The organism is Streptomyces sp. NPDC051018 (genome assembly GCF_044456085.1).
Lineage (GTDB): Bacteria > Actinomycetota > Actinomycetes > Streptomycetales > Streptomycetaceae > Streptomyces.
This window is the reverse complement of record NZ_JBITFN010000004.1, coordinates 57,175-114,845: the sequence shown is the minus strand read 5'-3', so window position 1 is coordinate 114,845 and position 57,671 is coordinate 57,175. Positions and strand designations below refer to the sequence as shown.

Annotated in this window: 44 protein-coding genes (2 of these 44 only partly in view); 15 read left to right on the top strand and 29 right to left on the bottom strand. The window is 70.2% G+C overall.

Annotation, left to right across the window (positions count from 1 at the left end):
• Both ACIBCM_RS09345 and ACIBCM_RS09340 read left to right on the top strand, forming a co-directional pair.
• Nucleotides 1-876 carry the 3' end of a 3-hydroxyacyl-CoA dehydrogenase NAD-binding domain-containing protein gene (locus ACIBCM_RS09345; protein ID WP_399241381.1) on the top strand. It extends 1,251 nt beyond the left edge of the window, so only the last 876 of its 2,127 coding nucleotides appear in the window; the start codon falls outside the window, past its left edge; it ends in the stop codon at nucleotides 874-876.
• Nucleotides 877-1,030: 154 nt separating this feature from the next.
• Nucleotides 1,031-1,438 carry an NTP pyrophosphohydrolase gene (locus ACIBCM_RS09340; protein WP_399241380.1) on the top strand — a complete coding sequence of 136 codons (408 nt, stop codon included), beginning with the start codon at nucleotides 1,031-1,033 and terminating at the stop codon, nucleotides 1,436-1,438.
• Between the two features lie 410 nt (nucleotides 1,439-1,848).
• Here the strand turns inward: ACIBCM_RS09340 and ACIBCM_RS09335 are convergent, their stop codons facing one another.
• From ACIBCM_RS09335 to ACIBCM_RS09320, 4 genes are read right to left on the bottom strand one after another with little or no spacing between them, the layout of a single operon-like run.
• Nucleotides 1,849-3,747 (bottom strand): dipeptide ABC transporter ATP-binding protein, encoded by a 1,899-nt coding sequence (locus ACIBCM_RS09335; protein WP_399241379.1) that lies wholly within the window; start codon nucleotides 3,745-3,747, stop codon nucleotides 1,849-1,851.
• The gene (locus ACIBCM_RS09330; RefSeq protein ID WP_399241378.1) at nucleotides 3,744-4,661 is read right to left on the bottom strand and encodes an ABC transporter permease; all 918 of its coding nucleotides are present in this window, start codon (nucleotides 4,659-4,661) and stop codon (nucleotides 3,744-3,746) included. Before ACIBCM_RS09330 ends, ACIBCM_RS09335 begins: the two co-directional genes overlap by 4 nt.
• Nucleotides 4,658-5,608: an ABC transporter permease gene (locus ACIBCM_RS09325; protein WP_399241377.1), complete on the bottom strand. Its 951-nt coding sequence runs from the start codon at nucleotides 5,606-5,608 to the stop codon at nucleotides 4,658-4,660. The genes ACIBCM_RS09330 and ACIBCM_RS09325 overlap by 4 nt, the downstream gene beginning before the upstream one ends.
• Complete coding sequence (locus ACIBCM_RS09320) at nucleotides 5,605-6,081, bottom strand: MaoC family dehydratase (RefSeq protein ID WP_399241376.1); 477 nt, start codon at nucleotides 6,079-6,081, stop codon at nucleotides 5,605-5,607. The genes ACIBCM_RS09325 and ACIBCM_RS09320 overlap by 4 nt, the downstream gene beginning before the upstream one ends.
• A 1,018-nt stretch (nucleotides 6,082-7,099) precedes the next feature.
• Between ACIBCM_RS09320 and ACIBCM_RS09315 the strand changes: the two genes are divergently transcribed.
• The 5 genes from ACIBCM_RS09315 (at nucleotide 7,100) to ACIBCM_RS09295 (ending at nucleotide 12,811) form a co-directional block, all read left to right on the top strand.
• A complete protein-coding gene (locus tag ACIBCM_RS09315) occupies nucleotides 7,100-8,653 on the top strand; it encodes an ABC transporter substrate-binding protein (RefSeq protein WP_399241375.1) in 1,554 nt (517 codons plus the stop codon).
• 109 nt (nucleotides 8,654-8,762) lie between these two features.
• Nucleotides 8,763-9,266, top strand: coding sequence for a MaoC family dehydratase (locus tag ACIBCM_RS09310; protein ID WP_399241374.1), 504 nt, complete (start codon nucleotides 8,763-8,765; stop codon nucleotides 9,264-9,266).
• Complete coding sequence (locus ACIBCM_RS09305) at nucleotides 9,263-10,201, top strand: HpcH/HpaI aldolase/citrate lyase family protein (protein ID WP_399241373.1); 939 nt, start codon at nucleotides 9,263-9,265, stop codon at nucleotides 10,199-10,201. Before ACIBCM_RS09310 ends, ACIBCM_RS09305 begins: the two co-directional genes overlap by 4 nt.
• Nucleotides 10,198-11,592 (top strand): MmgE/PrpD family protein, encoded by a 1,395-nt coding sequence (locus ACIBCM_RS09300; protein ID WP_399241372.1) that lies wholly within the window; start codon nucleotides 10,198-10,200, stop codon nucleotides 11,590-11,592. The genes ACIBCM_RS09305 and ACIBCM_RS09300 overlap by 4 nt, the downstream gene beginning before the upstream one ends.
• Nucleotides 11,593-11,641: 49 nt before the next feature.
• Nucleotides 11,642-12,811 (top strand): acyl-CoA dehydrogenase family protein, encoded by a 1,170-nt coding sequence (locus ACIBCM_RS09295; RefSeq protein WP_399241371.1) that lies wholly within the window; start codon nucleotides 11,642-11,644, stop codon nucleotides 12,809-12,811.
• A 214-nt stretch (nucleotides 12,812-13,025) separates the two neighbouring features.
• Here the strand turns inward: ACIBCM_RS09295 and ACIBCM_RS09290 are convergent, their stop codons facing one another.
• Complete coding sequence (locus ACIBCM_RS09290; protein WP_399241370.1) at nucleotides 13,026-13,211, bottom strand: hypothetical protein; 186 nt, start codon at nucleotides 13,209-13,211, stop codon at nucleotides 13,026-13,028.
• Nucleotides 13,212-13,331: 120 nt separating this feature from the next.
• Between ACIBCM_RS09290 and ACIBCM_RS09285 the strand changes: the two genes are divergently transcribed.
• Together ACIBCM_RS09285 and ACIBCM_RS09280 are read left to right on the top strand one after the other, a co-directional pair.
• Nucleotides 13,332-14,525: an NAD(P)/FAD-dependent oxidoreductase gene (locus ACIBCM_RS09285; protein ID WP_399241369.1), complete on the top strand. Its 1,194-nt coding sequence runs from the start codon at nucleotides 13,332-13,334 to the stop codon at nucleotides 14,523-14,525.
• Nucleotides 14,522-15,439 (top strand): RNA polymerase sigma-70 factor, encoded by a 918-nt coding sequence (locus ACIBCM_RS09280; protein WP_399241368.1) that lies wholly within the window; start codon nucleotides 14,522-14,524, stop codon nucleotides 15,437-15,439. Before ACIBCM_RS09285 ends, ACIBCM_RS09280 begins: the two co-directional genes overlap by 4 nt.
• Before the next feature lie 754 nt (nucleotides 15,440-16,193).
• Here the strand turns inward: ACIBCM_RS09280 and ACIBCM_RS09275 are convergent.
• The 3 genes from ACIBCM_RS09275 to ACIBCM_RS09265 form a co-directional block, all read right to left on the bottom strand.
• Nucleotides 16,194-17,429 (bottom strand): amidohydrolase family protein, encoded by a 1,236-nt coding sequence (locus ACIBCM_RS09275; RefSeq protein WP_399241367.1) that lies wholly within the window; start codon nucleotides 17,427-17,429, stop codon nucleotides 16,194-16,196.
• On the bottom strand, nucleotides 17,426-18,655 hold the full coding sequence (locus ACIBCM_RS09270; RefSeq protein ID WP_399241366.1) for a CaiB/BaiF CoA transferase family protein: 1,230 nt from the start codon (nucleotides 18,653-18,655) through the stop codon (nucleotides 17,426-17,428). The genes ACIBCM_RS09275 and ACIBCM_RS09270 overlap by 4 nt, the downstream gene beginning before the upstream one ends.
• 143 nt (nucleotides 18,656-18,798) lie before the next feature.
• The gene (locus ACIBCM_RS09265) at nucleotides 18,799-19,227 is read right to left on the bottom strand and encodes a DUF3870 domain-containing protein (RefSeq protein WP_399241365.1); all 429 of its coding nucleotides are present in this window, start codon (nucleotides 19,225-19,227) and stop codon (nucleotides 18,799-18,801) included.
• 214 nt (nucleotides 19,228-19,441) lie between these two features.
• Between ACIBCM_RS09265 and ACIBCM_RS09260 the strand changes: the two genes are divergently transcribed.
• From ACIBCM_RS09260 to ACIBCM_RS09250, 3 genes are all read left to right on the top strand, one after another.
• Nucleotides 19,442-21,712 (top strand): DPP IV N-terminal domain-containing protein, encoded by a 2,271-nt coding sequence (locus ACIBCM_RS09260; RefSeq protein ID WP_399241639.1) that lies wholly within the window; start codon nucleotides 19,442-19,444, stop codon nucleotides 21,710-21,712.
• A gap of 232 nt (nucleotides 21,713-21,944) precedes the next feature.
• On the top strand, nucleotides 21,945-23,345 hold the full coding sequence (locus tag ACIBCM_RS09255) for an amidase (protein WP_399241364.1): 1,401 nt from the start codon (nucleotides 21,945-21,947) through the stop codon (nucleotides 23,343-23,345).
• Nucleotides 23,342-24,034 (top strand): pyridoxamine 5'-phosphate oxidase family protein, encoded by a 693-nt coding sequence (locus ACIBCM_RS09250; protein WP_399241363.1) that lies wholly within the window; start codon nucleotides 23,342-23,344, stop codon nucleotides 24,032-24,034. The genes ACIBCM_RS09255 and ACIBCM_RS09250 overlap by 4 nt, the downstream gene beginning before the upstream one ends.
• A 392-nt stretch (nucleotides 24,035-24,426) precedes the next feature.
• Here ACIBCM_RS09250 and ACIBCM_RS09245 read toward each other — a convergent pair whose 3' ends face one another.
• The 9 genes from ACIBCM_RS09245 to ngcE all read right to left on the bottom strand — a co-directional run bounded on the left by ACIBCM_RS09245 (nucleotide 24,427) and on the right by ngcE (nucleotide 37,400).
• Nucleotides 24,427-25,953 carry an amino acid permease gene (locus ACIBCM_RS09245; protein WP_399241362.1) on the bottom strand — a complete coding sequence of 509 codons (1,527 nt, stop codon included), beginning with the start codon at nucleotides 25,951-25,953 and terminating at the stop codon, nucleotides 24,427-24,429.
• A 337-nt stretch (nucleotides 25,954-26,290) separates the two neighbouring features.
• The gene (gene dxs, locus ACIBCM_RS09240) at nucleotides 26,291-28,213 is read right to left on the bottom strand and encodes a 1-deoxy-D-xylulose-5-phosphate synthase (RefSeq protein ID WP_399241361.1); all 1,923 of its coding nucleotides are present in this window, start codon (nucleotides 28,211-28,213) and stop codon (nucleotides 26,291-26,293) included.
• Between the two features lie 483 nt (nucleotides 28,214-28,696).
• Entirely contained in the window at nucleotides 28,697-29,998 is a 1,302-nt protein-coding gene (locus ACIBCM_RS09235) for a sugar ABC transporter permease (protein ID WP_399241360.1), read from the bottom strand.
• Nucleotides 29,999-30,784: an ATP-binding cassette domain-containing protein gene (locus ACIBCM_RS09230; protein WP_399241359.1), complete on the bottom strand. Its 786-nt coding sequence runs from the start codon at nucleotides 30,782-30,784 to the stop codon at nucleotides 29,999-30,001.
• A 502-nt stretch (nucleotides 30,785-31,286) separates the two neighbouring features.
• The gene (locus tag ACIBCM_RS09225) at nucleotides 31,287-32,399 is read right to left on the bottom strand and encodes a substrate-binding domain-containing protein (protein ID WP_399241358.1); all 1,113 of its coding nucleotides are present in this window, start codon (nucleotides 32,397-32,399) and stop codon (nucleotides 31,287-31,289) included.
• A gap of 123 nt (nucleotides 32,400-32,522) precedes the next feature.
• On the bottom strand, nucleotides 32,523-33,722 hold the full coding sequence (locus ACIBCM_RS09220) for an ROK family protein (protein ID WP_399241357.1): 1,200 nt from the start codon (nucleotides 33,720-33,722) through the stop codon (nucleotides 32,523-32,525).
• A gap of 279 nt (nucleotides 33,723-34,001) precedes the next feature.
• Nucleotides 34,002-34,928 (bottom strand): carbohydrate ABC transporter permease, encoded by a 927-nt coding sequence (locus ACIBCM_RS09215; protein ID WP_399241356.1) that lies wholly within the window; start codon nucleotides 34,926-34,928, stop codon nucleotides 34,002-34,004.
• On the bottom strand, nucleotides 34,928-35,857 hold the full coding sequence (locus tag ACIBCM_RS09210; RefSeq protein WP_399241355.1) for a carbohydrate ABC transporter permease: 930 nt from the start codon (nucleotides 35,855-35,857) through the stop codon (nucleotides 34,928-34,930). Before ACIBCM_RS09210 ends, ACIBCM_RS09215 begins: the two co-directional genes overlap by 1 nt.
• Before the next feature lie 97 nt (nucleotides 35,858-35,954).
• The gene (ngcE, locus tag ACIBCM_RS09205) at nucleotides 35,955-37,400 is read right to left on the bottom strand and encodes an N-acetylglucosamine/diacetylchitobiose ABC transporter substrate-binding protein (protein WP_399241354.1); all 1,446 of its coding nucleotides are present in this window, start codon (nucleotides 37,398-37,400) and stop codon (nucleotides 35,955-35,957) included.
• A gap of 726 nt (nucleotides 37,401-38,126) precedes the next feature.
• Between ngcE and ACIBCM_RS09200 the strand changes: the two genes are divergently transcribed.
• The gene (locus ACIBCM_RS09200; protein WP_399241353.1) at nucleotides 38,127-38,288 is read left to right on the top strand and encodes a hypothetical protein; all 162 of its coding nucleotides are present in this window, start codon (nucleotides 38,127-38,129) and stop codon (nucleotides 38,286-38,288) included.
• 154 nt (nucleotides 38,289-38,442) lie between these two features.
• Here the strand turns inward: ACIBCM_RS09200 and acnA are convergent, their stop codons facing one another.
• Nucleotides 38,443-41,169 carry an aconitate hydratase AcnA gene (gene acnA, locus ACIBCM_RS09195; protein WP_399241352.1) on the bottom strand — a complete coding sequence of 909 codons (2,727 nt, stop codon included), beginning with the start codon at nucleotides 41,167-41,169 and terminating at the stop codon, nucleotides 38,443-38,445.
• 689 nt (nucleotides 41,170-41,858) lie between these two features.
• Entirely contained in the window at nucleotides 41,859-42,347 is a 489-nt protein-coding gene (locus tag ACIBCM_RS09190) for a pyridoxamine 5'-phosphate oxidase family protein (RefSeq protein WP_399241351.1), read from the bottom strand.
• Nucleotides 42,348-42,507: 160 nt separating this feature from the next.
• Here ACIBCM_RS09190 and ACIBCM_RS09185 point away from each other — a divergent pair, with 160 nt between their 5' ends.
• The gene (locus ACIBCM_RS09185) at nucleotides 42,508-43,497 is read left to right on the top strand and encodes a LysR family transcriptional regulator (protein WP_399241350.1); all 990 of its coding nucleotides are present in this window, start codon (nucleotides 42,508-42,510) and stop codon (nucleotides 43,495-43,497) included.
• Here the strand turns inward: ACIBCM_RS09185 and ACIBCM_RS09180 are convergent.
• A complete protein-coding gene (locus ACIBCM_RS09180) occupies nucleotides 43,489-44,775 on the bottom strand; it encodes an MFS transporter (RefSeq protein WP_399241349.1) in 1,287 nt (428 codons plus the stop codon). The two genes, ACIBCM_RS09185 and ACIBCM_RS09180, sit on opposite strands and share 9 nt — an antisense overlap.
• A gap of 44 nt (nucleotides 44,776-44,819) precedes the next feature.
• On the bottom strand, nucleotides 44,820-45,302 hold the full coding sequence (locus ACIBCM_RS09175; RefSeq protein WP_399241348.1) for an RrF2 family transcriptional regulator: 483 nt from the start codon (nucleotides 45,300-45,302) through the stop codon (nucleotides 44,820-44,822).
• A gap of 315 nt (nucleotides 45,303-45,617) precedes the next feature.
• Here ACIBCM_RS09175 and ACIBCM_RS09170 point away from each other — a divergent pair, with 315 nt between their 5' ends.
• Nucleotides 45,618-47,147: a helix-turn-helix domain-containing protein gene (locus tag ACIBCM_RS09170; RefSeq protein WP_399241347.1), complete on the top strand. Its 1,530-nt coding sequence runs from the start codon at nucleotides 45,618-45,620 to the stop codon at nucleotides 47,145-47,147.
• Between the two features lie 151 nt (nucleotides 47,148-47,298).
• Here ACIBCM_RS09170 and ACIBCM_RS09165 read toward each other — a convergent pair whose 3' ends face one another.
• The 8 genes from ACIBCM_RS09165 to ACIBCM_RS09130 all read right to left on the bottom strand — a co-directional run.
• Entirely contained in the window at nucleotides 47,299-49,383 is a 2,085-nt protein-coding gene (locus ACIBCM_RS09165; protein WP_399241346.1) for a dipeptide ABC transporter ATP-binding protein, read from the bottom strand.
• Nucleotides 49,376-50,416, bottom strand: a complete 1,041-nt coding sequence (locus tag ACIBCM_RS09160) for an ABC transporter permease (protein ID WP_399241345.1) — start codon at nucleotides 50,414-50,416, stop codon at nucleotides 49,376-49,378. Before ACIBCM_RS09160 ends, ACIBCM_RS09165 begins: the two co-directional genes overlap by 8 nt.
• Nucleotides 50,358-51,254, bottom strand: a complete 897-nt coding sequence (locus ACIBCM_RS09155; RefSeq protein WP_399241344.1) for an ABC transporter permease — start codon at nucleotides 51,252-51,254, stop codon at nucleotides 50,358-50,360. Before ACIBCM_RS09155 ends, ACIBCM_RS09160 begins: the two co-directional genes overlap by 59 nt.
• A gap of 100 nt (nucleotides 51,255-51,354) precedes the next feature.
• Nucleotides 51,355-52,995, bottom strand: coding sequence for an ABC transporter family substrate-binding protein (locus ACIBCM_RS09150; RefSeq protein WP_399241343.1), 1,641 nt, complete (start codon nucleotides 52,993-52,995; stop codon nucleotides 51,355-51,357).
• Nucleotides 52,996-53,089: 94 nt separating this feature from the next.
• Nucleotides 53,090-54,313 carry an amidohydrolase family protein gene (locus ACIBCM_RS09145; RefSeq protein WP_399241342.1) on the bottom strand — a complete coding sequence of 408 codons (1,224 nt, stop codon included), beginning with the start codon at nucleotides 54,311-54,313 and terminating at the stop codon, nucleotides 53,090-53,092.
• A gap of 2 nt (nucleotides 54,314-54,315) precedes the next feature.
• Nucleotides 54,316-55,548, bottom strand: coding sequence for an amidohydrolase family protein (locus ACIBCM_RS09140; RefSeq protein WP_399241341.1), 1,233 nt, complete (start codon nucleotides 55,546-55,548; stop codon nucleotides 54,316-54,318).
• A 332-nt stretch (nucleotides 55,549-55,880) separates the two neighbouring features.
• Nucleotides 55,881-56,558, bottom strand: a complete 678-nt coding sequence (locus ACIBCM_RS09135) for a hemerythrin domain-containing protein (protein WP_399241340.1) — start codon at nucleotides 56,556-56,558, stop codon at nucleotides 55,881-55,883.
• 134 nt (nucleotides 56,559-56,692) lie between these two features.
• A protein-coding gene (locus ACIBCM_RS09130; protein ID WP_399241339.1) for a LacI family DNA-binding transcriptional regulator crosses the window boundary here: on the bottom strand, nucleotides 56,693-57,671 show its 3' portion. It continues 53 nt past the right edge of the window; only the last 979 of its 1,032 coding nucleotides appear in the window; its start codon lies beyond the right edge, outside the window; it ends in the stop codon at nucleotides 56,693-56,695.

Genomic DNA, 57,671 nt, shown 5'->3' with positions numbered 1-57,671 from the left:
GACGCCGACTTCGTCATCGAAGCGGTCTTCGAGGAGATCGGCGTCAAGCAACAGGTGTTCGCCGAGGTGGAGGCCGTCGCCCCGGCGCACGCGATCCTCGCCACCAACACCTCCTCGCTGTCGGTGACCGAGATGGCGTCGAAGCTGAAGCACCCCGAGCGGGTGGTCGGCTTCCACTTCTTCAATCCGGTCGCGGTGCTGCCGCTGCTGGAGATCGTCCGCGGCGAGCGGACGGACGACGCCTCGCTCGCGACGGCGTTCGCGGTGGCGAAGCAGCTGAAGAAGACGGCCGTCCTGGTCAAGGACGCCCCGGCGTTCGTGGTCAACCGCATCCTGACGCGCTTCATGGGCGAGATCCAGAACGTCATCGACGAGGGCACACCCGTCGCCGTGGCCGAGCGGGCCGTCGAACCGCTGGGCCTGCCGATGTCCCCGCTGGTCCTGCTGGAGCTGGTGGGTCCGGCGATCGGGCTGCATGTGTCCGAGACCCTCAACCGGGCGTTCCCGGACCGCTTCACGGTCTCGGAGAACCTGGCGGCGGTCGTCGAGGCGGGCAAGCGCGGCTTCTATGTGTACGACTCGGGGAAGCCGGAGCTGGACCCGGAGGTCGCCGCGCTGCTGAGGCAGGGCGACACCGTCCTGACCGAGGACGGGGTGCGCGCCCGGGTCCTGGACGCGGTGGCGCAGGAGATCGGTCTGATGCTCCAGGAGGGTGTCGTGGCCGAGGCGCAGGATGTCGACCTGTGTCTGATCACGGGTGCGGGCTGGCCGTTCCATCTGGGCGGCATCACACCGTATCTGGACCGTGAGGGCGTCTCGGAGCGGGTGAACGGGAAGCCGTTCCTGGCGCCGGGTGTGGCGAGCGTACCCGCGTAACCGCCGCCTCCCGGGCCGTGGGTCAGCCTGGCCGTGGTGTAGGAAGGGGTCGTACGGAATACTCCGTGCGGCCCCTTCCGCCTGTGCCCGAGGCCCTGGCCACAACCCTCGTCCCGTACGCCCGCGGGTACGGGCTCCTCGTCCGTGGAGTGCCATGAGTCAGACGCCGACGCTGCTGATCGTCGACGGCGCGAATGTCGTCGGTTCCGTGCCCTGGGGGTACGGCCGTGGGGGATGGTGGCGCGACCGGCGGGGCGCCGCCGAACGGCTGCGGGACCGGCTGGCGGTCCACGCCCGGGAGGGTGTGCCGGGCGTTCCGGGGCCGCTGAAGATCGTGCTGGTGGTGGAGGGGGCCGCGCGCGGTGTGGAGTCCGTGCCCGGGGTGCGGGTGGCCGAGGCCCGGGGCAGCGGGGACGATCTGATCGCCGAGCTGGCGGCCGGCGGCGGTGACCGGCCCACGGTGGTGATCACCGCCGACCGCGGACTGCGCGAGCGGGTCACCGCGGTGGGCGCGCGGACGGCCGGTCCCCGGACGGTGTACGGGCCCGCCGACCGGGGGTAACGGAGGGAGAGCCGCTTGCCCGGTTGACCGACGGCACGCACCCTCCCGCGCGGACGCTCGGCCCGTGGTTGTGCGAGGGCGCGCCGCACCGGGTGTCGCGGTGCTCGGGGCGGTTCTGCACGATGTCCGTGAACGGACTGCCGGACGGCTTCGTTTCCCGCGTTCCCGGCCCCATCCGCGTCTTCCTCGCCACCGGCGGCGGACTCGGGCCCGGCACGTCCCCGGGCGTCCTGACAAGACCGGAGGCGGAGGCGGGATCGGTCGGCCACGAGATGACGGCCCTGATCCGCGGGCTGGGCGAGTCACCTGGTCACGGGGGCGCGCAGCATCGCGGCCACCCCGTTTCGGCAAGGGCCCTGACGTGGCGTCGCACAGCGGGGCCCGGCCCGGTCAAGCCCCGCGCCGAACGCTCACTCGTCCCCCGCCGCTTCCTCCCTTGACGCGTCCGGGGCCGAGCCGACGAGGCGGCGGGTGTACCAGTGCTGCGGGTCGTCCAGGACGGCGGCCGTCTCGCCGCTCTCGACGATCCGGCCGCGCCGCAGGACGATGACGCGTTCCGTCATCTGCCGGGCCACGGCGAGGTCGTGGGTGATGAACAGCATGGCGATCTTCCGCTTCCTCCGCAGGTCGCGGAACAGCTCCAGCACCTGGGCCTGCACCGAGACGTCGAGGGCCGCCACCGGCTCGTCACAGACCAGAAGTTCGGGGGCGGTGGCGATGGCACGGGCGATGGCGACACGCTGGCGCTGGCCTCCCGAGAGGGCCGACGGGCGGCGGGACGCGTAGGCGACGGGCAGGCCCACCATGGCGAGCAGTTCGGCCTCGGTGGGGGCGGGCTCCCCCGCCGACGGGCCGGACGGGCGGTATCCGGCCGCTTCGCGCAGGGTCGAGCCGATGGTCAGGGAGGGGTTGAGGGAGGCGTACGGGTCCTGGAAGACGATCTGGATTCCGGGAGCGCGGCCCCAGGCTCCTCCGGGCCGCGGCCCGGGCCTGCGCCAACGTCTTCCGTGCGCAGCCCGGTCCGCCGGGTCCCGGTGCCCGCGGTACCGGATCTCGCCGGTGTCCGCGGTCTCCAGGCCGAGCAGGATCCGGGCGATGGTCGACTTCCCGGAGCCCGATTCCCCGAGCAGCCCCACTGACTCGCCCTCGCCGATGTGGAAGGACACATCGTCCAGCGCCACGGTGGACCGGGGCGCGCCGGTCAGCGGCCTGCTGCGGAACGTCCGGCCCAGTCCGCGCACCACCACGAGGTCGTCCGGGCGCCCGCCGGCGGCGGGCCGGGCGGCGTCCCCGGGGCCGCGGTCGGCGAGGGCGGCGTCCATCTCCTCGCGGATTCCGGTGATCCGCACACACGCGGACCGGTGGTCGCCGCCCACCAGGGCCAGTTCCGGCCGCCCGGCGCCGCAGTCGTCCGTGCTCCAGGAGCAGCGGGCGGCGAACGCGCAGCTGTCGGTCACCGTCTCCGCCGAGGGCACACCGCCGGGGATGGAGGTCAGTTCCTCCCGGTAGTGGTCGCGCGGGATCCGGGAGGTGAGCAGGCCCAGGGTGTACGGGTGCTGCGGGCGGGCCGCGACCGCGTCGACCGGTCCGGATTCGAGCACGTTTCCCGCGTACATCACCTGGACGGTGTCGCAGGTGCTGAAGGCCACGTCGAGGTCGTGGGTGACCAGGATCAGTGCCATGCCCCGGCTGCGCCGCAGTTCGCCGAGCAGGGTCAGCACCTCGGCCTGCGAGGACATGTCGAGTGCGGTGGTCGGCTCGTCGGCCAGCAGCAGTTCGGGGTCGCGGGCCAGCGCGGCGGCCATCGCGACCCGCTGGCGCATTCCGCCGGACAGCTGGAACGGGTACTTGCCCGCAACATCGGCGTCGAGCCCCACCTCCGCCAGTCGGCGTGTCACTTCCCGTGCGCTCGCGCCCCGGTCGGCGCGCAGCGGGGGTGCCAGCGACTCCCGGAGTGTCACACCGACCCGCTGGAGCGGGTTGAGCATCGTGAACGGGTCCTGGAGGAGCAGGCTGATCCGTTCCCCGCGCAGCGCGCGGAACGCCTTCTCCGGCCTGCCGATGAGCGGCAGGCCGTCGAAGGTGATCTCGCCCTCCGCGTGAACCCGATGAGGGAGGAGTCCGACGAGTGATCTGACGGTCATCGACTTGCCGCAGCCCGATTCCCCGACGATGCCCATGGCCTCGCCGCGTGCCAGCGAGAAGCCGACCCCGCTGACGAGGGGGCGCCGTACATGGCCGGTGGAGGTGACGACGGTGAGCCCGGTCGCCTTCAGCAGGGGGGACGGATCCGCCACAGAGTTCGTCATCGTGCCTCCGCTTTGAGGGCTGTCCTGTCGTACAGCCAGTCGCCGGCGATGGTGGCGCTGGTGGCCGTGGCGACGATCAGCAGCGCCGGCGCCAGCGACATCATCGGGTTGTCGAAGATCAGTTCCTGCCCCTCGGCGAGCATCGTGCCCCAGTTGGCGCTGCCCGGAGCGACCCCCAGACCGAGGAACGACAGTGCCGAGAACGACACCAGCGCGGTCACGAACTCCAGCAGGAACGTCGCGACGACGGTGGGCATCACATTGGGCAGGATGTGGCGGGTGACGATCACCAGGGGCCGGACCCCCAGGGCCCGGGCGGCGTCCACGTACGACAGCCGGGCCTGCGCGATGGCCGCGCTTCTGACCAGGCGGACCGTGCCGGGGACGTTCAGTACGACGATGACGCCGATCGTCAGGACATAGCTTCCGCTGACGATGCCGACCACCACGATGGCCACCAGGAGCGCGGGCATCGAGTACAGCATGTCCGCGCCCCGCGAGATCACGGCGTCGACCCGTCCTCCGTGATACCCGGCCAGGAGCCCGAGAAGTGTGCCGATCAGCAGGATGCCGATGGCGGCGATCAGAGGTCCCGCGACGGCGGAGAGGGTGCCCACGATCACCCGGGAGAACACGTCCCGGCCCAGGACGTCGGTTCCGAGGAGATGACCGCCGCCGGGTGAGGTGACGCTGAGGGAGGGATCCTGCTCGGAGGGGTCCTGGGGCGCCAGCCAGGTCCCGAGAACCGCGCAGACGGCCACCCCGGCGAGGAACAGCAGAGAAAGGGACACGAGGAGGGGCGGCCGGCCACGCCGGCGCCCGGCGGATTCGGACGGCGCTCCGCCCGCGGACCGCTCGCGGGCAGTGTCCCGGGCGGGCGGACGGTCGAGTTTCGGGGTCTGCTGCTCGGTCATGCCGTTCCCCCCGCTCCCGTACGGATCCGCGGATCGACCAGGGTCGACAGCAGATCCACCAGCAGATTGGTCAGCACGACGACCACGGCGATCAGCAGACAGAGCGCCTGGATGACGGGCATGTCCTTGGCCTCCACCGACTCGACCATGAGGGTGCCGATGCCCGGCAGCGAGAACACGCTCTCCACCAGCACCGTCCCCGCCGTGAGCTGGATGATCAGGATGCCCACGGTGGTCACCACCGGCAGTGCGCTGTTGCGCAGCACATAGTGGACCAGCACCCGCGATCCGCCGAGTCCGCGCGCCCGGACGAAGGTCAGATAGTCCTGCCGGGTCACGTCCAGCACGGCCGCCCTCGTCTGCCGGACCACCAGAGCGATCAGGACCACCGACAGCGTCACCGCGGGCAGCACGAGGTGCCGCAGCCGGTCGATGCCCCCGTCTCCCGCGCCGAAGACCGGCATACCGAGCCCCACGCCGAAGACGTAGATCAGCAGAACTCCGGTCGCGAACGGCGGTGAACTCATTCCGATCACCGTCAGGAACGAGGTCGCCCGGTCGAACGCCTTGCCGCGGCGCAGACCCGCGGCCATCCCGAGGGGGATCCCGATCAGTACGACGATCACCAGGGTGAGTGCCGTGAGCTGCGCGGAGACCGGCGCGAACTCGGCGATCCGGCTCATCGCCGGGGTGTGCGACACGGTGGAGCGGCCGAAGTCGAACTGGACCACGCCCGCGAGCCACCGCCAGTACTGAGCGAGGAAGGGATCGTCGAGGTGGTGCTCGCGGACGACCGCGGCGATCTGCTCCTCGCTCGCGTCCTGTCCGCCCAGCAGGGTGGTCAGCGGTGAGCCCGGGGAGAGGTGCAGCAGAGCGAAGACGAGAAAGCTCACCACGGCCACCAGTCCGACCGAGGCGACGAGCCGTCTCGCGATGAACCTCATCATGCGCGCACCAGATTCGTGCGCCGCAGACGGACCACTTCGGCACCCGACTGGTTCGAGCACGTGGTCCGCCAGGTGATGATCCCGTTGCCGGGCCGGCTCGCGGAGTGCCGGACCGCGGTCACGACGGATTTCGCGGCGAGGGTGTCCCCGTGATAGACGGGGCTGCCGAATTCCACCTGGTCCACACCGAGAAACGGGCCGCCCGCTTCGCTCAGGTCCTCGACCGACAGTCCCACGACGATGCAGAGCACCAGCATCGGATTGACGACAACCGACGGGTGGCCGTGTGCTCGCGCAAACTCGGCGTTGACGTACAGCGGATTCCAGTTGCAAGTCGAGGTGGAGAACAGAATGCTCTCCGCTTCGGTGACGGTTCGCCCCCAGTGATGTTCGAATTCTTGACGGGGCGCAAAATCACCGAAGGTGCGCCCCTTGGTCTGATGCTCGAACTGCTCGAAGTCGGGGTCCTTCATTCGATGCCTTCCCGGGACGGCACAGCGCGGCGCCTCCAGCTGCGTAGGCGCGCCGGATCGCGGGAATTGCGGTGGGATCCGGTGGGGTCCATGAGCAGGGCACCGGGGCCACCGAATCGTCACGGCTCGCGGCGCGGCCTCGATTTGGTCAGCGAATGCAGTGCACCGGGGACTCACTCACGCGGTGACTTTCCCGGCTGCGCGCTGGGGCGAGCGGGGAATGGGGAACGACATGGGAGGACGCCCCGGAGTGTCGGGTTCGGCGCCGCTGTGTGGCATGTCGGTTGCCGCATACTGACACCCGCCCGTACGGCTGTCAACGGTTCTGCCGGTCACCGGGTGGCCGGCGTGGTGAGGCCGGAGCGGAAGGGGTCGTGGGGAATTCCGGGCAGCCGGAAATGACCCGGCCGGGCTCAGCGTCCGGGCCGTGACCAGCCGTGCGGCCGGTCGTGCCCGCGGCCCGGCCGGGATGTCCGCGGAGAGCTGCCCCCGGGCCACCGGGGCACCGCGAAGGCGGCCCCGGGAACGGAGAGGCGGCCTCCGGGGCCGGTCCGGCCGTCGGGCGCGGCGACGGGAGTCCCGTACGTCTCGGGCGCCGGATCGACGGTACGGCCGCGCCGGCGCCCGCTCCGGATGTCGGGGCGGTCGAACACGAAAACGCTCCGTACGCGGGACGCGTTCGCCGCTGATAAGACGAGCTGTATGGGCGGCAGCGCATTCTCCTCCGGGTCGGTACTTACGGATGGGAAGGGTTTTCACCATGCCTCTGTGGCCCTTCCCTTCAGCTGTGGAAAACCGGAGATCGGGATATTGACAGCCGTACGGACGGGTGTCAGGATGCGGCAACCGACATGCCACACAGCGGCGCCGAACCCGACACTCCGGGGCGTCCTCCCATGTCGTTCCCCATTCCCCGCTCGCCCCAGCGCGCAGCCGGGAAAGTCACCGCGTGAGTGAGTCCCCGGTGCACTGCATTCGCCGAACAGTCCGTTTGTGCGTCCTTTGCTGAGGAGCAGCCATGCGCCGCCGAATTCAACTGCTCGCCGGGGCCGTGGGCACGGCCACACTTCTCGTCGGCTGCGAAGCCTCACCCGGCTCCGCCCCATCGGGGATCTCCGAGTTCACCTTCGCCGCGTCCGCGCCCGTTTCCCTGGACGTGGCGAAGAACTACAACATCGCCGACACCAACATCATGTCGATGGTCACCGAGCCGCTGGAGAATCTGGCGCAGGACGGCACGTACACCCCGCTGCTGGCGAGTTCGGTGACCCAGCCCGACAAGAAGACGATCGTCTACAACCTCCGCGCGGGCGTCGAGTTCTCCGACGGCAGTGCGCTGACGGCCGAGGACGTGGCGTGGAGCCTGAAGCACGTCACCGGGGAGAGCGCCCAGACCAGGAACACGCTGGAGTACGTCACGTCGGTGGCCGTGACCGGGAAGCAGCAGGTGACGGTCACTCTCTCCCAGCCCGATCCGCTGACCCGGGCCGCCCTGAGCGTCGTGGGCCTCATCCAGCGGAAGTCGTTCGCCGAGGCCCATGCCGCCGATCTCGGCTCGGCCTCCGCGGTGCCCGTCGGCACGGGCCCCTACCTTGTGGACACCTACACCCCCGACAAGGTCACGTTGAAGCGGAACTCCGGCTACTGGGGCCGCAAGCCCGCGCCGGACCGGCTGGTGTTCACCGCCGTCGCCGGGGAGACCAAGAGCCAGTTGGCGATGCGGTCCGGAGAGGTGCAGGGCGGGGTCATCTCGGATCTGACCTCGATCAAGCAGTGGAAGAAGATCGCGGGGACCAGCGTGTACAACGTTCCCGCCCTCCAGTCGAACTTCCTGGTGCTCGATGTGACCGCGCCGCCCTTCGACGACGTCAATGTCCGCAGGGCCGTCGCCTACTCGCTGGACCGGCAGGGCCTGCTGGCCGCCGCCTTCTCCTCCCAGGTCAAACCGCTGAAGTCCTACCTCCCCGACGAGATCGTCCGCGGCGCCGCTCCCTCGCCGGCCGACGGCGACTCCTTCCTCGCGGGTCTTCCGCAGTATCCGTTCGACCTCGACAAGGCCAAGCAGGCCCTGGCGAAGTCGAAGTACCGCGGCAAACTGTCGTTCCCCGTGTACTTCCTCAACGAGCTGCCCTGGTCCAAGCTGGCCGCGCTCAACCTGGAGACCAACCTCGCCAAGATCGGCGTCAAGGCGGAGCCCCGGCAGATCTCGCGGAACGCCTGGATGGAGAGCGTCTACGCCAAGAAGGCGAAGACGCCCATGCCGTACAGCCTGGGTACGTTCGCCCCGGTCCCCAACGGCCTGGACAAGGTCGTGGGCAAGGGCGCGTTCAACGTCGCCAAGTTCTCCACTCCGGCAACCCGTTCGGCGCTGCCCGGGCTCAATGGAACGGACGCACAGCGGTGGGACTCCACCAAGGCGCTGCTCGGCGCGATCGCCGATGACGTGCCGTACATCCCGGTCTTCCAGGGTGCCCATGTGTCGGTCCTGGCCAAGGGCTACTCCTACGGCCGGCCGCCCACGCTGCTCGACTACGCGCAGGGCGTGAACATCAGGCTGCTCAAGGCCCGTTAGGGCGTGTCGCGAAAGGACCGCCGTCCGCCCGCGGGCCGGGCGGGACTCTCGCGCCCCGGGCTCCGGCCGACGGGACCGGCCGGGACACTCTCACGACAAAGGACTCATCATGACGGACACCCCTGGCCGGGAGACCTCCCGGCTGCTGGGAGCCGGAGGGTGGTTCGAGGACTTCGCCGTCGGCCGGCGGATGCGCCATGCGCGTTCGTCGACGATCGGTGAGGCCGAGGGCTCCTTCCTCGCCAAGCAGGCCATGAACACCGCGCAGGCCCACTGGAACGAGCACCAGGGCGACACCCCCGATCTGGGGGCCGGCCGCCTGGTCTTCGGACTCGCCACCGCGGCCACGGTGCTGGGGCTCGCGTCCCAGGACACCACCGAGCACGCCGTCGCCGAACTGTCCTACGACGGCTTCCGGTTCCGTGCGCCGGTGCACCACGGCGACACCCTGACCGCCTACAGCGAGGTGGTGTCGGTGGCGGAGCAGGACGGTCGCCCCGATGCCGGGGTCGTCGTCTTCCGGCACTGGGGCGTCCGCCAGGACGGCGTGATCGCCTTCGAAGGAACCCGCACCGCGCTGATCAAGAAGAAGAGCCATTGGAGCGCCGAATGAACCGCCCCGCACACCGGCTGCGCCGCAGCGAGCTGGCCACCCCCGCCAGCGACGAGAAGATGATCGCCAAGGCCGCGGCGAGCACCGCCGACCTGGTGTTCCTCGATCTGGAGGATGCCGTGGCGCCGGCGCTGAAGGAGGAGTCACGGAGCAATGTGGTCCGGGGTCTGACCGGGCTCGACTGGGGCGGGAAGACCAGGGCCTGCCGGATCAACGGTCCCGGCACCCCGTGGTGCTTCCGGGACGTCATCGAGGTCGTCGGCGGCGCGGGGCCGGTGCTGGACGTCATCATCGTGCCCAAGGTGATGGGGCCCCGCGATGTGTGGTTCGTGGACGATCTGCTCTCCCAGCTGGAGGCCGAGCTGGGGCTGGCACCGCGCGGGATCGGCCTGGAACTGCTCATCGAGGAGTCCGCGGCGCTCGCCCGGGTCGAGGAGATCGCCGCGTGCAGCCCCCGCGTCGAGGCCCTGATCCTGGGCGTCGGCGACCTCTCGGCCAGCCAGGGCATCCGCGGCGGGCAGATCGGCATGGCCGACGCCGACCCGGACGTACCCGGGTATCCGGGCGACATCTGGCACTACGCCCGCAACCGGATGATCACGGCGGCGCGGGCCCATGGCCTGGACGCGATCGACGGCCCGTACGCCGGCATCCGCGACCCGGAAGGCTACCGTGCGTCGGCGGGCCTCGCGTCCGCCCTGGGCGCGGTCGGCAAGTGGTGCGTCCACCCGGGTCAGATCGATATCGCCAACGAGGTCTTCGCGCCGACGCGCAACGAGCTGGACCGGGCGCTCGCGATGGTCTCGGCGGTACAGGAGGCGGAGGAGCGCGGCCTCGGCGCGGCCACCCTCGACGGGAACATGATCGACGCCGCCTCGCTGCGGATCTCCGAAGCCCTGGTCGAGCGGGCCCGGCGGTGCGGGATGCACTCATGACGACGGAGGCCGTCGGGGGCGTCGGGGGCGGCCCGGATCTCACCTCCTGGCTGGCGGGTTCGGCGGCGGCGTACACCTTTGACCGCATCCCGCCCGATGTGCTGCTGATCGCCAAGTCCTGTGTCCTGGACTGGCTGGGCGTCGCCCTGGCCGGCAGCCGGGATCCGGTCTCCCGCGTCCTGGCGGAGACGGTGGCGGCGCCCGTGGCGGGTTCGGCGGGGAGCACCCTGCTGGGCCGCGCCGGGCGGGCGCGGGTCGTCGAGGCCGCGCGGGTGAACGGGACCGCGGGGCATGTTCTCGACTACGACGATGTGCTCACCGCGTTCGACGGCCATCCGACCGCCCCCGTCCTCCCGGCGGTCCTCGCCGTGGCGGAGGCGGAGGGCGCGAGCGGCAGGGATGTCCTGACCGCCCTGGTCGCGGGCATCGAGACCGAGACCCGGATCAACCGGGCCGTGGCGCCCTCGCACTACCGCATCGGGTTTCACACCACGGCCTCGGTCGGCACGTTCGGCGCCGCCGCCGCCACCGCGCGTCTGCTGGGGCTGGGGCCGGATGCGACCGCCCACGCGCTCGGCCTCGCGGCGACCTCGGCGGCGGGGCTGAAGTCGGCGTTCGGCTCATGGGGCAAGTCCCTCCAGGTCGGCCGGGCGGCGGCCGAGGGGGCGCTGGCCGCTCTGCTCGCCCGGCGCGATGCCACGGGACCGGCCGACGGCCTCGGCTGCGCGCAGGGCTTCGCCGCCACCCATGCCGACGCCGTCGACGCAGCGGCGGCCATGACGCCCGTGGGCGAGCCCTGGTACCTCCGGGAGTTGCTGTTCAAGTTCCATGCCTCCTGCTACGGCACGCACTCCAGCATCGAGGCCCTGCTGCGGCTGAGACCGCGGCTGGCGGTGTCCTCGATCGCGGACATCGAACTGGGTATCTCACCCCAGCACGTCGGGATGTGCACCAAGCCGCTGGTGGGGACACCGCTCGACGCCAAGTTCAGCCTGGAGTACACCGCGGCGCTGGCGCTCCTGCTCGGGCGCGCCGACGAAGGCGTGTTCACGGACGAGGTGATCGCCCGCGACGATCTGCGCCGCCTGGCGGGCCGGGTGCGGACCAGGGTGGATCCGGGGGGCACATTGACCCGGACCGAGGTCCGGGTCACCTGCACCGACGGGACGCTCCTGGAGGAGGCGGTCGATGTCGGCGTGCCCGCCGCACCGGACCGGCTCGGACAGCAGCGGGACCGTCTGACCGGGAAGTTCCACGGTCTGGCGGCTCCCGTCGTGGGCGCCGGCCGGGCGGCCGAGATCGCCTCTCTCGTCTCGGAACTGGATGGCCTCGACCGGATCGGCCGGCTCACCGCGCTCACCCGTGAGCCGGCGGGCGGGCTCGGCGGATGAGCTGTGCGCCGCCGCCGTCGCCATCGACTCCCCTGGGGAAAGGAACAACGTGACCACTGAGCAGAGCCCCGGTCTGGGGCTCACCGAGGAGCAGCGTGCCCTGCGCGGCCTGGCACGGGACTTCGCGATGAAGGAGGTGCTGCCGCTCGCCAACGAACTCGACCCCGTGGACGGGGAGATCCCCCTCGCGCTGCGCGAGCGGATGGCCGAGATCGGGTTCTTCGGGATCATGGTGCCGCAGGAGCACGGCGGTCTCGGCCTCGGGGTGCTGGAGTACTGCGTCATCGCCGAGGAGCTGTCGAGGGCCTGGATGAGCGTCGGCAGCCTGATCGCCCGGGGCAACGGGCTGTACGGCGGCTTCTCGGCCGAGCAGCGCGCGGAGTACCTGCCGAGGGTCAGCCGCGGGGAGTTCCTGGCCGCCATCGCCATCTCCGAGGCGGAGGCCGGTTCCGACGTGGCCAACATCCGCTGCCGGGCCACCCGCACGGAGAGCGGATGGGTGCTCGACGGAACGAAGATGTGGTGCACCTTCGCCGACGGGGCGGACTACCTGGTGGTCTTCGCCCGTACCTCACCACCCTCCGTCCCCGGCCGCAGACACGAGGGTGTCTCGGCCTTCTTCGTCCCCAAGCGACGCGGCGAGTTCCCTCCCGGCCTCACCGGAACGACGGTGCGGAAGATCGGTTACCGGGGCTGGAAGACCTGGGAGCTGGCCTTCGACGGGCTGGCCCTGCCCCATGACGCGCTGCTCGGCACGGAGGGCGGGGCCTTCCGGACGGCCATGGAGGTGCTGGACGTCGCACGGGTGCACACCGCCGCCCGCGCGATCGGGCTCGCCCGCGGGGCGCTGGAGGACTCCCTGGCGTACGCGGCCACCCGCAGGCAGTTCGATTCCGCTCTCGCCGACTTCCAGGCGATCCGCTTCAAACTGGCGGGCATGGCCGCCGAGATCGAAGCCGCGCGGCAGTTGATGTACGCCGTGTGCCGCGAGATCGACGCCGGCCGGCGTGCCAGCACCCAGGCGTCCATGGTCAAACTGCTGGCCAGCGAGATGGCCGAGCGGGTCACCAGCGAGGGTCTCCAGATCCACGGCGGCGCCGGCTACACCACCGACTTCGCGGTGGAGCGCTACTGGCGGGACGCCCGTCTGACGAAGATCTTCGAGGGGACCAGCGAGATCCAGCTCCGGGTGATCTCCGACGCGATGCTGGGCCGCTGACCGGCCGGCACCGAGAGCTTCATACGTATCCGACACCGGCCGGCGCCGAAAGCCGGCCGGTGTCGGGCATGTGCATCCGGCCGGTGTCGGGCATGCGCATGCTCCGTGGGGGCATCCGGCCGGTGTCGGGCATCCGCATGCTCGGCGCGGCATCCGTCCCGGCGGAGTGGTCGGCTCCGGAGGTCCTTCGGGGGGCGTGGAGTGAAGCCCGCGGTCACGTGGCGAGGGTGTCGTTCCCCTGGTCGGGGATGGTCGAGAGGCGGTCGGGCGCGGGGGCGGTGCGCAGACACCCGGCCCTGCCCCTGATCCCCGACTCCTGCTGTTCGGTCGGTTCCCGCGCGGAGCCGGTTCGTTCACGGTTGAATGCCGCGTCGCAGCTCCCGGGGTACTGACGGCGCACGCCCCTCCCTTGCGAAGTGACATGGATCACATCAGCCTCATGTCACATACGGAAGGGAAGCTTGCGTCTGGTGGTCGTCCGCACGGCGGGAACGACCGACGCGAAAGAGGCAGCAGAGCGATGAACGCGACAGTAGCGCAGCAGCACGAGGTCCTGGTCCTGGGCGCCGGCTACGCCGGGCTCTCCGCCGTGATCCAGCTCGCGGCCCGCACCAGGAGGCGTGGGAACGTGGGAGTGACGCTGGTCAACCCGTACGACACCTTCACCGAGCGGCTCCGGCTGCATATGACCGCCACGGGCCAGGAGACGGCCGAGATGAACATCCCGGAGCTGCTGGGCGGCACCGGAGCCGGCTTCGTCCGGGGCTGGGTCACCGCTGTGGACGCCGAGGCGAAGACCGTCCGGATCGACGACGACCGGGTCCTGCGCTACGACACCTTGGTCTACGGCCTGGGCAGCGTCGCGGACACCGCCGCCGTCCCCGGCGTCGACGAGCACGCCTGCACTCTCGACGCCCCGGAGGACGCCGCCCTCCTCGGGGACCGGCTGACGCGGCTCGACGGCGGGACCGTCGTGGTCTGCGGCAGCGGCCTCACCGGTGTCGAGGCCGCCGCGGAGATCGCCGAGCGGCACCCGGGGCTCCAGGTGGTGCTGCTGGGCCGGGAGAAGCCGGGCGCGAGCATGCACCCGAAGGCCAGGGCCTATCTGGACGCGGCGCTCGCCCGGCTCGGCGTGCAGGTGCGCAGCGGCGTCGAGGTGGTCAAGGTGCTGCCGGACAGCGTCGAGCTCGCGGACGGCTCCGGCATCCCGGCGGCCGCGGTGCTGTGGACCAGCGGCACCCGTGTCCCGCCGCTGGCCGCCGCCGCGGGCCTGACCGTCGACGAGCGCGGCCGGGTGGTCACCGACAGCGCGCTGCGCTCGGTCTCCCACCCGGACGTCTACGCCGTGGGCGACGCGGCGGCGATCCGTCAGGGCTATGGCGTAATGCACGGGACCTGCCAGGGCGGCATGCCCACCGGCGTGCACGCGGCCCTCTCGATCCTGCGGGTGCTGGCAGGCAAGGAGCCCAAGCCCTTCCGCTTCGGCTACTACCACACACCCGTCAGCCTGGGCCGGAATGACGCCGTCGTGCAGTTCACCCGCCCCGACGACAGCCCGCGCCGGATCGTGCTGACCGGCAAGCGGGCCGCCAGGTACAAGGAGACGGTCACCGCCGCGCCGTGGCCGACTTTCGCCCGTATGAAGAAGATGCCCGCCTCGGGCGCGTTCTGGCCGCACGGCGGCCGCTACACCCGGATCAGGAGTGCCCGATGACCCAGCCGCAGCAGGCCGGCCCCGACCAGCTCGCCTTCCAGCAGTACCGCACCCTGCTCTTCTCCGTCACCTACCGCATCCTCGGCTCGGCCGCCGACGCCGAGGACGTGGTCCAGGACGCCTGGCTCAAGTGGTCGGCGGCCGACCGTACCCAGGTCGCCGACCCCAAGGCCTATCTGACCCGGATCGTCTCCAACCTGGCGATGGAGCGGCTCCGTTCGACCCGCCACCAGCGCGAGACGTACATCGGGCCCTGGCTGCCCGAGCCGGTCCTCACCGGCCCGGACACCGCCGACGGCGTCGCCACGGCGGACTCGGTCTCCATGGCCCTGCTGGTCGTCCTGGAGACGCTGAGCCCCCTGGAGCGCGCGATCTTCGTGCTGAAGGAGGTCTTCGCCTTCAGCTACGCCGAGATCGCGGAGGCGGTGGAACGCTCGGAGACGGCGGTCCGGCAGGGCGCGCACCGCGCCCGCGAGCACGTCCGGGCCCGCCGGCCCCGTTTCACCGCGGACCGCGCCCGCCGGCGCGACGTCACCGAGCGCTTCTTCGCGGCGACGGCGGGCGGCGACATCAACACCCTCATGGAGCTGCTCTCCCCGGACGTGACGCTGTGGACCGATGGCGGCGGCAAGGTCCGCCAGGCCCTCAAGCCGGTCGTCGGCGCGGAGACCGTGGCGAGTTGGTTCGCCGCGCTCGGCACCTCGACCTACCAGGGCATCGCGCCCGAGCAGATGCAGACAGAGCTCACCTGGATCAACGGCGGCCCGGGCGTGGTCTTCCGCGGGCCGGACCACGTGCTCGCCACGCTGACCTTCGACTTCGACCCGGAAGGCCGCATCTCGGCCATCCACAACGTGGCCAACCCCGACAAGCTCCACGCCGTCGCCGAGGGCACCCGGTACGAACTCTCCTGAGCCGCCCGATCGACATCGACACGCGCCGGAATCCCCGTGAGCGCCCCGGACCCGCCGCCCGGCACGGCCTGGCCCGGGTGGAAGCGGATGCGGCAGGCCGTGGCCGTCGTGATCCACTTCCGCCGATCGGTCTGCCCTCCCCGCCTGTTGCCGCCGCGCGCCGACAGCTCTGACCGCCGCCGAGCGGCACCGGTGGGAGAAGACGGCCCGGGGCCACAAGGCCGAGGACCGGGCCAGGGGCCTGGCGCGGACCGTGTTCCGGGCGGCTCGGGGCTGGTCCACCGCGCGTACCGCCGTCGAGAGCTCCCACTGCGGCGAGGCCGCGAGAAGCCGCCCCGTCGCCGCGTTCCCGGCCGCCGTACCGGTCCACACCCCGGTGCACGCCTCCCCGCTGAACCGGGTGAAGAACTCCTTCTCCGTCGTGCGGCGGGACGTCGTGGCGCCCGACGACGTCACCGGCCTTGCCCGGACCGGGGACCGGCTCCGGGCCTTCGAAGACCACCGCAACGGCACGGCACAGCCGTTCCGGTGGAGGTTCACCATCTCCGGGCTGGACGATCCGCCGGCCGGGACCGGCCGGCCCACACCGCCGGTCCCCCGGACGAACCCTCCGTCGCGCCGGCGGCGTGATCAACACCCGCAGGACTTCCGGAGGCGACCACCGAGTCCGGATCGCGCGGGGGCCGCGGGCCGCCCGGTGGGCCGGGGGCCGTGACCGTTCGAGCACCGCGGCCCACCGCGGACGGCGACCGGATCAGCGCGCTCCGGCGCGGTCGTTGCGGACGACGTCACCGCCCTTGACGACCAGCGCCGTACGGCCGGAGTCGGCGAACAGCCCGGGCTCGGCCAGCGGGTCGAAGTCCACCGCGACCACATCGGCGAACTTGCCGGGCTCCAGGGTGCCGACCTGGTCCGCCAGGCCGATGATCTCGGCGTTGACCGAGGTCGCCGCCATGATGGCCTTCATGGGCCCGACGATCTCGGCGCGCAGCGCGATCTCCAGACCGCGGTTGTCCTGCTTGGGTCCGACGTAGTCGGTGCCGGAGCCGACCAGCACCCCCGCGTCGGTGGCCACCTTGATGGCCCGCGCCATCTTCTCCTCGACCCCGCTGAACCGCGCCCGGACCTCGTCGTGGAGGGACATGTCCTCGAAGTCCCTGGCGTGGATGTGCATCACCGCGAGGGTGGGCACCAGGTGGACCCCCAGGGCGGCCATCTCCTCGGCCAGTTCCTCGTCGATGTCGGTGCCGTGCTCGACACAGCGCGCGCCCGCGGCGATCCCGTTGCGGATGCCCTGGGTGTTGTGGGCGTGCACGGTGACGTACGAGCGCCGGGCCTGGGCCTCGATCACCGCGGCCTCGATCTCGGGAACGGTGAACTGGGTGTCGTCCAGGGAGTCCGTGAGCGAGATGACGCCGCCGGTGATGTTCATCTTCAGGAACGACGCTCCGCGCCGGTAGTTGTCCCGTGCCGCGGCCCGCACCTGGTCGGGCGAGTCGCACAGGACGCTCAGTGTCGTCAGCCCGGGCAGCTCGCGGCTGCGCCACTCGTGGACGCACTCGTTGGGCGAGGTGTAGTGGGCGTGCCCGCCGGTCTGCGCGAGGATCGCACCGCAGCACAGGATGCGCGGGCCGGGGATCTGTCCCGAGTCGACGGCCTTCAGCAGGCCCCAGTCGATGCCGCCGGTGTCCCGAACGGTCGTAAACCCCTGGTGAAGGGTGTCCCGGCAGACCCGGAACATATCGGCGGCCCGCTCGGCGATGGACAGTTCCTTGGCCATCATCGGGTCGATCGGACTGGCCAGCCCGAAGTGGACATGAGCGTCGATCAGACCCGGAAGGATCGTGCACCCCTCCATGTCGATGACCTCGTCGCCCGGCCGGACCGGGCCGATCTCGGCGATCCGGTCGCCGTCGAACCGGACCGCGGCGTCCCGTACGGGGTCACGGCCGGTTCCGTCGATGATCTGGGCTCCGCGTACAGCGATCATTGGACCTGTCCTTGGCTGGTGTTGTGCCGGGGATCCCCGGCGGCGGATGAAGCGGAGAGAATCTCGTCACGGTGCTCGTCCAGCAGGGGGGCACGGTGGCGTACGGCCGAGGGGGTGCGGCTCAGCTTGATGGGCTGCCCGGCGATCACCACGGGCGCGGGCGAGCCCGGCTGCTCGACCTCGCTCAGCATCCCGCGCTCCCGGACATGCGGATCGGCGAAGATCGCCGCGGCGTCGTTCACCGGGCCGCACGGCACCCGGCCGCCGAGCACCGCGAGCGCGTCGGCCGTCGTCCGTGACGACAGCCACCGGGTGACCACGTCCCGTACCGCGTCCGCGTGGGCGACCCGTCCGGTGTTGGTGGCGTAGCGCTCGTCGTGACCGAGTTCGGGCCGGCCGATCAGGGCGCAGAACTCCCGCCAGTGCCGGTCGCTGGGCGCGGCCAGGGCCAGCAGACCGTCCTTGGTCGGAAAGAGCCCGAAGGGGCACAGCAGCGGATGGGTGTTGCCCTGCGGCTGCGGGACCGCACCGGTGTAGCTGTGCTGGTAGACGATCCGCTCGCAGAGCGAGAGCACGGCGTCGTACATCGCCACCTCGACGAACTGTCCCCGGCCCGAGCGCCGTGCCTCGTGGACCGCGGCGAGGATGCCGACGGCGCACAGCGCGGCCGGGAAGATGTCGCCGATGCCCGGCCCCGTCTTGAGCGGCCGGCCGGGGCCGGGGCCGGTGATGGCGACAAGACCGCCCATGGCCTGGGCGGTGATGTCGAAGGCCGGCCAGTCGGCGTACGGGCTGCCGCCCGTCCTCGGGTCGCCGAAGCCGCGTACGCAGCCGTAGACGAGCGCCGGGTTGACCGCGCTCAGCGTCTCGTACGACAGCCCGAGCCGGTCCATCACCCCCACGGAGAAGTTCTCGACCAGCACATCGGCGGTGGCCGCGAGCCGGAGGAGCGCCGTACGGCCTGCCGCGGTCTTCAGATCGAGGACCACGCTGCGCTTGTTCCTGTTGACCGACTGGAAGTAGCCGCCGAGCGCTTCCGGGGAGTCGCCCTCGCGATGGGGTCCCATGTGCCGGGTGAGGTCCCCGGCGGGCGGCTCCACCTTGATGACGTCGGCACCCAGATCGGCGAGGGTCATGGTGCAGTAGGGCCCCGCGAGCATCTGCGTCAGATCGATGACGGTCAGATCGTGGAGTGGCCCCGTGATCGATGGCGATTCGGTGCTCAACTCAAGTCCTTAACCCTGGAGGACATGCTTTTGACTGTGCGACCAGGGAGAGCGACCGTGAGGAGCACCAATCGCGATTGGGGGCGCGGCGGCGGAAGTCGGCTCTGTGCTGAGACTTTCCTACGTGAGCGCGCCGATCACTGTCAAGACCGTCGCGGTGTTTCCGGTGGCCGCGACGCGGCCGGTGTTTCCACGGCCATGCCTTCGAGTTTGAGGTGTTCGCGATACCGGCGCACCAGATCGCGGTATGCCTGGGTGAGCGCGCCGCTGGACGCGCCCCAGTAGTTGCGCTTGACGTTGGCGAGGAATTCCGAGGGCTCGTTCAGGAGGCACTGGCCCACCAGTTCCCGTTCCAGCCATTCCCGGCCGACGTCCGTCACCAAAGTGGAGGACGCCTTGAGCACCGTGTGCGTCGCCAGGTCCACCAGGACACCGAGGGTCAGTGTCTCGTACAGTGAACGCGCGGCCGTCCCGACCGGCATCTTCGAGTAGCCGCTGACCACCACGGTCCGGCCCGCGCCGTCCGGCCGGGACTCCTGCGCCACCTGTTCCGCTCCTACGGGGAAAGACACGGCTGCCTCCTTGGAGTGCGCAAGGATTCCATTGACGAACCCGAATGCGGTTGCCATACTTCGTCGAGATCATAGAACGGTTGCTCCGTCGGTCAATACGATGTGTTCATATCGTCACTTCCGGCAATGACGACGTTCTCCCTGGCTGACAGACCCGACGTGATACGCACTGCCCGTCGGACAGCTGGAACAACGGGAGACTGCCGTGACCGATATGCGAGCGCGCTACGAAGAAGCCGAAGCCCTGCTTCCCCACAGCCTCGCGAAACTCGTCCACCGTGCCCGGGTGCGGCCCGTCTGGCTCGACGACGACACGTTCTGGTACACCGTGCGAACGGGCGAGGGAGTTCGCTTCCACCGGGTGGACATTCGCTCACGACTGCGTTCGCCCGCATTCGACCATACGTTGCTGGCGGCTGCGCTGAGCACCGCGACCGGCACGTGTGTCCGGCCCGGCGCGCTGCCGCTGAGCCGTCTGTCCTTCACCCGCGACGAGGTGGAGTTCTCCGCGTCCGGCGCGAACTGGCGGTGGCATCCGGCGACCCGGGAGTGCCGCCGGCTGCCGAACCGCCCCCCGGCGCCGGACGAGACCGTGGCGCCGGACGGACGGTGGGCGCTGCGGGTCCAGGACCACAACCTCGTCCTGCGCGATCTCCATGCGGTCGAGGAGGACCGCGTCCTCACGAAGGACGGCACCCCGACCCTCGGCTACGGCGTCCCGCCCGACCCGATGGCGCTGACCTCGCTGCTCGGCCATATCGGCGTCACGCTGCCCCCCGCGGCCGTCTGGTCGCCGGACGGCACCGCGTTCGCGACCCACCGGGTGGACCAGCGCGGCGTCGCCAGGGCGGCCCTGGTGCAGTCCGCACCGCCGGACGGGTCACGGCCCCGGCTGCGGACGTTCGCGTACGCGATGACCGGCGAGGAGGCCCAGCCCACCTCGACCGTGCTGGTGTACCACCTCGAAGCGGGTGAATGGGTGGAGAGCCGCGGCACCCCGCTGGTGACGCCGTTCGAGTCGGCCACCGCGTTCGGCCGCACCTGGTGGTCGCGGGACGGCCGCTCCCTGTACTGGCACGAGGGCGACCGCGGCGACCGGAACGTACGGCTGATGCGGATGGACGCGGCGACCGGTGAGGTCGAGACCCTGCTGACGGAGCGTTCCGATACCCAGGTGCAGACCCATCCGATCCGCTATCACGCGCCCAACGTCCTGGAGCTCACCTCCGGTGAACTGGTCTGGTGGTCCCAGCGCGACGACTGGGGCCATGCCTGGCTGCGGGACACCGACGGCACCCTGCGCCGGCTGACCGAGGGCCCCTGGCTGGTCCGCGAGACCCTGGTCGTGGACGAGGAGGCCCGCGCCCTGGTGTTCACCGCGTCGGGCCGGGAACCCGGCCTCGACCCCTATGTGCGCCAGCTCTACCGGGTGGGTCTGGACGACGGCCGGATCACCCGGCTCACCGACGACGCCCTCGACCACGACGTCGTCGTCTCCCCCGCCGGGACCCATCTGGTGGATGTGGCCTCGGACCTGGCCACCCCCGCCGTCAGCCGGGTGCTCGATCTGTACGGCGAGGTCGTGGTGGAACTGGAGGCGGCGGAGGCGGACGGCCTCTACGCGGCCGGGTGGAGGCCGCCGGAGCGGTTCCGCGTCAAGGCGGCCGACGGGACGACCGACATCCACGGAGTCCTCTACCGGCCGCACGGCTTCGACCCGGACCAGCGGTATCCCGTGCTCGACCACATGTACCCCGGCCCGCAGGTCAAGGCGGCGCCGGTGCGGTTCCCGCAGTCGGGCGAGATCGTCCCCACCGCGGAGGCCGCAGCGATGGCGGCGCTGGGGTTCGCCGTGGTCGTCGTGGACGGGCGCGGCACGCCCTACCGCTCCAAGGCGTTCCAGGAGCATCAGAGGCTGGACCCCGGCCGTACCGCGTTCATCGACGACCATGTCGCCGCCATCGAGCAACTGGCCGCCACCCGCCCGTGGCTGGACCTCAGCCGGGTGGGCGCCTTCGGGACGTCCGGCGGCGGCTACGCCTCCACCCGGGCGATGCTGCACCGCCCCGACTTCTTCCGGGTCGGGGTCTCGGCCGCGGGCGACCACGACGATCTGGTCTACCAGCCCGCGTGGGGCGAGAAGTTCTTCGGACTGCCCGGGGAGACCGACTACGCCGCGAAGTCCAACTCGGCCCTCGCCCACCGCCTGGAGGGCAGGCTGCTGCTGATCCACGGCGAACTGGACGACAATGTGCTGCCGTATCAGACGCTCCGGCTCACCGAGGCGTTCATCCGGGCGAACCGGGACTTCGACCTGCTGCTGGTGCCCAACGCCGACCACACCCTGGTGGTCCACGGCGCCTATACGACCCGGCGGCGGTGGGACTACTTCGTACGGAATCTGCTGGGCACCGAGCCGCCCGCCTACGAGATCGGCCCGTTCCCGCTCGACCTGGGCGCCCTCGCCGAACTCCTCGGCGCCTGAACCGGCGGCCGGAACGGATGTCCCCGTGGCGGAGTCGAGCCGACTGTGTGACGGCAACACTCCGCCGACGGCTCCCTGACCGGCGATGCCCGCGGTTCTCCAGCCCCCGATCTCCAGCCGCGGTCGGAACGTCCCGGAGGACCGGGCGGCCGTTCTCCGGGAGCCAACAGCGGAAAACACCCCATCAGCCACACCCGGTCCGCCCGGACCCCTCACCTCCGTAAGGAACCGCATGACCACCCCGCCCCTGACCTCGCTCACCATCACCGAGGCGGCACAACGCATCGCGTCCGGCCAGGTGACCCCCCGGGAACTCACCGAGGCGTATCTCGACCGTATCGACGCCGTGGACGGTGCCGTGCGCGCATTCGTCCGCGTCGACCGGGACGGGGCGCTCGCCCGGGCCCGGAGCGCCACCGAGGAGATCGCGCGCGGCGGGAGCAGGGGACCCCTGCACGGTGTTCCCCTCGCGGTGAAGGACGTGATCGACACCGACGGCCTGCCCACCGAGTACGGCTCCAGGGCCTTCGCCGGGCGGCGCCCGAGCCGGGACGCGGAAGTCGTCCGGCTGTTGAGAGAGGCCGGTGCCGTCATCCTCGGCAAGAACACCACCCAGGAGTGCGCGGTGGGCATCGCCTGCGCGCCGACCGCCAACCCGTGGAACACCGCCCGTATCGCGGGCGGGTCGAGCGGCGGCTCGGCCGCCGCGGTGGCCGCCCACGCCTGCGCGGCGTCGCTCGGCTCCGACACCGGAGGGTCGATCCGCATCCCGGCGGCGTTCTGCGGCGTGGTGGGCGTCCGGCCCACCGGCGGTCTGGTCTCCCGCGCCGGTCTCCTGCCCGCTGCCCCGAGCCTGGACCGGGTGGGCCCCCTCGCCCGCACCGTGACCGATGCCCGCATCCTGCTCGACGCGATCACCGGTTACGACTCCGCCGACCCGGCGAGTGAAGTCCGCCGCCCGGCCGGTCATGACACAGCACCGGCGGCCCCGGAGACGGCGCTGCGCGGTGTGCGCATCGGCGTCGTACGGGACTGGGCGGACGGCTCCGACCCGGGAGTCCGGGCGGCGTTCAGCGCGGCCGAAGAGGTCGTCAAGGGCGCCGGCGCCGAACTGATCGATGTCGTCAGCCCGGCACAGGAACTGGTCATGCCCGCGTACCGGGACCTCGCCCTGTACGAACTGGCCGCCCAGCACCGTCCCGCACTGGCCACCGGATCGCACCTCTACAGCCCCGGCGTCCTCGCCGTCATCGAGGCGGGCATGGACATCGACGAGGCCGCCTACGCCCGGGCGACCGCCGACCGCGGGCGGATACGCGACGCCTGGACCGAGTTGCTCACCACTCACCGCCTGACGGCCCTCATCGCCCCCACCGTGCCCACCGTCGCCTCCACCCCGGACGGCGTCGCCGAGATCGAACTCCGGGCCGGCGCCTTCACGATCCCGCTGAGCATGGCGGACCTTCCCGTGATCAGCCAGCCCATGGGCTTCTCCGAGGGACTGCCCGTCGGCCTGCAGTGGATCGGCGCGCCTTACGCGGAACCCCGGCTGTTCGATCTGGCGGGCGCCTACGAGCACCTCACCGACTGGCATACGAGCCCGAGCCCCATCGAATCGGAGGTACGTTCATGAGCGCCGACGGACAGTCCGGCGACGGACAGCACAAGCCCGCCAGCGAGCGGGTCCGGGTCCGGCGCCGCCCGGCCCGCGCCGACTACGATCCGGCTGCCGCGTACCGGGTCCTGGACGAGGCCCTGCTCTGCCATGTCGGCCTGGTCATCGAGGACTTCCCCCATGTGATGCCGATGCTCCATGTACGGCTGGACGACACCCTGTACTTCCACGGCGCCCCCGCCAACCGCGCTCTCGGCACCTTGGCCTCCGGTGCTCCGGTGAGTGTGACGGCGACGTTGCTCGACAGCCTGGTGCTGGGCCGTTCGGCCTACGAGAACTCGGTGAACTACCGCTCCGTGATGGCGTTCGGCCAGGCCCGCCCGGTCGTGGACGAGGCCGTCAAACGGCAGGTCATGACCCGTCTCCTCACCCGCCTGCTGCCTCCGGAACGGCTGGACGAGGTCCGTCCCCTGTCCTCCAGGGAACTGTCCCGCACCACGGTCGTGGGACTGGTGCTCGCCGAGTCCTCGGTCAAGGCCCGCACGGGTCCCGCCGTCGACGCCCGGGAGGATCTGGACGCCAGGGTGTGGGCCGGGGAGATCCCCTTCACCCCCGGGCTCGGCACACCGGTCCCCGACGGCCTGGGGCCGTGGACCGTCTCCGTCCCCGAATCGTTCAAGGGCTGGACGGGACCACCGAACCTGTGAACGCCGCTCGGTCGTATGCCGCCCGAGGACGACGTAGGACCGTGAAGGCCCGGCATGTGACCCGCAGTACGGGCGCGAATGCGGCCGTGGACACCATGCCGGGCAGAACGCGGCCAAGCCATAGTCAGGGGCTGACAGAAGCCCCGGTGGTCCCGGGCCGAATGCGAAGTCCGGTGCGCGGGAGCAACCTCAGCCCCGCCGGCGATTGAGGCGCCGGGCCCCGGGCGGAGCCCCGGGATAGCGCAGAGCCCGGCCGCCCCACCGGACGCCCAAACCAGGAACAGGAAACCCAGCCCCGCCGGCGATTGAGGCGCCGGGCCCCGGGCCTGCGCCCCGGGAGTGACCCGCCCGCGGAACCGCCCCGGCACGCGTGGGCCCCGTACCGGCCCGGGTCACGAGGGCCGGTCCCCGGTCGGCGGGGCGTCGGTGTGGCGGATCCGGCTGTGCTTACGGCTGTAGAGGTAGTACACCGCCACACCGAGGAGCATCCAGATGCCGAACCGGACCCAGGTCTCGGTCGGCAGATTGAGCATCAGCCAGAGCGAGGCGGCCACCGACGCGATCGGCAGCCACGGCACCAGCGGGGTACGGAAGGCCCGCGGGAGGTCGGGGCGCGTACGGCGCAGGACGATGACGCCGATGGCGACGAGGACGAACGCGAACAGGGTGCCGATGTTCACCAGGGCCGCCAGCTCCTGGATGTTGGTGAGTCCGGCGATGACGGCGATGACGCAGCCGAGCAGGATGGTCGCACGGTACGGGGTGCGGAAGCGCGGATGGGTCCGGGAGAAGAAGCGGGGCAGCAGCCCGTCGCGGCTCATGGCGAAGAACACCCGGGTCTGGCCGAGCAGCAGGATCATACAGACGGTGGTGAGCCCGATGACCGCGCCGAAGCTGATGAAGCCCGCGTACCAGGGGTGCCCGGTGGCCTTGAACGCGTCGGCGAGCGGGGCGTCGATGGACAGGTCCCTGTAGTTCTGCATTCCGGTCACGACGATCGACACGGCGACATAGAGCGCGGTGCAGATGAACAGGGACCCGAGGATGCCCCGGGGCATGTCCCGCTGCGGGAGTTTGGTCTCCTCGGCCGCGGTGGCCACCACGTCGAAGCCGATGAAGGCGAAGAAGACCACGGAGGCCGCGGTGAAGATGCCCATCACACCGAAGTTGGTGGGTGCGTACCCGAACATCATCTGGACCAGCGGCTCCTGGATGCCCGAACCGCCCTCCGACCTCACCGGCGGGGGGATGAAGGGGTTGTAGTTCGACGCCGTGATGAAGAAGGACCCGGCGACGATGACCACCAGGACGACCGCGACCTTGATGATCACGACGATGGAGGTGACCCGGGCGGAGAGTTTCATCCCGAGGACCAGAATGCAGGTGAGGGCCAGCACCAGCAGAAAGGCCAGCAGATCGAAGCCGAATCCCGTGACGTCGTTGGTCCCGGACAGCGCGGCGGGCAGATGCCAGCCGATGTTGTCCATCAGAGAGCGCAGATAGCCGGACCAGCCGACGGCCACCACCGCCGTACCGAGGGCGAATTCGAGCACCAGGTCCCAGCCGATGATCCACGCGGGAAGCTCGCCGAGTGAGGCGTACGAGAAGGTGTACGCCGATCCCGCGACGGGGACCGTGGAGGCGAACTCGGCGTAGCACAGGGCCGCGAGACCGCAGACCACACCGGCGACGACGAAGGCGATGGCCGTCGCGGGGCCCGCGTTCTCCTTGGCGACGGCTCCGGTGAGGACGAAGATGCCGGTGCCGATGATGACACCGACTCCGAAAACGGTGAGATCCAGCCCGGACAGGGACTTTCTGAGTGCGTGCTCCGGCTCTTCCGTGTCGCGGATGGACTGCTCGATGCTCTTCGTCCGGAAGGCCCCCGCCCGGTCGGCGGGGTCTGACTGAGTGCTCACCGTGCACCTCCACGCTTGTCGTCCTCGACATGATCGGGACCGTCACCGGCCCGAACGCGCCCATACGGGTGGAGTTCACGCGAATGGGCCGGTAGGACCACCCGTCCAGGGTGCCCTCACCGGCCCGCGTCACTCGTGCCTCAGCGTGTTCCGGCGGACACTTTGCGGAGTCGTCCAAGAGGTACGGCGTTCCTCGGCGTCCGCGCGCGGACGAGGCCCTCCTTCCGCCGGGCGGGAGGAGGGCCTCGTCTTCGGTCCGTATGAGAAGGAGCACGGGAGAGTGCCGTTCCCGCGCCGCGACACGCGGGGAACTCGCCGAACGCGCTACGGGAGCCCGTCAGTCGCGGGCGGGTTCCACCGCCTCGGCCGCGGTGCTCCCGAAACGGCCGTCGAGCCGGGAGACCAGACCCGTCACCTGGCGCGCGATGTCCGGCGCGGTCAGACCGATCTCGGTCATGACCTCCTTGCGGGAGGCGTGGTCGAGGAAGCGCGGCGGAATGCCGAAGTCTCGCAGCGGGACGTCGACACCGGCGTCCCGCAGTGCCTGCGCGACCGCGGAGCCCACGCCGCCGACCCTGCTGTTGTCCTCGACGGTGACGACCACGCGGTGCTGCTCGGCGAGCGGTGCGAGGGCCTCGTCCACCGGCTTGACCCAGCGGGGGTCGACGACGGTGGTGGAGATGCCCTGCTTGTCGAGGAGATCGGCGATCTCCAGACACATCGGGGCGAGCGCGCCGACCGAGACGAGGAGCACATCGGGCCGGGCGGCGTCGGCGGGACGCAGCACATCCATACCGCCGACGCGGCCGACGGCCTTGACCGCGGGGCCGACCGCGCCCTTGGAGAAGCGGACCACGGTCGGGGCGTCGTCGACGGCGACGGCCTCGCGCAGCTGGGCGCGGACCTGGTCGGCGTCGCGCGGCGCGGCGATCCGGATGCCCGGGACGACCTGGAGGATCGACAGGTCCCACATGCCGTTGTGGGAGGCGCCGTCGGTGCCGGTGATGCCCGCGCGGTCCAGGACGAAGGTCACCCCGCACCGGTGCAGGGCGACATCCATGAGCACCTGGTCGAAGGCGCGGTTGAGGAAGGTCGCGTACACCGCGAAGACGGGGTGCACTCCGGCGGTGGCGAGACCGGCGGCGGAGACCGCGCCGTGCTGCTCGGCGATGCCGACGTCGTAGACGCGGTCGGGGAACGCCTTGGCGAACTTCTCCAGTCCGACGGGCTGGAGCATGGCGGCGGTGATCGCGACGACGTCCTCGCGCTCCCGGCCGAGCTTGACCATCTCCTCGCCGAACACGGAGGTCCAGTCGAGTCCGGAGCTGGCGATCGGCAGCCCGGTGTCGGGGTGGATCTTGCCGACGGCGTGGAAGCGGTCGGCCTCGTCCTGGAGGGCGGGCTGATAGCCGCGGCCCTTCTCGGTGAGGCAGTGGACGATCACGGGCCCGCCGAAGCGCTTGGCGCGGGCCAGCGCGGACTCCAGCGCCTCGATGTCATGGCCGTCGATCGGGCCGACGTACTTGAGGCCGAGGTCCTCGAACATGCCCTGGGGCGCGATGAAGTCCTTGAGGCCCTTCTTGGCGCCGTGGAGGGTTTCGTACAGCGGCTTTCCGACGACCGGGGTACGGCCGAGGATGTCCTTGCCGCGGGCGAGGAAACGCTCGTAGCCGTCGGTGGTACGGAGGGTGGCGAGGTGGTTGGCGAGACCGCCGATGGTCGGGGCGTAGGAGCGCTCGTTGTCGTTGACGACGATCACCAGCGGGCGGTCCTTGGCGGCGGCGATGTTGTTCAGCGCCTCCCAGGCCATACCGCCGGTGAGCGCGCCGTCGCCGATGACCGCGACGACGTGGTCGTCCTTCCTCAGGACCTCGTTCGCCTTGGCGATCCCGTCGGCCCAGCCGAGGACGGCCGAGGCGTGGGAGTTCTCGATGATGTCGTGCTCGGACTCGGCGCGCGCCGGGTAACCGGAGAGCCCGCCCTTCATCTTCAGCCGGGAGAAGTCCTGGCGGCCGGTGAGCAGCTTGTGCACATAGCTCTGGTGGCCCGTGTCCCACAGGATCTTGTCCCTCGGGGACTCGAAGACCCGGTGGAGGGCGATGGTCAGCTCGACCACACCGAGGTTGGGACCGAGGTGGCCGCCGGTCTTGGAGACGGCGTCGACGAGGAAGGTCCGGATCTCTTCGGCCAGCTGATCCAGCTCCTCCGGGCTGAGCCGGTCCAGATCGCGCGGTCCCCTGATACGGGTAAGCAGTGCCACCCGTGCCTCCTTGCGTATTGAGCTGGTGAGCGTTGCGGTCGAGCGTGGCGATTCGGCCGAGTCTAGTGTTCCCCCGCTGCCCTTGGTCATCGGGCGGTGCGTTCTGGGTCATACCGGTGGCCGCCCCGGGACGGATACGCGACAATGCCCGGCCCGCCGGGGTCGTGGGGCCCCGGGGTGCGCGCGATCGGGGGGCGCGGCGGCCGCCGGCGCCCGGATCTGTGAGCGGCGACACCCGGTCGTACGGCGTGACATCCGGCACTCCGATGACGCCGGGCCCGTACGACGGCTCCCGCCCGCGTCCCTCGACGGAGGCGCCCGGACCTTCCACCGGTCCGCCCGGTGCGGACACCGGCGACGCCCGGATCCCTGCCGGGGCACCGGCGACGGCGGGTCCGGCCCCGGACACCGTGGCGCCCGGTCCCCTGGGATTCGCCGCACCGGGACCGGGCGAGCCGGTGACGGGGGCCACGGTGGCCGGGGTCAGGCGCGGCCCGCCGTCTTCTGGGTCCTGCGGGTGACGGAGTCGATCACCACGGTGGCCAGCAGCACACCGCCGGTGATCATGTACTGGATCGGGGTGGCGATGCTCTCCAGGGCCAGGCCGTACTGGATGGACACGATGACCATCACCCCGAGCAGCGCGTTCCAGGTCCGGCCGCGTCCGCCGAAGAGGCTGGTGCCGCCGATGACGGCCGCGGCGATCACATTCATCAGGAGGTCGCCGGCTCCGGCGCTCTGATTGGCCGCGGCGATCTTGGACGCCCAGAACAGTCCGCCGACGGCGGCGAAGGTGCCGGCGACGGCGAAGACCGAGATCCGTACCGCCGTGACGTTGATGCCGGCCCGCCGGGACGCCTCCACGCTGCCGCCGAGGGCGGTGATCATGCGGCCGTACGCGGTGCGGCGCAGGACGAAGTCCGTCGTCACCAGCACCGCCAGGAAGAGCACGAACGCCAGGGGCAGCCCCTTGTACTGGTTGAACACGAAGGCCGCCGCGAACGCGATCAGCGCGAGCAGCGCCGTGCGCAGCACGATGTCGGCCGGGGGCCGGGAGGGGATACCCGCGGCGGCGCGGCGGCGGCTGTCGAGGAGTCCGGAGCACAGGAACACGGCGACGGCGACGGCGGCGAGTCCGTAGGCGGCGGCCACATCGGTGAAGTAGTACGTGGTCAGCCTGCCGACGACGCCCTCGCTGTCGAGGTTGATCGTGCCGTTCTCACCGAGGAGTTGGAGCATGAAGCCGAGCCAGAACAGCAGTCCGGCGAGGGTGACGGCAAAGGCGGGGGCACCGAGCCGGGCGAAGAAGAAGCCGTGCAGGGCCCCGATGGCCGCGCCGCTCACCAGGGCCACGGCGACGGCGAGCCATTCGTTCATGCCGTGGGTCACGGTCAGCACGGCGACGATCGCCCCGGAGACACCGCTGACCGAGCCGACGGACAGATCGATCTCGCCGAGGAGGAGGACGAAGATGATCCCGACGGCCATCATCCCGGTGGCGACCATGGTGACGGCGATGTTGCTGAGGTTCTCGGCGGACAGGAAGTTGGGGTTGAGGGTCTGGAAGACCGCTGCGATGAGGATCAGTCCGACGACGACCGGGAGGGAGCCGAGGTCACCGGCGCTCAGCTTCCGCCGGAACTCGGAGAGATAGCCCGAGAAGCCCTCTTCGCGCACCAGCAGCCGGGGGTCGACCGCGGTCACCGCGGCCGTGGCCGCCTCCGTGTTCACCACGGGCGCGCGGTCGGCGCCGTCGGCGCCCCCGGGAGTCTTGTCGAGGTTCATCTACCGTCCCTCCGCGTCGCGCGCCGCCCGGCGGGTCACTGCGTTGTCCGTGGCGCCGGTGATGGCGGAGATGATGTCCTCCTGCGAGGTGGAACGGACGTCGAAGACACCGTTGTTGCGGCCGAGGCGCAGGACCGCCACCCGGTCGGCGACCGCTTTGACGTCCGCCATGCTGTGGCTGATGAGAAGGACGGCGTGGCCGCGATCACGCAGCCGCTCCACGAGGTCGAGGACCTGGGCGGTCTGCTCGACGCCGAGGGCGGCCGTGGGCTCGTCCAGGATGACCAGCCGTGGCTCGCCCAGCAGGGAGCGGGCGATGGCGACGGTCTGGCGCTGGCCGCCGGAGAGCGAGGCGACCGGGATCCGGACGCTGGGGATACGGATCGCGAGGGTGTCGAGGAGTACACGGGCGCGGCGCTCCATCTCGATCTCGTCGAGGATGCCGTGTCTGCGGATCTCCCGGCCGAGGTAGAGGTTCCCGACGACGTCGATGTTGTCGCAGAGCGCGAGGTCCTGGTAGACGGTCGCGATGCCCAGCGCCCGGGCGTCGTGCGGCCGGGTGATCGACACCGGCGCGCCGTCCCACTCGATGACACCGCCGTCGACGGGGTGCACTCCGGCGACCGTCTTGACCAGGGTGGACTTTCCGGCGCCGTTGTCGCCCACGAGGGCGACCACCTCGCCCGAGCGGACCTCCATCTCGACATCGGTGAGCGCCTGGACGGCACCGAAGCGTTTGGAGACCCCTCGCAACGCCAGCACGGGCGCAGCGGACACATGAACCATCTCCTTCGCCGCCTGACCGGCGGGGGCGCCGCGCCGGGGTGGGGCGCGGATGCTGAGCAGCAGGGCTGGGAGGGAAGCGGGTCGTCCGGCGCCCCGCCGGCAGCGGGGTGGTTGGGCCGGGAGGGCGCCGGACGAGCTGGGGGGCGACCCCGGGTTCCGGGGGCGTGCGGTCAAGGGGTGCGGCCTTTGGGTGGTACGGGGATTCCGGGGCGGACGGGGCTCCGGGCGGCGCACGGGCCGCGCGGGAGCCCCGGGACCTCGGGCTTCCCCGGGGGTCGGGGTGCGTACGGTGGTTCGGGGTCGGTGGTCCGGGTCTCCGGGTCGGGGGCGGTGGTTCGGAGCCGCGGTTCGGGCCTGCGGATCCGGATCGGTGGCTCGGGCCCCCGGGTCGGGGGCGTCTTTCGGCCCCCGGGTCGGGGGACTGTCGCCCGGGCGCCGGCTCGGGAGCGGTCGTTGAGGGCCCCGGCTCCGGGGCCTTGACGTCACCTCGCCGGCGGAGGCGCTAACGGAGGCCGAGCTTGTCGCAGGCCGCCTTGTACTTGGGAGTGCAGATCTCGGCGACGGTGTAGATGCCGTCCTTGAGGACCGTGTCCTTGATGTTGTCCTTCGTCAGGGAGACCACCGGGACGAGGACCGACGGCACGCCCTTGGTGGTCGGGCTGTCCACGGTGTCCTGGGCGATGCCGCCGAGCTTCCTGCCCTGGGCGAGCGCGACCGCCATCTCGGCGGCGGCGTCCGCCTCCCCCGCGTACGGCTTGTAGACGCTCGCGAACTGCTCACCGGCGATGATGCGCTGTACGGCGGCGAGTTCGGCGTCCTGCCCGGTGACGGGCGGCAGCTTGGTGAAGCCCGCGGCCTTCAGGGCGGTGATGATGCCGCCCGCCATACCGTCGTTGGCGGAGTAGACACCGATGATCCGGCCCTTGCCGAGCGCCGAGATCGCCGCCTCCATATTGGCGTTGGCGTTCTCCGGCTTCCACTCCTTGGTGTCGTACTCCTTGCCGATGTTCACCTTGCCGTCCAGCTCGGAGTGGGCGCCCTTCTTGAACAGCGCCGCGTTCGGGTCGGTGACCGAGCCGTTCATCATCACGATCTGGCCGTCCTTGGCCTTCGGCCCGAGCGCCGTCAGCAGCGCCTTGCCCTGGACCCGGCCCACCTCCTCGTTGTCGAAGGAGGTGTAGGCGTCGATCGGCCCCTCGGCCAGCCGGTCGAACGCGACGACCGGGATCCCGGCGTCCTTGGCCTTCTTCACCCCGCCCGCGATCGCCTTGGAGTCGACCGCGTCCACGATCAGCACATCGACCTTGTTGGTGATCATCGTGTCGACCTGCTGGGTCTGGAGCGTCGCGTCCTGTTTGGCGTTGGCGTAGACGATCTCGCCCTTGCCGTCGGTCAGTTCGCTGATCTTCTTCTCGATGAGCGGCTTGTCGAACTTCTCGTACCGTGCGGTCTGGTTCTCCGGCAGCAGCAGTCCGACCGTGAGGTCGTCCCCCTTCGCGCCGCCCGACTCCTTCGGCTTGTCGCCGGACTCCTTCGCGCTTCCGCAGGCGGCGAGCACGACGGCCGCCGCTGCGGCCGCGGTGGTGACCGCGGCACGACGCAGATGTGCGTTCATCTGGGCAAACCTCCCTGACGGGGCCGCGGCCGGTACGGCCGAGGTGGCAGGCAGTCAACTCGGCCCTGCTGTCAGGGTCAAGGAGTAAATCCTTAACGAGATGACAACGGTGCCATGTGTTCTCTAAGTGAAGACTTTGCCCCCGTTCGGTGGCTCATATCCGAGCAGGGTGAAGTCACCCGTCTCGCTCAGCGCCAGGGCCAGCGCGCCCAGGACCCCGGCCCGGCCGCCGAGCGCCCCGGGCACCACCACCAGATGCGCGGCGGCGCTGGGGATCGCGTACCGGGCCACGGACTCCCGGATGGGGCCGAGGACCAGCTCACCGGCGTCGGCGAGGGTTCCCCCGAGGACGACCCGGCTCGGGTTGAGCAGATTGCAGAGGCTGGCGACGGCGCTGCCGATGTGGCGGCCGACATCGGCGACGACCCGGCGGCAGCCGGGGTCGCCGTCGCGGGCGAGCGCCACCACGCGCTCCATCGTGATGCCGGGCCCGTGCGAGGAGTGCAGCAGCGGCAGGACGTACCGGGCGGCGGCGAAGGTCTCCAGACAGCCGCGGTTGCCGCAGCGGCAGACCGGGCCCGACTCGTCCAGGGTGATGTGCCCGATCTCACCGGCCGTGCCGCCGGGCCCCCGGTAGATCCGGCCGTCCATCACCAGCCCGGCCCCGACACCGCTCGCGACCTTGATGTACGCGAGATCGCGCACCCCCCGGCCACCGCCCCACACGAGTTCTCCCAGAGCGCCGAGATTGGCGTCGTTGTCGACGTGGACGGGCATCCCGAGCCGCCCGGACAGCTCCTTGCCGGGGCTGACCCCGGTCCACCCGGGCAGTATCGACGGGGATCCGAGGGTGCCGGCCTCCCCGTCGACGGGCCCCGGCACCCCGAGGCCGACGCCGATCACCTTGTCCCGGGCGGTCCCGGTCTCCGCGATCAGCCGGTTGACCAGGTGCTCCGCCCGGTCGAGGCCGTCCGCGGACGAGGCGTCCACATCGAGCGGCTCGGACTCCTCCGCCAGCACCCGGTGGGCGAGATCACCGACCGCCACCCGCAGATGGGTGTGGCCGAAGTCGACGCCGACGACCACGCCCGCGTCCCCGCTGAGCGAGACGCTGCGGGCCCGCCGGCCGCCTGCGGACGTCGGTGTGACCTCGACCGTTCCGCTCTCCTTCAGCTCACGGACGATATTGGAGACCGTGGCCGCCGACAGGCCCGTGCTCCGCGCGATCTCCGCCTGCGTCAGCGAGCCCGCCGTACGAACGGCCCGTACGACCCGTTCCAGATTGGCCCGGTGCAGCGATGTCTGCGATCCCGGAGTCTCCATGGCTGATCCACTCCTGCCCCCGGAGGGCGGCACGACGGCGGTCCTCCGGCCGGAAATCCTCCGTGGATCTCCGGCTTTTCTCCAACTTGTGAACTCCAACCTCACTGTCCGGGGCTGATCACGTCAAGACCTTGACCGGGCGGGCGGCAGGGGCAGGGGGCCGGGGAACGCCGAACGCCCCCCGGTGGAGTGATCCACCGGGGGGCGTTCGCGGGCGGGTGAGGGCGTGGGGCCCGGCGCGCGGGCGCCGACCGCCCGGGCGCCGGGCCGCCGGCCCCGCTACTTGAGTGCGCCCGCCGTCAGTCCCGCCACCACCTGCCGCTGGAAGATGATGTACGCCGCCAGGACCGGCAGCATCGCCATCACCAGACCGGCGAAGAGACCGGACCAGTCCCCCTTGTACCCCTGGCTCACCGCCAGCTGGACCAGGCCCTGGGAGAGCACCTTCTTCTCCGGCTCGGTGTTGAGCACGGTCGGCAGCAGATACTGGTTCCACTGCCCCAGGAAGTTGAAGATACCCACGCTGATCAGCCCCGGCTTGGCCATCGGCAGCATGACCTGGAAGAACGTCCGGGTGTGCGAGGCCCCGTCCATGAACGCGGCCTCCGCCACCGAGGTCGGCAGCGTACGGAAGAAGGCCGTGAGGAAGAAGACGGTGAACGGCAGCGAGTAGGCGATGTACACCAGGATCAGACCGTGCAGCGTGTTCAGCAGGGCCATGTTCTGCAGGACGTAGAAGAGCGGCACCAACGCCAGGATGACCGGGAAGCTCATCCCTCCGATGAAGAGGAAGTAGATGAAGCGGTTCCCGGGGAAGTCGAAGCGCGCCAGCACGTAGGCCGCCATCGACCCGAACAGCAGGGTGCCGATGAGCGAGCCGCCCACCACGAGGACCGTGTTCAGGAAGTAGTCGCTCATATGCGCCTCGCTCCAGGCGCGCGACCAGTTCTCGAAATGCAGCTTGTCCGGCAGGGCCCAGGGCGAGGAGAAGATCGCCCGGTCCGTCTTGAAGGAGGTCATGACGGCCCACAGGAGCGGCAGCACGACCATGATCGCCCAGATGACGAGGACGCCGTGGGAGAAGACATTGAGGACCGAGCCCCCGGTCTGCTGCCCGGTGGACTCCCCCGGCCCGGGGGCGGCCGTCTTGATCACATGGCCGCCGTCTCCCTCGACGCCGGCGTGTGTGGTGTCAGTCGTCTTCATCAGTACTCCAGCCGCTCGCGACGGCCGAGCCGCATCACCACGGCCGCGAAGAGCAGCGTGACGATGAGCAGGGCGACGCCGATCGTGGTCGCGTAGGCGGCCTGGCCGTCCCGGAACGCCTTCTGATACACGTACAGCGGCATGACGATGGTGGAGTAGTCGGGGCCACCGCCGTTCGGCCCCACCGTCATGATCTGTACGACCGCGAAGGACTCGGCGCCCAGCGCGAGGATGCCCATATAGATCCACCCGGACTGCACGGTGTCCCAGAGCAGCGGCAGGGTGATCTTGAAGAAGGTCGTGAAGCGGTTGGCGCCGTCCAGCAGCGCGGCCTCGTAGAAGTCCCGGGGGATCGAGGCCATGCCCGCGGAGAAGAGCACGACGAAGAAGCCGACGGTCGACCAGACCAGTACGGCCATCACGCACATCAGGGCGAGGTCGGGGTCCCCGAGCCAGTCCGGCTGGACGCTGCCGAGCCCGACCGCCTTCAGGGCGGAGTTGATGGCGCCGTCGGCGGGGTTGTACGCGAACTTGAACAGCAGGGCCACGATCGCGATCGACAGCACCTGGGGGAAGAAGTACACGATCTTGTAGAAGGACGAGCCGCGCACTCCGGCGATCGCGGCGCCCTTGCGGCGTCTGCCGCCGACGTTGAGCATGAACGCGAAGAACAGGGCGAGCCCGACCGTCAGCAGCGGCAGCACCACCGCGAAGGTCAGGCTGTGCTGGACCGACTTCCAGAAGACGTCGTCGTCCAGCAACTTGGTGTAGTTGTCGAAACCGACCATCGAGAATTCCGGGCTCAGCCCGCTCCAGTCCGTGAAGGAGTAGTAGATGGACTGGACGAACGGCCAGATGACGAACAGCGCGTAGAGCGCCAGGGGGACCACCAGGAACCCCACGATGAACCGGTACTTGCCGTGTTGCATTCCTACCGACCCCGATCTTCCTGCGGGCAGCACCGCTGGTGCCGTGTGGGGAGCCGGGGCCCCGTTCCCGGTCGGCGGACAGGGCCCCGGCCGGGGATCACTGGTGCTTGTACTTCTTGACCGAGTCGTCCTTGGCGGCCTCGTCGGCGAAGCCCTGGATCCTCTTGATGGCCTCGGTCGGGGTGATGCGGCCGGCCATCATCTCGCCCAGGCCGGCGACGCCGATCTTCTCCTTCTGGAGCGCCACGTACCAGTCCTGCAGCCGCGGGTTGAGCACATTGGTGCCCGCCTTCTCCAGGGCGGCGACGGCGGACTTCAGGCCCGGGGTCAGCTCGATGCCGTCGGTGCCGCCGTCGAAGGCCGTCAGGGACTTCACCGACTGGGTGAAGTTCTTGGAGGAGGCCTCGCTGAGCATGATGCGCAGCTGCTCCATCCCGCCTTCCTTGTTCTTCGCCTTGGCCGGGACGATGAACGGCTCACCGCCGGAGGCCCAGATGGTGCCGAACGGCAGCTTGTCGGAGCTGTCCATGCCGGTGGGCGCGGAGACGGCCAGGTTGAAGTCCTTCGGCATCGTCTTCGCCGCCTCGTTCTCCACCCAGGAGCCGTTCGGGAGGAAGAGCGCCTTGCCCTCGGTCCACTTGGTCTGCGACTGGATGTGGTCGAGACCCGGGGTGCCCTTGAGGATGTAGCCCTTCTTGAACAGCTCGTAGTAGGCCTCCAGACAGGTCTTGACCGCCGGGTGCTTCCAGGCGTTGGGCTCCAGGTTGTCGATCGCGTCGAGGACGTCGCGGCCGCCGACCTTGCCGATCATCGGGTAGAGCGAGAAGGGGATGTAGTACGGGTGGACGCCCGCGTAGGTCCAGCCCGCGATGCCCTTCTTCTTGGCCTTGGCGCAGACCGCCAGCATCTCGTCCCAGGTCTCGGGGTACTTCGCGTCGAGCGAGTCGAGCAGCTTCTGGGAGTACCAGGTGCCGTAGACGGTGTAGGCGTAGTAGAGGATCCAGACCGGCGCGCCGTCGAACTGGCCCATCTCGACGATGCCCGGCCGGAGGGTGTCGCGGACCTTCTTGTTCGGGTCGTCGGCGGAGGCGGCGTCCAGCAGCGGGGTCAGGTCGGTGAGCTGCTTCTTGCCCACGAGGACGCCCATGTCCATCTGCTCTTTGCCGGAGTTGTCGATCAGGTCCGGCGGGTTGCCCCCGTTGAACCGCGGCTGGAGCTCGCTCTGGATGAGCTGGGTCGCGTGGAACTTGACCTTGGCCTTGGGGTAGTTGGTCTCGTAGACCTTGACCGCGTCCTTGGCGTACTGCTGGCCGAAGCCCCCGTCGAAGAGGACGAAGTCGAGCGGGGCGGTCTCATTGACCCCGAGCGGGTTCTTCGCGGTCTTCTTGCCCTTGTCGACCGAGTTGTTGTCCTTGCTGTCCCCGCTGGCGCAGGCGGACAGGAAGCCCATCGCCGGCACCGTCAGCAGGCCGAGCGCCGCGGAGCGCTTGATCAGATCACGGCGGCCAAGGCCCTCATTGTTGTGGGCGGAGGTGGATCCCATGCTCAAGTCCTCGCCTTCATTCAGGACTCAGGCGGTGAACAAGTCGCCCGTCCGTCTCGCCTGAAGGCGAAGGGCCACGCCACCGCGGTCAATTGCTGTGTACTCCCGCGGCTCTCCCGCGCGAACTCAAAAACTTGGGTTGTGCACCGTTCGACAGCGGAAACGGGTCGAGAGCGGCAGACGTTACGCGCACGACTGTCCGATTCTCCATTCCCCCTGGCCCGAGCAGCATGTGCAACAAGCAGCCCGGACGCCGACAGGTATAGTCCACTTACCTTCGGAGGAGCAAGATCGAAAGCAATGTTCGACGGCAGTCTTTCCCGAGTTGAGACCTCCCGGATATCTGCGGACGGCACCGGGAGAGCCATATCTTGATCATCTTTGCCGGAATGGCCGATTCCAGCCCCGACTTCACGTCAGCACACTTGACGCCGTATGCCGCTCGGCTCCCTACTGGAACGTCCGCATCATGGTGACAACGTTGTCCCCTCCACGGCCTCCCCGGGCCGGGCCCGCGCCCGCCACAACCGGAGCCTCCCGTCCGCCGCGCCCGCGCGGGCGCCTCCGCCCGCCTCTCCCCTACGGGGACACGGGCCGGGGCCGCCCGTGCCCCGGTGGCGCCGGGCCCCCGACCTCGCCCCTTCCCCCGCTCCCGAACACCGGTTCAGCTCCTCCTCCGAGCCGCACGGACATCCACTGAACCGGCGCAATACCGTGAAAGTCGGAATGGACGGAAAGAAGCAGTCATCCAACGCCAATAGCGGCTTCGCCCCTGGAATTCCGGGCAATATCACCGACAAGGTCACAGAAGCAGGCGCCGACGGCGAAAACGCGGCGGCGGGCGGGAGCAGAGAACATCCGGCCGATCTTCAGCCGGGGACGGAATGACCGGATTTCGCTCGGCAACCTGTCCGGAGATCACGCGGAACAACCAGCGTCTCTATCACCCGAACGGCCGAGCCGATCCCATGAGCGCGTACGGCGAAGGGCCGCACCCCCACGGCGTTTTCCCGGGGGTGCGGCCCTTCTCGGTGCCGGGGCGTCAGCCGCGGATCAGGTTCCGCAGGACGTACTGCATGATGCCGCCGTTGCGGTAGTAGTCCGCCTCGCCGGGGGTGTCGATACGGACGACCGCGTCGAACTCCACACCGGTGTCGGTGGTGACCTTGACCGTGCGCGGGGTGGTGCCCTCGTTCAGCTCGGTCACACCGGAGACGGAGAAGGTCTCCTCGCCGGTCAGACCCAGGCCCTCGGCGGTCGCGCCCTGCGGGAACTGGAGCGGCAGCACGCCCATGCCGATGAGGTTCGAGCGGTGGATGCGCTCGTACGACTCGGCGATGACGGCCTTCACACCGAGGAGCGCGGTGCCCTTGGCGGCCCAGTCGCGGGACGAGCCGGAGCCGTACTCCTTGCCCGCGAGAATCACCAGCGGGATGCCCTGCTCGATGTAGTTGCGCGAGGCGTCGTAGATGAACGACACCGGAGCCGCGTCGGCGGTCGCCGCCCGGGTGAAGTCGCGGGTGAAGCCGCCCTCGGTGCCGGGCGCGATCTGGTTGCGCAGCCGGATGTTGGCGAACGTGCCCCGGATCATCACTTCGTGGTTGCCCCGGCGCGAACCGTAGGAGTTGAAGTCACGGCGCTGGACACCGTGCTCCGTGAGGTACGTGCCCGCCGGGGTGTCGGCCTTGATGGCACCGGCCGGGGAGATGTGGTCGGTGGTGACCGAGTCGCCCAGCTTGGCCAGCACCCGGGCGCCCGCGATGTCGGCGACGGGGGTGGTCTCCATCCGCATGCCCTCGAAGTACGGGGGCTTGCGGACATAGGTGGACTCGGCGTCCCACTCGAAGGTGTTGCCGGTGGGGATCGGCAGCGCCTGCCACTGGGCGTCGCCCGCGAAGACGTCCTGGTAGGACTTGTTGAACATGTCCTCGCCGATCGCGTTGGCGACGACGTCGTTGACCTCGGCCTCGGTGGGCCAGATGTCCTGGAGGAAGACCGGCTTGCCCTCGGTGTCGACGCCGAGCGCGTCGCGCGTGATGTCGACCTTCATGGAGCCCGCGATGGCGTACGCCACGACCAGCGGCGGGGACGCCAGATAGTTCATCTTGACGTCGGGGTTGATCCGGCCCTCGAAGTTGCGGTTGCCGGAGAGCACCGAGGTGACGGCGAGGTCGTGGTCGTTGACGGCCTTGGAGACCTCCTCCGGCAGCGGGCCGGAGTTGCCGATGCAGGTGGTGCAGCCGTAGCCGACGAGATTGAAGCCGACCTTGTCGAGGTAGGGGGTGAGCCCCGCCTTGTCGAAGTAGTCGGTGACGACCTTGGAGCCCGGGGCGAGGGTGGTCTTCACCCACGGCTTGCGGGTGAGGCCCTTCTCGACCGCCTTCTTGGCCACCAGCGCGGCGGCGACCATGACGTACGGGTTCGAGGTGTTGGTGCAGGAGGTGATCGCGGCGACGGTGACGGCGCCGTGGTCGATCTCGTACGTCGACCCGTCGGGGGCGGTCACCAGGGTCGGACGGGACGGCACCCCGTTGACGGAGGCGGGCGCGTCGGAGGCCGGGAAGGACTCCTTGCCGGCCTCGTCGTCGTCATCCACGTAGTTGCGTACGTCCAGCTTGAACTGCTCGGCCGCGTTCGCGAGGACGATACGGTCCTGCGGGCGCTTGGGACCGGCGATGGAGGGGACGACCGTGGCGAGGTCCAGCTCCAGCTTCTCGGAGAAGTCGGGCTCGGCGGCCGGGTCCAGCCACAGGCCCTGCTCCTTGGCGTACGCCTCCACCAGCGCGACCTGCTGCTCGCTGCGGCCGGTGAGCCTGAGGTAGTTCAGGGTCTCGCCGTCGATCGGGAAGATGGCGGCGGTGGAACCGAACTCCGGCGACATATTGCCGATGGTGGCGCGGTTGGCGAGCGAGGTGGCGGCGACGCCCTCGCCGTAGAACTCGACGAACTTGCCCACGACGCCGTGCTTGCGCAGCATCTCGGTGATCGTGAGGACGAGGTCGGTGGCGGTGGTGCCGGGGGTAAGCTCACCCGTGAGCTTGAAGCCGACGACACGCGGGATCAGCATGGAGACCGGCTGGCCGAGCATCGCGGCCTCGGCCTCGATACCGCCGACGCCCCAGCCCAGCACGCCGAGGCCGTTGACCATCGTGGTGTGCGAGTCGGTGCCGACCAGGGTGTCCGGGTACGCCTGGCCGTTCCGCACCATGACCGTGCGCGCCAGGTGCTCGATGTTCACCTGGTGGACGATTCCGGTGCCCGGCGGGACGACCTTGAACTCGTCGAACGCGGTCTGGCCCCAGCGCAGGAACTGATAGCGCTCCCGGTTGCGGCCGTACTCCAGCTCCACGTTCTGCGCGAACGAGTCGCTGGTGCCGAACTTGTCGGCGATCACGGAGTGGTCGATGACCAGCTCGGCGGGGGCGAGCGGGTTGATCTTCGCCGGGTCGCCGCCCAGTTCCCTGACGGCCTCGCGCATGGTGGCGAGGTCGACGACACAGGGCACACCGGTGAAGTCCTGCATGATCACGCGGGCCGGCGTGAACTGGATCTCCTGGCTCGGCTGCGCCTGGGAGTCCCAGCCGCCGAGCGCCCGGATGTGGTCGGCGGTGATGTTCGCGCCGTCCTCGGTGCGCAGCAGGTTCTCCAGCAGCACCTTCAGGCTGTAGGGAAGGCGCGCGGAGCCCTCGACCTTGTCCAGCCGGAAGATTTCGTACGACTCGTCACCCACGCGCAGCGTGCTGCGGGCGTCGAAGCTGTTCGCCGACACGACAGTCTCCTTCATCAATGGCGCGTACTACGTCCATGCTGCCGCCATGGCCCCTCATCGATCCGCTAAGGTAGGGCCTGGTTAGGTGACCCTTACCGGGATGGCGACTGCGGTACGCCCGGGCAGTTATCTCGATGTCGAGATAACTCTAGTACATCGGTGCGGCTCGGTCATGCGGGGGAGCTGTGTGCTGCGCCTCCGTCGCCGGGCGCGCGTGGTCCGTTCGGTCCCGCGCGCCCTGGGTACGGAGGTGCTCCGCGCCGCTCGGACCGGGTGCCGCGCCCTGGGTGCGGGGCTCGGGGAGGCGCGAGCCGGCGGGGAAGGTCCTGCCGTACGGGACCGGGGCGGCCTTACGGGACCGGGCAGCGCGGCCCGGGTCCGCGCCTGGCGCGAGGGTGTCCGTACCGGCCGCCGCCTCTGGTGGCCGCCGTGCCCGTCGCCGTTCCCGCCGGTGGATCAGCGGGCGGCTTCATCGCGGGCAGGAGGGGCTTGCCATCGCGGGGCGGCCGACCGTCTCCGTACGGGCCGGGCCGCCGGTCCGGCCCACCGGCCGGGCTACGCGCGGTCGCAGGGTTTCCCGCGCGGTCGCCGGGCTCCGCGCGGGGAGGGCGGACGGCGCTCCGGCCGCCGGTGGGAGCCGGGCGCCCCGGGGCTCCTCCCCCGGGACGCCCGACGGCCGCCGGCCGGCATCAGCGGTCGTCCCCCGGCTTCCAGATCGTGCTGCGCAGATCCGTCCCCCGCACCAGCTGGATCCGCCAGGGGTCGATCCGGATGACGCCGTACTCCGGATCGTCGGGCCCGCCCTTCCAGTAGCGGATCGGGTCGTAGCCGACGCCCGGCGGACCGCCCCTCACATACAGGTCCCAGGCGTGCCGCCTGGACTGCTCGTCCTCGGCCCAGGTGGAGACGCTGTCGACGAAGACGGCGTTCTGCCGCGGGCTCCAGTACGCGTACGTGGTGTGCGGGTTGTTCGCCAGATGCGCGACCTTGACCGGTGTCCTGAACGCGGCGAGCCAGCCGACGGGTTTCCCGTCGACGACCTCCCAGACCGGTAGCAGAATCCGGCCGCGGGGCCTGTTCTCGGCGTCGACGGTGACCATCGTGGCGTACCTGATGTCTCCGACGTAGCGGAAGAAGGCGTCCTGGATTCCGGAGAATTCGCTGACCGTGGTGGCCATGACGGGTTCCTTTCCGAGTCCCTGGCGGGCCCGGCCGGGCCCGTGTCCTCAGCATCGGATCGCGCGCCCGGCGGAACAACGGCGAAGTGTGCAACGTTCGTCAAGCTGGGCTTACCGATCAACGGGCCCTGTCACTTCCGCCGCGAGGAGTACGAGAAGCGTGAGGCCCGTCATGGAACGCGAGGAGATGGAGGTCTTTCTCCTTCTGGCCGAGGAGCTGCACTTCGGCCGTACGGCCGACCGGGTGCGGCTGTCCCGGGCGCGGGTGAGCCAGATCGTGCAGCGCCTCGAACGGCGGGTGGGCGCGGCGCTGTTCGTCCGTACGAGCCGGCGGGTCGCGCTGACCGCGCTGGGACGGCAACTGCGCGACGACCTCGAACCGCACTACCGGGGCATCCGGGACGCCTTCGCGCGGGCCGTCGAGACCGCGCGCGGGGTGGAGAGCGTGCTGGTCGTCGGCTTCTCGACCGCCCTGGCCGGGGAGATCGCGCTGAAGACGACGGAGGCGCTGCGCGCGACCCATCCGGGGCTGATGGTCGAGCTGTGCCAGGTGCCGCTCTCGGATCCGTACGGGCAGTTGCGCGGCGGTGATGTCGACCTCCAGCTCAGCGAGTTCCCGGCGGAGGGCGAGGAGCTGGACGGGGGGCCCACGCTGTTCACGGAGGGCCGGGTCCTGGCCGTGGCGTCCGGGCATCCGCTGGCGGGCCGGGACTCCGTGTCGCTGGAGGACCTGGCCGGGCTGCCGTTGGTGGGCGTCGCGGGCGAGCTGCCGGCCTCCTGGCGCGCGGCGCACGTACCGGCGCGGACGCCGAGTGGCCGGCCGGTGGGGCAGGGACCGGTGGTCACGCATCTCCAGGAGGCGCTGATGCTGGTCGCGGCCGGGAAGGGGGCGTTGCTGTCCGCCGCGCACACCGCCACGTACCACTCGCGGCCGGGTATCACCTATGTACCGTTCCGGGACGCTTCTCCCGTGGGATACGGACTGATGTGGCGGACCGGGGACGACACCGCGCCCGTCCGCCTCTTCGCCGAGGCGGCACGGGGCATCACGCGGGGGATGGGGCCCGGGGAGGCGGAGGCCCGGGCGACCGGCCCCGGGCGGCCGGAGGTCCGGACACCCGCACCCGTACGCGGGGTCCGTTCACCGTGACCTCTCCCCGGCGGCCCGTCGCGGATCGGGTGCGCGACAGTCCGGGGTCCGCGCCGTACCGCGGGCCCTGCCGCGACCGGTGACCAGCAGAAAGACCAGCGCCAGCACGGCCAGCGCCGCGCCGAGGCCGTACACGGCGGGAATCCCCGCGGGGAGCGCGGCCCCGCCGAGCAGGGTGCCGAGCGCGATGCCCGCGTAGATCCCTGAGGAGTTGAGCGAGACCACCACGGGCGCCTCGGCGGGCGCGGCCGCGATGAGCCGGAACTGCTGGGGCGGTGTCTGGGACCAGGAGCTGCCGCCCCACAGCAGCACCAGTGCCCCGGCCACCGCGACCAGGGACACGTCCGCCGCCGCGAGCAGCCCGAGACCGGCGAGTGAGGCCGCCATGACGGCGTATCCGATCCACAGGACCCGTACGGGCCCCCAGCGGTCGGTGCCGTAGCCGACGAGGAAGTTGCCGGTCACGGCACCCATCCCGTACAGGACCAGCATCCAGACGACCCAGAGGGCCGGCACTCCGGCGCCGCGCAGGGCCGGGACGCTGTAGGCGTACGCCGTGTAGGCGGCGCCCATCCCGAGGACCGTGAGCGGCAGCACGGTGAGCACGGCGGGCCGCCGCAGCACGGCGAGGCGGGCGCGCAGCGGACCGCCGTGCTGCGGCGGCGCGCCCGGCAGCGCCGGCATGCTGAGCCGGATCCCGGCCGCCGCCAGCAGGGAGAGCGCGGCCACCAGGCACAGCGCGGTGCGCCAGCCGAAGGTCCGGCTCGCGAGGCTTCCGAGGGGGACGCCCATCGCGGTGGCGACGGTGAGCCCGCCGATCACGACGGAGAGGGCCCGGGCGCGGAGTTCGGGGCGGACGAGTCCGGCGCCCACCGCTCCGGCGGCGGGGGTGTAAGCGGCGGCCCCGGCGGCGGCCACGACCCGGGTCGCGATCAGTACGGGGAGGCTGGGCGCGAGGGCCGAGCCCACGTTCCCGAGGGCCAGGACGAGCAGGGCCCCCACGAGCAGGGTCCGGCGGGGCAGGCGCGCGGTCAGGGTGGCGAGGACCGGTGACAGCACCGCGTACGCGACGGCGAACACGGTGATGGACTGCCCGGCCGCGGCCTGTGAGACGTTCAGTTCGGCGGCCATGGACGGCAGGAACCCGGCGACCACGAAGGCGTCGGTACCCACCGCGAAGGTGCCCAGGGCCAGGATGAGCGTCGAGGACAGCCCGCGGGTGGGCCCCGTGCCGGAGCGGGGCGAACGACGACGCGGCAAAATCGAGACATTGAACATCCAGATTCTCCAGAGATGTGCGCGCCGGACGAGTGCTGGTGCGATCAGCCGCTCAGGCGCGCGTAGTGACGGCGGACGCGGGCGGCCACGGTCTCGGGGGTGGCCTCGACCATGTGGGCGATGGTCTGGGCGGCGAGTTCGCGCCGCCAGGCGAGTTCGGCCCGGCGCATCGCGGTGGCGATGCCGCAGGGCAGGCGGAAGTCCCGCGCGGGCGCCTCCGCGCCCGCCGCTCCCCGCTGCCGGATCTCCGTGCAGCGGAAGGGGTCGTCGGGGCCTTCGATGGCGGTGACCACGTCCAGAAAGGTGATCTTCCCGGGCGGGCGGGCCAGCAGGAACCCACCGCGTGCACCGGGGACCGAGGAGAGGATCCCGGCCCGGACGAGGGCCTGGAGGCGCTTGTTCAGATACGCCTGCGGCAGGTCGAACAGCGCGGCCAGCCTGGCCGTGGGCACCGGCCGGTCGTCACCGATCCAGGCCAGGGTCAGGCAGCAGTGCAGCCCCCACTCGACACCCTCGGACATCCGCATAATCCTGGATATTATCAGTCCAGATCAGGTTCACCCGAATGCCGGGGCGGCCCCGGCCGCGGGAGCTCCTCCACGGGACTCCCCCGCGCCTCCCGGACCTCCCCGCGGGACGCCGCCCCCGGGACGTGCATGGCCGGCCGGAAGCCGGGCAGGCGCCCGGTACGGCGACCCCCTCCACTCGGACGGACCCACTCCGTTTGCCGTTCCGGCCGGATCGACGGAACGTCAGAAGCGCGGCCCCCGCGGCTCGTACGCATCACCCGGACGACGTTCCCAGCGCGCGGCTCATCTCATATCTGAGATAACCTCCAGCGCATGGGAGACGACTACCTCGTACGCATCGGCAAGCTCATCCGTGACGCACGACAGCATCGTGGCTGGACACAGAGCCAACTCGCCGACGCACTCGGCACCAGCCAGAGTGCGGTGAACCGCATCGAGCGCGGCAATCAGAACATCAGCCTTGAGATGATCGCGCGCATCGGTGAGGCGCTCGACAGCGAGATCGTGTCGCTCGGCTATGCCGGGCCCATGCATCTGCGGGTGGTCGGGGGGCGCCGGCTCTCCGGTGCCATCGACGTCAAGACGAGCAAGAACGCGTGTGTCGCGCTGCTGTGCGGCTCACTGCTCAACAAGGGCCGTACGGTGCTGCGCCGGGTCGCGCGCATCGAGGAGGTCTACCGGCTGCTGGAGGTCCTCAACTCCATCGGCGTTCGCAGCCGGTGGATCAACGAGGGCATGGACCTGGAGATCGTCCCGCCCGCGCGCCTCGACATGGATGCGATCGACGCGGAGGCCGCCCGCCGCACCCGCTCGATCATCATGTTCCTCGGCCCCCTGCTGCACCGGCTGGAGAACTTCCGCCTCCCCTACGCGGGCGGCTGCGACCTCGGTACGCGCACGATCGAACCCCATATGATCGCGCTGCGCCGCTTCGGCCTCGACATCACCGCCACGGAGGGCCTCTACCACGCGCGCGTGGAGCAGATGCCGGCACCGGACCGCCCGATCGTCCTGACCGAACGCGGTGACACCGTCACCGAGAACGCGCTTCTGGCCGCCGCCCGCCACGACGGGGTGACCGTCATCCGCAACGCGTCCTCCAACTACATGGTCCAGGACCTGTGCTTCTTCCTGGAGGCCCTGGGCGTACGGGTCGACGGCGTCGGCACGACGACGCTGACCGTGCACGGTGTCCCCACGATCGACGTGGACGTCGACTACTCCCCCTCCGAGGACCCGGTCGAGGCGATGAGCCTGCTGGCCGCCGCGGTGGTGACGGAGTCCGAGCTGACCATCCGGCGCGTCCCGATCGAGTTCCTGGAGATCGAGCTGGCGGTCCTGGAGGAGATGGGACTCGACCACGACCGCTCCACGGAGTACACGGCGGACAACGGCCGCACCCGGCTGCTGGACCTGACGGTCCGGCCCTCCAAGCTGGAGGCGCCGATCGACAAGATCCACCCGATGCCGTTCCCGGGGCTGAACATCGACAATGTGCCGTTCTTCGCGGCGATCGCGGCGGTGGCGCAGGGCCAGACCCTGATCCACGACTGGGTCTACGACAACCGGGCGATCTATCTCACCGACCTCAACCGCCTGGGCGGCCGGCTGCAACTCCTCGACCCCCACCGCGTCCTGGTCGAGGGCCCCACCCGCTGGCGCGCGGCCGAGATGATGTGCCCGCCCGCCCTGCGCCCGGCGGTCGTGGTCCTCCTCGCGATGATGGCGGCCGAGGGCACCTCCGTCCTGCGGAACGTCTATGTCATCAACCGCGGTTACGAGGAGCTGGCCGAGCGGCTGAACTCGGTGGGCGCGCAGATCGAGATCTTCCGGGACATCTGACGGACAGCTGCCTCCGTACCCTTTCTGACCTGATCACACGCAGGCCGCGGAGGGTGCGTCGGCAGCTGTGGGACTTCCCCGGGCCCGTGGGACCCGGGGCGTTCGCGAACCCGGTGATCCCACGCGCCCGGGCGTACTGATCACCAGCCGGTCATTCGGGTGCCGGGGAGAGGGACAGGGGGGCGATGGGTGCCGACGTGGCGAAGTGACAGGCGACGGTGCGCTGGTCACCGTCGTGGGCACGGAGGACCGGGGCCTCGTCGGCGCAGCGGTCGCGGCTCTCCTCGTCCAGAGTGCGGCGCAGCGGACAGCGGGTGCGGAAGCGGCAGCCGGATGGCGGGGAAGAGGCCGCGGGTACGTCGCCGGTGAGCGTCAACCGCTCACGACTCCGCTCCACCGCGGGGTCGGGCACGGGGACAGCCGACACGAGCGCACGGGTGTACGGGTGGAGAGGGCGGGACAGCAGGTCGTCCACCGGCCCCAGCTCCACGAACCGGCCCAGGTACATCACGGCCACGCGGTCCGCGATCTGGCGGACCACGCCGAGGTCGTGGGTGACGAAGATGTAGGCCAGCCGCAGTTCGTCCTGGAGCGAGCGCAGCAGTGCGAGGACGTCGGCCTGCACGGACACGTCGAGGGCCGACACCGGCTCGTCGAGGATGAGGAGCCTGGGTTCGACGGCCAGCGCGCGGGCGATGGCGACCCGCTGGCGCTGACCTCCGGACAGCTGTCCGGGAAACCGGTCCGCCGTGTCCGCCGGCAGCCCCACCATCGACAGCAGCTCGGCCACCCGGCCGGGGGTGAACATGGCGTGGATGCGCAGGGGCTCGGCGATCAGCGAACCGACGGTCAGCTTGGGGTTCAGCGCGGCGGTGGAGTCCTGGAGCACCATCTGGACGTGTCTGCGGTGAGGCCGCATCTGCCGCTGGGAGAGTGACGTCAGCTCTGTGCCGTCCAGCCGGATCGTTCCGGAGGTGGCCGGTTCGAGGTGGGACAGCGCACGGCTGAGGGTGGACTTGCCGCTGCCCGACTCGCCCACGACGGCGAGGGTCTCCCCGCTCCGTACGTCGAGCGAGACGCCGCACAGCGCGTGCACGGTGCCGGTGGTCCGGCGTCGCTGCTCCCGTTCGCGTACGGTGAAGTGCTTGACCAGTCCCGACACCGAGAGCACCGGATCGGGATCGGCTTCCGCGGGTCCGGGGACGACTTCCTTCGCCGTACCGGTTCCCGGGAAGAGTTCCAGCCCGCTCTTGCCTGCCAGCTCCTCCTGGAACCAGCAGGCCGCCCAGTGCTCCGCGTCCGCGGACTCGCTCAGCGGCGGGGCTTCGGTGCGGCACTGATCGGTGGCCGACGGGCACCGCGGCGAGAAGCCGCAGCCCTCGGCGGGCGGCCGGGTCCCCGGCGCGGGCATGCGCACCAGCGGGGTGCCGGGCCCGGTGTCCAGCCGCGGGACTCCGCCGAGCAGGCCCGTGGTGTACGGCATACGAGGGGCGTCGAAGACCGCGGCGACCGGACCGCTCTCCACCGCCCGGCCGCCGTACATCACCAGCACACGGTCGGCGTGCCGGGCGACGACCCCCATGTCATGGGTGATCAGCAGCAGGGCGGCGCCCGAGGCTTCGCACGCGGCTTCCAGCGCTTCGAGCACCTGGGCCTGGACCGTGACGTCCAGCGCGCTCGTGGGCTCGTCCGCGACGATGAGCGACGGGCGGTTCGCGAGGGCCATGGCGATGACGACCCGCTGGCGCATACCGCCCGAGATCTGATGCGGGTAGGCGTCGATACGCGCCGTGGGATTGTCGATGCCGACGGTGGCGAGGAGTTCGAGCGTACGGTCCCTGGCTTCGGCCTTGCCGAGATCCCGGTGGTGCGCACGCAGCGCTTCCGTGATCTGCGTGCCGACGGTGTAAACGGGGTTCAGCGAGCCGAAGGGGTTCTGGGGGACGTACGCGATCTGGGCTCCCCGTACCTGCTGGAACACCTTCTCCGAGCCGGGCAGCAACTCCCGGTCACGGAACCGGATGGAGCCCGAAACCTTCGCCTGGTCCGGGAGCAGCCCGAGCACGGCGAGGGCCGTGGTCGACTTGCCCGACCCCGACTCTCCCACGATGGCGAGGGTCTCACGCGGGGCGAGGGTGAAGGTGACGTCCCGCACGGCGGGTACGAGGCCGTTCACGGTGGGGAAGGAGACATCCAGCGAACGGACGGTGAGAAGGGGTTCCTGCTGCTCAGTCATCACGCACTCTCGGGTCCAGATATCCGTAGAGGATGTCGGCAAGGAGGTTCAGAAGGGTGATCAGAATCGCCGAGAAGAGGAGGAATCCAAGGACGGTGTTGGTGTCCTGGCGCTGGATGCCTTCCACGAGCATCTGACCCAGGCCGCGCCAGCCGAAGACGGTCTCCACGACGACGAGCCCGCCGATGATCCAGGGCAGCCGCAACGCGATCATGGTGACCACGGGCGTCAGCGCGGTGCGCAGACCGTGCCGTACCAGGACGGTGTTCTTCGGCAGTCCCTTCGCGCGGGCGAGCCGGATGTAGTCCGTGTCCAGTACTTCTAGCATCGCAGTGCGCTGGTACATGGCCCAGATCGGATAGCACGCGAGGACGAGGACGATCGTGGGCAGGACGAGATGGCCGGCGTAGTCGGACAGCCGCTCCCCGAGACCGGCGCTGTCGATGCCGGGTGTGGAGTCGCCCACGGTGGCGATGAACTTCGAGCCGGTCTCGCGGTTGAAGATGATTCCGCCCTGCTTCAGGACCACGGCGAGCCAGAACTCGGGGACGGTCAGGAAGACGACCGTCAGTCCCATCAGGACACGGTCCCGCCTGCTCCCCCGGTGGACCGCGGAGTAGAACCCGACGGCCAGGGCGACGACGACGGCGATGACGACGGCCAGGGCGATCAGCCGGAAGGAGACGAGTGAGCGCTCCGCCAGCATGGTGGTGACCTCGTCGCCGCGCAGATTGCGGCCGAGATCGCCCTGGACGGCACCGCTGATCCAGTCCCAGTACCGCTCGTACAGGGGGCGGTCGAGACCCAGCTCAGCCGCCTTGGCGTCAAGGGTGGACTGGGGGACGTTCGGTTTCCGGTACTGGTCCAGGGGATCGCCGGCCACGCTGACGGCGATGAAGATGACCACGGTGGAGAGAAGGATGAGAGGAATCGCCTGAAGCACTCTGAGGAGGATGAGCCGCAACACCGTACCGTCACCCCGCCTTTGCAGCGCTGTGGTCGAAGGCGTTCTGCACGCCCTCGCCGACGACATGGACGCAGACGACGATGACGATCACGGCGAGGCCGGGAAGGTAGAACAGCCACCACGCGGTGGCCGCGAATCCGGAGCCGAGACCCATGAGCAGCCCCAGTGAGGTGTCAGGCGGCTGGACTCCCAGCCCCAGGAAGGACAGGGTGGATTCCAGGCCGATCGCCGCCGCGACATAGGTCGTGGTGACGACGGCGATGGGGCCTACGAGGTGGGGCAGCAGGTGCACCGTGAAGATCCGGGGGGTGGACGCCCCCACCAGCCGGGCGGATTCGACGAACTCCCGCTTCTTCAGGCTCATCACCTGCGCCCGGATCACCCGGGCGGTCGGGGTCCAGAACAGCAGGGAGATGGCCAGGGCGACGACGAGCCACCCGTTCTTGTCCCCGCCCATCCGGACCGCGGCCAGGCCGAGGATCGCGAGCAGCGGCATCATGAGCAGGAGGTCGACGGTCCGCATCAGGATCGTGTCGGTGATCCCGCCGAGGTACCCCGCGACAAGACCGACGAGGGTTCCGATGGCGGTGGACACGACGGCGACGATGGCCGCGACGGCCAGGGACCGCTGCGTGCCGCGCAGTACCTGCGCGAGCATGTCGTGTCCGGCCGCGTCGGTGCCGAGCGGGTGGTCGAGCGAGGGTTTCGCCAGGATCTCCGGTGTGATCTCCACGTAGGTGTACTTCCAGAACACCGGGCCGACGGTCGCGGCGAGGACGATGAGCAGGAGGACGACCAGCGCCGCGACGGCCCCTCTGCGTGCCAGGAAGCGCTTGAGGACCACCCGGTCCCCGGATCTCGCTCCATCGGGCCGGCTTCCCTTCGGGACAGCTAGCTGTGCCATTCCATCGTTCCTGTCCTCGCGATCATCGGTGGTGTCCGCGCCGTACCCGCCGGAGAGGGGCGGGGACGGCGCGGGTGTCGCTGAGCCGGACGGACCCGGCTCAGCGGGCGACACTCCACTGAGTGGCGTTGTGCAGAATCCAGTTGGTGGGGATGTCGGTGGTGACGCCGCTCACCCTCTCGGTGGTGACGACGAGCAGCGGCCGCATCCAGAGCGGGATGTTGGCCACGTCCTCCCACAGCTTCTTGTTGAGCTGCTTCACGACCTCCGCCTGGCGCTTGGGGTCCAGGGCCGTGTTCGCCTCGTTGTAGAGGGTGTCGACCGCGGGGTCGCAGAACCTGCCGAGGTTGTAGCCTCCGTCGCAGGTGTAGAGCGCGGAGTACCACGAGACGGGGAAGTCCGAGTCCGGGTATCCACCGAATGTGGTGGAGTACTCACCGGCCATGAGAACGTCGAATGCCTTGTTGACGGGCACCGACTTGATCTCCAGCTTCATTCCGATCTTCTTGAAGGTGTCCTGGAAGAGTACGGAGGTCACCTGGTCGATCTGGTCGCCCGGTGTCACGACGTAGTTGAAGATGAGCTTGGTGCCGTTCTTGGCGTAGATCCCGTCGCCGCCAGCCCGGTATCCGGCGCTTTCCAGGATCTTCTTCGCCGCTGCTACGTCCCCGGTACCGAATGAGGCCGGGCGCTCGTCCGAGTAATCGGCCGATGCGGGGGAGTAGATGAAGTTGTTCGTCAGCAGTTTCTCGTAGCCGTCGCCGATCACGGTTTTCGCGACCTGCTCGGGCTGGACCACGGTGGCGATGGCCCGGCGCACGGCCACATCCTTGATGACCGGGTCCTTGTGCTGGAAGTTGAGGAAGTTCATCGAGGTGGTGGGCACCACCGTGCTCTTGACCCCCGACACTGCCTTGACCTGGCCGATCAGTGCGCGGGTGGCCTCCAGACTGGCCACGTCGACCTCGCCGCTCGCCAGCGCCTGGACGACGGCCTGGTTGTCCTCGATGAGCCGCAGAGTGACCTTGTCGGGGTTGGCGGGCTTTCCGTACCACTTGGGGTTGCGCTGGAACTCGATGTACTGGTCGGGCCGGTTCTCCGCGATGCTGAACGGACCGCCGGACGGCGGGATCTTCTTGGCGAGGCCCTTGTTCCAGGCATCGGCGTCATTGCCCAGGGTCTTCATGAAATGGGCCGGAAGGAGCCCGTCGAAAAGGGACTTCCAGTCCGCGAACGGCTTGTCGAAGACGACACGGACCGTCTTTCCGTCGCCCTCACTGGTGACCGACTTGATCTGCGAGTACCCGATGGTGGACGAGACCTGGAGCTTCTTGTCCTTGCCATTGGAGTGCTGCCACAGATAGGTGAAGTCGGCACCCGTGATGGGCTTTCCGTCCGACCAGACGGCACTCGGCTTGATCTTGTACTCGATCGTCTGCGGATTGGTCGACACCGATGTGGCGCTGACCAGCAGATCCGAGTTGAGCTTGACGGTCTGGTTGGGCTGGACATTGAACGCGGACGGGTAGATCGCGTTACTGATCGCGAGGCCCGCGTTGTTCCCCTGGTCCGGTGTATGAGGGTTGAATCCGCTCCACGCCTGCTGTACGGCGACGGAGACCGAGCCGCCTTTCCTGCCCGTGCCGTCCCCTGATTCATCGGCTCCCGAGGAACAGGCTGTCGCTGTCAGTGCCAGAGCGCAGACTGTCGCTCCGGTGGCGAATACATGTGGTCTGCCCATCTCAGTTCTTCCTCACGCGTGCGAAGGTGTGCCGTGGTGTCCCGAGATTCCGGTCGTACGGGGCGGGCATCCCGCTGTGCCCGCCGAGGGCGTGTCAACGCGTGCGGGAGTGGACGAGCCGCCCGTCCATATGGACCGATTCGATGTTCTGCTTCAGCTTGGAGAAGTCGAAGATGTCACCGTCCACGACGACGACATCCGCTCGCTTCCCGGGTTCGATGGTGCCGAGTTCGTCGTGGAGGCCGACGGCCCTCGCGGATCCGGAGGTGGCGGCCACGAGGGTTTCGGCCGGGGTGAGTCCCGCCGCCACGAGGGCGGTGAGTTCGTCGAGGTTCTGGCCCGCGTCGTTGCCGTAGTCGGTCCCCATGGCGATCCGTACTCCGGCCCCGTGGGCGCGGCGCACGCTGTCGTACGCCTCGCGGGCGAACTCCGTCTTGCTGTTGTTGGGGTCCCCCTGGTGGCCCAGCCGGTCCCGTTCCGGTTCGTCCGGCCGGTCGTCACCGAGGTACTTCAGCAGCGGCGCGATGGTGGGTACGAGGGCCGTGTCGGCCTCGCGCATGGCGGCGATCGCCTCGTCGTCCAGGTCCCGGACGTGTTCGATGGTCGTGGCTCCCGCCGCGACAGAGTCCTTGACGGCCTGGGAGCCGTAGGCGTGGACGGCGAACCCGACCTGGGAGGTACGGGCCTCGTCGCCGATGGCGTTGAGCTCCTCGCGGCTGAACCGGGTGCGCAGATAGCTCGCGCCCCCGGAGTGGGTCGCCAGGACCTTGAGGAAGTCGGCACCCGCGCGAAGGCTCTGCCGGGCTGCCTTGCGCACTCCGTCGACGCCGTCGCAGATGGATGAGGGGCGGCCCGGGTGGGCCACGTAGTACGGGTCGACCCAGAGCGAACTCGGGGTCCAGCCGTCCATATGGCCGCCGGTCTGGGAGAGCGCGGTCACCGAGATCAGCAGCCGCGGCCCCGGGATCAGCCCGTCCTCCAGCGCGCGCTTGACTCCGAGATCGGCGCCGGCGCAGTCACGGATGGTGGTGATTCCGCAGGCCAGAGTTCGCTCAAGGTTCCGCTTGGCGTTGTAGAACTGGTAGCTGAAGGGTTCGTTGAGACGGGACTTGACCGCCATCTCGACGCCGAGGATGTGGACGTGGCAGTCGAACATGCCGGGCAGGAGCGTACGGCCCGTGACGTCGACGACCTGATCGCCCCGCAGGTCGGAGCCCACATCGGTGAAGACGCCGTTCTCGACCGCCACATCCGCCCGGACGGGGGCCGAGCCGGTGCCGTCGAAGACCTGTCCTCCGCGGAAAACGATGCGTGTCATGTTCAGCTCTTTTCGTGCGGGGTGGCGGCCGGGAGTTCTCCTCGGACACAGCCGCCGTTCTGGACCACGGCCCGGATACGGGACCTGAGCCTGCTGAAGGTGAGGGCCTCGCCGTCGAGAACGACGAGGTCGGCGGCCATGCCCGGCGCGATCCGACCGACGGTGTCGGAGAGGCCCAGGAGCTCGGCCGCTCCCGACGTCGAGGCGGCGAGCGTCTCGGTGGAGTTCAGCCCGAACTCGCTCATGTAGTGCAGCTCGTCGAGGAACTCCCCGCCGAACATGTCGGTGCCCATGGCGATGCGCACCCCGGCCTCGGTGGCCAGGCGGAAGGACTCGGCGTGCGCCTCCGCGATGCGCTGGGCCTGGACGAGTTTGTCCTTGCCGACCCGCGCCGCCACCTCCGGCTTGTCGAGGATGCCGCAGGTCCGGGCGAGCGTGGGCACGAACCAGGTGCCGTGCTCGGCCATGAGGTCCACGGCCTCCCGGTCCAGATGTGTGCCGTGCTCGATGGAGGTGACACCGGCCCGCACCGCGTTCTTGACGCCCTCCGCCCCCTGGGCGTGCGCGGCCACCGGAACACCCGCGGTGCGGGCCTCGGCCATGACCGCCGCAAGCTCGTCGTCGCGGAAGTGGGCGGGGAGGTAGTTCTTGCGGGGCCACACCCCGCCGTTGGTGGTGCAGATCTTGATCAGGTCCGCGCCCGCTCGCAGCAGCTCACGGATCCTGGTGCGGATCTCGGCGGCGCCGTCCACCACACCGTGGGGGCGGGCGGGGTGCGGAAGGTAGTACTCGAAGGCGTCCAGGCCGCTCGGCAGCCAGGCGTCGATGTGTCCGCCCGTGGGCGACAGCGCCTCGATCGCGATCTGGAGGCGCGGGCCCTCGATAGTGCCGTCCGCGAGTGCCTGGCGGACCCCGGCGTCCGCACCGGCGAGGTCCCGGGCGGTGGTCATGCCTCCGCTGAGCAGATCGTCCAGGATCGGCAGCGACGCGTAGAACTGGTAGGAGAACGGGGTCCGCAGCCTCTCCTCCAGCGTGGGTGCGCAGCCCACCACGTGGACGTGCGTGTTGATGAGCCCCGGCACGACCAGATGACCCGTGACGTCCGCCACGGTGTCGTCAGGGCGGGCGGCGCCCGGTTCGGCGAAGCGGCCGTCCTCGATGACGATGTCCCGGACGGCCGGCGGTGAGCCGGTGCCGTCGAAGACGCTCCCGCCTTTCAGTACCAGTCGTGCCACAGCAGATCTTCTCCCTGTTTTCGCAACCGATTGCAGTAGTGTTGGGGCTTTGTTTCCCATCCGTCAAGACGTGACGGAGAACGTTATTCAGAAGCATCCGGGCGACGGTCACGAATACGGCAGCGGCCACGGGATGCGGGACCGCCGTCCGGACAGCGGTCCATGGCGACCGGAGCGCCCCACGCGGATGGCGCGGTGCACCTCGCCGCCCCGAGCAGGGGCACGAGCACCCGAAATGCCTGATGAGACGGTCGGACCACCCCGGAGTGCGCGAGCGGCGCCGGGCTGCCGGCACCTGGGTCGCGGCACCGGCGGCCGCGAAGAGGCGGCCCTCAGCCGCCGAGGTTACCGTGTACGCGGTCGAAGGTCGCCCGCAGGCGGCGACTGTGCAACGGCTCCCAGAAACGTTTCAGCATCAGTCGTTCCACGGGAGTCCGCCGCGAGAGCAGCCTGTGCCGTGCCGGAGCGGGAGCGTCTTCGAGCAGCCAGAGCAGAAACCACCGCGAGGACGCCGGGGAGTCCGCGCGCCGCTGCGGCTCCACGAATGCCTCCCACTCCCCCGGGCTCACATGATCAGCCATCATCGGCAAGAGCGATTCCTCGTGCTTCAGATGGCGAACCAACAGGTCACGCATCTCGTGCAGAAGCTCGACCACGTGCTGCGGTGCACCACCGCGCCCGGCGGCGAAGTCGTCGAACGCCGCACTCGTCGCGGTGAGCAGCGGATCGAGGAGCGCGTGCTCCGCCTCCAGCTCCCGGACCTCCTCGCGGTCGGCCTCGTCCGCCCGTGCGAGGAGCAGCGGCCAGAGTTTGGTGTCCTCGGCGACGTGGTGAAGTTCGAGGCACCGCCGGAAGTGCCGCCATCGCGATGCCAGCAGCCGGCGCCTGCGGCCGCTGTGCGCCACCGGCCTGCCGACCTCCTCCGACATCAGGCCCAAATCACGCAGAAACGCCCGGTGCACAACCATCATCATGCTGGTGTCGGCCCTGGCCTGGGAGGCATGGTTCATGAGGTCGCCTTCCAACAGCGGGAGGTCGGTTCTGCATTCGATTGCAGTACTCCGCACCCTCTCACTCGAATGCGCGCTGGTCAACCAGCCCGAGTACGGTATCTCCCGGCGTTTCGGGCGTCCCCGAGCCCCTGCTACCGAACCGGACCGGTGGACCCCCGTACCACGAACTCCACCGGCAGTGTGACGACTTTCGTCGGCGTCACCCGGCCCGCCTCGACGGCGTCCAGCAGCATCGTGGCCGCCTCCGCCCCTATGTCCGCGTTAGGGATGTGCACCGTGGTCAGCGGGGGGGTGAACTTGTCGATGAAGGGCATGTCGTTGAAACCCACGAGACTCAGATCGTCCGGACACGACAGGCCCCGTTCCGAGAGCACGTCGTAGCAGCCCAGGGCCAGCATGTCGTTGCCCGCCATCACGGCGGTGAACTCCGCGCCCCCGTCCAGCAGCCGGCGCATGCCCACGGCCCCGGCCTCCTCCGTCCACGCGCCGCACTCCACGGCCAGCCCGGCCGCCTGCTCCAGACCGCCCGTCGCGAGCGCCTGGTGGTAGGCGGCGAGCCGACCCAGCCCGGTCGACGTCGTCCTCGGCCCGGCGAGATACGCGATTCGCCGGTGCCCGAGCGAGGTGAGATGGGTGACGGACTGCTGGATGCCGCTGGCTTCGTCGCCCACGACAGCCGGCGTCACGTGTTCGTCGGAACGGCGGTTCACCAGCACGAGGGGGAGTCCGTCGGCGACGATCCGCCGCAGCAGCGGGTGCTGCAGCAGCGCGGTCCCGATGACGAGTCCGTCCACCTGGCGATCGCGGAGCGCCGTGTACAGCCGCTCCTCCCGCTGCGGACTGTTGTCCGTGTCGGCGAGCAGAAGGGTGTATCCGCGCTCGGACAGCACCTGGTCCACCCCGCGCACCAGCGGCGGGAACATCGGGTTGGTGAGGTCCGGGATGAGCATCCCGATGGTGTGGGTGCGACTGGTACGCAGACTCCGCGCGATCGGATTGGGCCGGTATCCGAGCGCTTTCGCCGCCTTCCGCACGCGCTTGGCCGTCACCGGGTTGACCTTGGAGGCCGTCTCCGGGTTCAGTGCCCGGGACGCGGTGCCGGGGTGCACT

Bases quoted from the DNA above. Each gene is read 5' to 3' on its own strand.
- ACIBCM_RS09340 (WP_399241380.1), top strand. From the start codon at position 1,031: ATGAGTCAGACGCCGACGCTGCTGATCGTCGACGGCGCGAATGTCGTC.
- ACIBCM_RS09335 (WP_399241379.1), bottom strand. From the start codon at position 3,747: ATGACGAACTCTGTGGCGGATCCGTCCCCCCTGCTGAAGGCGACCGGG.
- ACIBCM_RS09330 (WP_399241378.1), bottom strand. From the start codon at position 4,661: ATGACCGAGCAGCAGACCCCGAAACTCGACCGTCCGCCCGCCCGGGAC.
- ACIBCM_RS09325 (WP_399241377.1), bottom strand. From the start codon at position 5,608: ATGATGAGGTTCATCGCGAGACGGCTCGTCGCCTCGGTCGGACTGGTG.
- ACIBCM_RS09320 (WP_399241376.1), bottom strand. From the start codon at position 6,081: ATGAAGGACCCCGACTTCGAGCAGTTCGAGCATCAGACCAAGGGGCGC.
- ACIBCM_RS09315 (WP_399241375.1), top strand. From the start codon at position 7,100: ATGCGCCGCCGAATTCAACTGCTCGCCGGGGCCGTGGGCACGGCCACA.
- ACIBCM_RS09310 (WP_399241374.1), top strand. From the start codon at position 8,763: ATGACGGACACCCCTGGCCGGGAGACCTCCCGGCTGCTGGGAGCCGGA.
- ACIBCM_RS09305 (WP_399241373.1), top strand. From the start codon at position 9,263: ATGAACCGCCCCGCACACCGGCTGCGCCGCAGCGAGCTGGCCACCCCC.
- ACIBCM_RS09300 (WP_399241372.1), top strand. From the start codon at position 10,198: ATGACGACGGAGGCCGTCGGGGGCGTCGGGGGCGGCCCGGATCTCACC.
- ACIBCM_RS09285 (WP_399241369.1), top strand. From the start codon at position 13,332: ATGAACGCGACAGTAGCGCAGCAGCACGAGGTCCTGGTCCTGGGCGCC.
- ACIBCM_RS09280 (WP_399241368.1), top strand. From the start codon at position 14,522: ATGACCCAGCCGCAGCAGGCCGGCCCCGACCAGCTCGCCTTCCAGCAG.
- ACIBCM_RS09275 (WP_399241367.1), bottom strand. From the start codon at position 17,429: ATGATCGCTGTACGCGGAGCCCAGATCATCGACGGAACCGGCCGTGAC.
- ACIBCM_RS09260 (WP_399241639.1), top strand. From the start codon at position 19,442: ATGCGAGCGCGCTACGAAGAAGCCGAAGCCCTGCTTCCCCACAGCCTC.
- ACIBCM_RS09255 (WP_399241364.1), top strand. From the start codon at position 21,945: ATGACCACCCCGCCCCTGACCTCGCTCACCATCACCGAGGCGGCACAA.
- ACIBCM_RS09250 (WP_399241363.1), top strand. From the start codon at position 23,342: ATGAGCGCCGACGGACAGTCCGGCGACGGACAGCACAAGCCCGCCAGC.
- ACIBCM_RS09235 (WP_399241360.1), bottom strand. From the start codon at position 29,998: ATGAACCTCGACAAGACTCCCGGGGGCGCCGACGGCGCCGACCGCGCG.
- ACIBCM_RS09230 (WP_399241359.1), bottom strand. From the start codon at position 30,784: ATGGTTCATGTGTCCGCTGCGCCCGTGCTGGCGTTGCGAGGGGTCTCC.
- ACIBCM_RS09225 (WP_399241358.1), bottom strand. From the start codon at position 32,399: ATGAACGCACATCTGCGTCGTGCCGCGGTCACCACCGCGGCCGCAGCG.
- ACIBCM_RS09220 (WP_399241357.1), bottom strand. From the start codon at position 33,722: ATGGAGACTCCGGGATCGCAGACATCGCTGCACCGGGCCAATCTGGAA.
- ACIBCM_RS09215 (WP_399241356.1), bottom strand. From the start codon at position 34,928: ATGAAGACGACTGACACCACACACGCCGGCGTCGAGGGAGACGGCGGC.
- ACIBCM_RS09210 (WP_399241355.1), bottom strand. From the start codon at position 35,857: ATGCAACACGGCAAGTACCGGTTCATCGTGGGGTTCCTGGTGGTCCCC.
- ngcE (WP_399241354.1), bottom strand. From the start codon at position 37,400: ATGGGATCCACCTCCGCCCACAACAATGAGGGCCTTGGCCGCCGTGAT.
- ACIBCM_RS09200 (WP_399241353.1), top strand. From the start codon at position 38,127: ATGGACGGAAAGAAGCAGTCATCCAACGCCAATAGCGGCTTCGCCCCT.
- ACIBCM_RS09190 (WP_399241351.1), bottom strand. From the start codon at position 42,347: ATGGCCACCACGGTCAGCGAATTCTCCGGAATCCAGGACGCCTTCTTC.
- ACIBCM_RS09180 (WP_399241349.1), bottom strand. From the start codon at position 44,775: ATGTTCAATGTCTCGATTTTGCCGCGTCGTCGTTCGCCCCGCTCCGGC.
- ACIBCM_RS09175 (WP_399241348.1), bottom strand. From the start codon at position 45,302: ATGCGGATGTCCGAGGGTGTCGAGTGGGGGCTGCACTGCTGCCTGACC.
- ACIBCM_RS09170 (WP_399241347.1), top strand. From the start codon at position 45,618: ATGGGAGACGACTACCTCGTACGCATCGGCAAGCTCATCCGTGACGCA.
- ACIBCM_RS09165 (WP_399241346.1), bottom strand. From the start codon at position 49,383: ATGACTGAGCAGCAGGAACCCCTTCTCACCGTCCGTTCGCTGGATGTC.
- ACIBCM_RS09160 (WP_399241345.1), bottom strand. From the start codon at position 50,416: ATGTCGTCGGCGAGGGCGTGCAGAACGCCTTCGACCACAGCGCTGCAA.
- ACIBCM_RS09155 (WP_399241344.1), bottom strand. From the start codon at position 51,254: ATGGCACAGCTAGCTGTCCCGAAGGGAAGCCGGCCCGATGGAGCGAGA.
- ACIBCM_RS09150 (WP_399241343.1), bottom strand. From the start codon at position 52,995: ATGGGCAGACCACATGTATTCGCCACCGGAGCGACAGTCTGCGCTCTG.
- ACIBCM_RS09145 (WP_399241342.1), bottom strand. From the start codon at position 54,313: ATGACACGCATCGTTTTCCGCGGAGGACAGGTCTTCGACGGCACCGGC.
- ACIBCM_RS09135 (WP_399241340.1), bottom strand. From the start codon at position 56,558: ATGAACCATGCCTCCCAGGCCAGGGCCGACACCAGCATGATGATGGTT.